Here is a 56,426-nt window from a genome sequence, read left to right as displayed (position 1 = left end):
AGCCAGCCAACGTCCCGGTTCGGAATCCCGATGGCCAGCAGTGCCTGCCGCAGCGCCTCATGCGCGTCAGCAGCGGCTTCTTGCTGCTCTTGTAGATCTCCATGGGGATCACTGCCCCGTCCCCTTCGGTGCGCAAGCCGTGTGCCAGTAGGCCACGATCGGAGACGAGTCCCGGCGGGACAGCATCCCCCGGCGGCAGCTCTCAAGACTCCTGATCGGCACACCGCATGCCGGGCACGTTTCACCGGCCGGGGCGTAGGTCGTGTACTCCCACTGACGCGCGTCGGCATCGATCGTGGTCATGCGCTCACGGACAGCTGTCTCTGCTGCTCTACCTTGGGTCGCCATGCATATGACGCTATGTAACGGCAGGAACACACCTCAATGGCACTTTGATGGGAGGCCAGCCTGAAGTGCCACACCGAGTCACACCGATACGCCGATCGCGTCAGCCAGGTCCCGCATCTCCTGCGTGAGGGTGCGCCGACGCGCGATCACTCGGCCGAAGATGTCCCGCGCGTAGCGTTGGTTAGGCAGCCACTGTGGAGCGTCCGCGCGGATGCCCTGCAAGACCTCAACCGTCTTCGCGTAGTCACGCGAGCGAGCATGCGCCTCCGCCACGTCCAGGAGGTGACGGTTGCGGTTGTTGGAGGTGGGCCGCATGCCGCTGGTCGGGATGCGCTTCGAGAGCTTGAGCACCAAGTCCGGCTTGTCGACGATCATGGCATTCTCGGCCCGCTTCAGAGCCACCGTGACCGGCCCGAATGCCTGCAAGAAGTCGTCGCGCGGAGCGAACTCCCGCCCCATAGCGACCGCCGCCGAGTTGGCGTAGCGCAACGCGTCTTCAGCCTCCCCGGACCGGTTGTCCCGGATCGCAGCAGCGGAGGCCCGCAGCAGCAGCCAGCCCCAGGCGCTCAGCTCCGCCGGGGTCGCCCGCGAAATGCGGGGCTCGACCTCATCCGCCCACCGCGTTGCCAGCTCCCGCGCCTCAGACAGCCGACCGCGCCTCAGCAGGAGCCAGCACTGTGTGCTCACTGTCGCCGCCGCTTGAAGCCGATCCGACGACTCCTCCAGCGACCGGGACAGAGCGATATCGGCCGCCTCGAACTGCCGAGTCTGTGTGAGCAGCCAGCCTGTGAGCTGTGAGAGCCGGACACGTACAGCCCGCCCCTCTGGGCCACTCTCGGCGATCAGATCGGCATCCCGCAGCAGGGGCGGAAGGATCACACTCAGCTCTGCGAAACGATCACCGGAGAAGAGCGGCAGGGCTGATTCCAGCGCGTCCCGGACACCGCCCACGGTCGGCTCTTCCGTCGCACCGTCCGCCCGTACTGGCGCCACGAGCGCACGCCGGACAGCCTCCCAACGATCATCAGCACCCGGCACCGTGTCCGGCTCGTCCTCATGTTCGGCCACGAGGTTCGTTGTCGGCACCCGTAGCGCCTGCGCCAGTTGGCGCGCAGTCTCCAACCGCGTGTCGGCCCGCTCTCCTTGCTCCAACTTCCGGATCAAGGACACAGACACACCGGACTCAGTCGCTAGCTGGCGCTGCGTCATCCCGCGCCGCTTGCGTACTTCCTGAAGCCGCTTACCAATGTCGGCACCCATGATTCGAGCGTACGGCTCCGGCAGCGCATCCACGCGGGGTTCACGGGCTCATCTCCCTCTGTGGAACGTAGCCTTCCGCTTCAACCTCAAGAAAAGCTCAGATCAATCACGCTGTTCCGGTGCCGGACAGAGGGTTACCCATCACGACCTCTTGTATTCTGGGTGAACTCGCCGCGCTCCTCGCGGCAGGCCTGCTGACGACAGTCAGCGGGACTGCTGGAGGAGCAAGGAGGAGAAGTGATTGATCAACGCGACACAAAGCCCCGCAGGCGACGGCGGACTGACACTGACAGGTGGCGGACTCACCTAGCGATTGCGAGGTTGATCGTGACGATCATCGCCACCGTGGGGCGGTTCATGCAGTAACGCCCCACAGACGAGACGGTCGCACCGGAGCTGCTCCGCAGCAAGCCCGGTCGAGTGCTAGGCGACCGGGCTCGTGAACTGCATTGGAGGGTCTGATTCGGGGTGCCACCCGAGTCAGGCCCTTCGGTGTCTTCGGGGGCTTGATGCTACCTAGCAGCCACCCCGTTCCGACAGGAACAACTTTACCGCATGTAGCTACACCCCGAGCTGAGGTCGCTTCCAGCAGCAGACAGCCGAAATAGGCCAGTGCCCACCGCAAACCACCTGGCCAGAGGAGGGCGCCCTGCTTGTCTGAGGAAGGAATTACAGCGCTCACCCATGCGCTCGGTAGGTACTCTCTGCACTGATCCACAGCGCCACTTCCAGACGCTTCCTCGGGCCCCCAGGTAGCCCCGGAGGTCGACACCAGGTCATCACCAGACCCCGTGCAGTCCGGTTTCACCCCGTATGAACAGGGATTGAGGGCAGACCGTGAATAACCGCCTGACCTGCAAAAACGCCGATCAGAGAGGTACGCCCCCTGACCCTACGGAAAACTTCCAGTTCACCGGGCAGCGCTTCTTCAGGATCGAGAACGGGCGGATCACCGGGCAGCTGCGGGACGTCGCCTACCAGGCGACCACCACCGACTTCTGGGGCTCCATGGCGGCCGTCGGCGGCCCGCAGACGTACGTCCTGGGCGGCGCCTTCAACTGCGGCAAGGCCCAGCCGGGACAGGTGGCCGCCGTGTCGCACGGCTGCCCCTCCGCCCTCTTCAAGGGCGTCAACATCCTCAACACCACGCAGGAGGCCGGTCGATGAGCGCGGGTACCAACAAGGCGCACAAGCCGCACGAGGTCGTCGAGCGCGCCCTCGAGCTGTCCCGGGCCGACGGCTGCGTCGTGATCGCCGACGAGCACTCGACGGCCAACCTGCGCTGGGCGGGCAACGCGCTGACCACCAACGGTGTCACCCGCGGCCGTACGCTCACGGTGATCGCGACCGTGGACGGCCAGGAGGGCACCGCCTCCGGTGTCGTGTCGCGGTCCGCGGTGACCGCCGAGGAGCTGGAGCCGCTGGTGCGGGCCGCCGAGGCCGCCGCGCGCGGCGCCGGGCCCGCCGAGGACGCGCAGCCGCTGGTCGCGGGCGTACCGGAGTCCGCGGACTTCACGGACGCGCCCGCCGAGACCACCTCCGCCGTGTTCGCGGACTTCGCCCCGGCACTCGGCGAGGCCTTCGCACGCGCGCGTGCGGGCGGCCGTGAGCTGTACGGCTTCGCCAACCACGAGCTGGTGTCCACGTACCTGGGGACGTCCACGGGCCTGCGCCTGAGGCACGACCAGCCCAACGGCACGCTGGAGGTCAACGCCAAGTCCCCGGACCGGACGCGCTCGGCGTGGGCGGGGCGCTCCACGCGGGACTTCAAGGATGTCGACCCGGGCGCGCTGGACGCCGAGCTGGCCGTACGCCTCGGCTGGGCGGAGCGGCGGATCGAGCTGCCCGCGGGCCGCTACGAGACGTTGCTGCCGCCGACCGCGGTGGCCGACCTGCTGATCTACCAGCTGTGGTCGGCGTCGGGCCGGGACGCGGCCGAGGGGCGGACGGTGTTCTCCAAGCCGGGCGGCGGCACCCGTGTCGGCGAGAAGCTGACCGAGCTGCCGCTGAGCCTGCGCAGCGACCCGAACGAGCCGGGCCTGGAGTGCCCCCCGTTCGTGATCGCGCACTCCTCCGGCGGCGACCAGTCGGTGTTCGACAACGGGCTTCCGGTCGGGGCGGTCGAGTGGATCGGCGACGGTCAGCTGAAGCACCTGACGACCACCCGGCACAGCGCGGGCCTGACCGGGCTGCCGGTGGCCCCGGCGATCGGCAACCTGATCCTCGACGGCGGCGAGGACCGCTCCTTGGCCGAGATGGTCGCCGCCACCGAGCGCGGTCTGCTGCTGACCTGCCTGTGGTACATCCGCGAGGTCGACCCGGCGACGCTGCTGCTGACCGGGCTGACCCGGGACGGCGTCTACCTCGTCGAGAACGGCGAGGTGACCGGCGAGGTGAACAACTTCCGGTTCAACGAGTCGCCGGTGGACCTGCTGGGGCGGGCCACCGAGGCCGGACGCACGGAAAAGACGCTGCCCAGGGAGTGGAGCGACTGGTTCACTAGGGCTGCGATGCCCGCGCTGCGGGTGCCCGACTTCAACATGAGTTCCGTCAGTCAGGGCGTATAACCTCGTAGCCGGTAGTCGCTCGGCTGCCCGAAGATCACCTAGGAGATACGAGAACCGTGACGGACATCGTCGACGAGCTGAAGTGGCGGGGGCTGTTCGCCCTGTCCACTGACGAGGACGCTTTGCGCAAGGCGCTCGCGGACGGTCCCGTCACGTTCTATTGCGGGTTCGACCCGACCGCGCCGTCGTTGCATGTGGGGCATCTGGTGCAGGTGCTCACCGTGCGCCGGCTCCAGCAGGCCGGTCACCGGCCGCTGGCGCTGGTCGGCGGCGCGACGGGCTTGATCGGCGACCCCCGGCCGACGGCGGAGCGCACGCTGAACGACCCGGAGACGGTTGCCGGCTGGGTGGGCAAGCTGCGCTCCCAGATCGAGCCGTTCCTGTCCTTCGAGGGTGAGAACGCGGCCGTCATGGTCAACAACCTCGACTGGACCGCGGGCCTGTCCGCGATCGAGTTCCTGAGGGACATCGGCAAGCACTTCCGCGTCAACAAGATGCTGACGAAGGACTCCGTGGCCCGGCGCCTGGAGTCCGACCAGGGCATCAGCTACACGGAGTTCAGCTACCAGATCCTGCAGGGCATGGACTTCCTGCAGCTGTACCGGCGGTACGGCTGCACGCTCCAGCAGGGCGGCAGCGACCAGTGGGGCAACCTCACGGCCGGACTGGACCTGATCCACAAGCTGGAGCCGCACGCCAACGTGCACGCGCTGGCGACGCCGCTGATGACGAAGGCGGACGGCACCAAGTTCGGCAAGACCGAGGGCGGCGCCGTCTGGCTCGACCCGGAGATGACGACGCCGTACGCGTTCTACCAGTTCTGGCTGAACGTGGACGACCGGGACATCTCGACGTACATGCGGATCCTGTCCTTCAAGTCCCGCGAGGAGCTTGAGGAGCTGGAGAAGCAGACCGAGGAGCGTCCGCAGGCGCGGGCCGCGCAGCGGGCGCTGGCCGAGGAGCTGACGACGCTGGTGCACGGCGCCGGCCAGACGGCCGCCGTGATCGCCGCGTCCAAGGCCCTCTTCGGCCAGGGGGAACTGGCGGCCCTGGACGGCAGGACGCTGGCCGCGGCCCTGTCCGAGGTACCGCACATCCAGGTCGCCGAGCTCGGCCCGGTGGTCGACCTGTTCGCCGAGGTCGGCCTGGTGCCCAGCAAGTCGGCCGCGCGGCGCACGGTCAAGGAGGGCGGTGCCTACGTGAACAACGTCAAGGTCACCGCGGAGGACTCCGTCCCGGCGAAGGAGGACCTGCTGCACGGCCGCTGGCTGGTGCTGCGCCGGGGCAAGAAGAATCTGGCGGCCGTCGAGGTCACGGGCGCCTGAGAGGCGCTGCAGGACGGCTCCCGCTTGCTGTGGGGGCCGTCCTTCGGCGTGCCCGGGTCAGGCCCGCTCTCTCCTCCGGTTGCCCCACAGCGCCATGTACGCCATGTCGCCGACGGCGACGATGATGATCGCGGCGATGAGCTGGAAGGCGTGCCGGCTCCAGTCGATGCCCTGGGTCGCCGCGACGCCCACCGCGCGGGCGATCGCGTTGCCCACGATGGCGCCGAGCATGCCGAAGATGGTGGTCAGCCAGAGCGGGCAGTGCTGCTTGCCCGGAATGATCGCCTTGGCGATCAGACCGAGCACGAATCCCACGATGATCGCCCACAACCAGCCCATGGCTGCCTCCTCGTACGGCTCGACGTGAGCATTACGCCCAGTCTCGGCGCGTCCGCCGTACGGCGCACGTCGGGTACGGCCGGGGGGCGTACGGGGCGCTACGTGGCACGGCGGAGTGTGTTCGCCCCGGCAGGGGGTGACCCGGGCTCGAACGCGGCCCAGCCGCGGCGTACCGTGGAAGCCGGGGAGAGGCCGACGCGGGCGGATGGTGGAATGTGATGCGGAAGCAGCATGGTGGCGGCGACGTCCAGGTGTTCCGGATCACCGGAGCGCGGACCGGCCTGGCGGAGGACGTGCGCGGCCGGCAGCGCCGGTACGTCATCTCCATGACGATCCGCACCATTGCGGTGATCCTCGCGGCCACGCTCTGGAACGTCGAACGGCACGTCGCGATCGTGGCGTTGGTACTCGGCGCGGCCCTGCCCTACATCGCCGTGGTGGTCGCCAACGCGGGCCGCGAGCGGGCGCCCGGGCTGCCGTCGACCTTCGTGACGGCGCCGACGCGGCTGGAGATCGCGCCGCCCCGGGCGGACGACACGCAGACGGAACCCGTGCCGGGGGACACGCCGGCGGGTCCCCCGGCCGGGGTGCCCGGTGAGCGGTCGGACCCCGTGTGACCATCACGGATGAGTGGCGGGTGGACGGGGACTCCGCACCAAGCTCAAGAAAAGCTCAGATCAATCATGCTGTTCCAGTGCCGGTCGGCGGGTTACCCGTGACATACTTCGTACGCGCTCCGCATCCCCCGTCGGAGCGACGGACCGACGCCGGGCAGCTCCCCCCGTGGCTGCTCGGCGTCGCCTTGTTTGCGGCCTTTTCCGCGCTGTTCCTGTTCGCCGTTGCCTGTGAGACGAACCCGTGAGTGACGAGACCCCCATCTGCTCCGCCAAGGGCTGCCGCACCGATGCCGTGTGGGTACTGGCGTGGAACAACCCGAAGATCCACACGCCGGAGCGGCGCAAGACGTGGCTGGCGTGCGAGGAGCACCGGGAGCACCTGTCGCAGTTCCTGGGTGTACGGGGGTTCCTGAAGGACGTCGTGAAGCTCCAGGACTGGGAAGCGCCCGAAGGCTCCTGAAACTGGGGCCGGTCCGGGGGACAGGCCCTAACCCCCGATCGCCGACATCGGCCGGTCCGGCTGGACGAACGACGGGTCGTCGAGGCCCGCGCCCGCCTTCTTGCCCCACATCGCCAGGCGCCAGATGCGGGCGATCTCCTCGTCGGGGGCGCCGGAGCGCAGGGCCGTGCGGAGGTCCGTCTCCTCGGTGGCGAAGAGGCAGGTGCGGATCTGGCCGTCGGCGGTGAGGCGGGTGCGGTCGCAGGCCGCGCAGAACGGGCGGGTGACGGAGGCGATGACGCCGACGCGGTGCGGGCCGCCGTCGACCAGCCAGCGTTCGGCCGGGGCCGAGCCGCGCTCCTGCTCGCCCTCGGGCGTGAGGTCGAAGCGGGTGCGCAGGGAGGCGAGGATGTCGCCGGCCGTCACCATGCCCTCGCGCTTCCAGCCGTGCTGGGCGTCCAGGGGCATCTGCTCGATGAAGCGGAGTTCGTAGTCGTGCTCGACCGCCCAGGCCAGGAGGTCGGGGGCCTCGTCGTCGTTCAGGCCCGGCATCAGGACCGAGTTGACCTTGACCGGGTTCAGGCCGGCCTCGCGGGCGGCCTGCAGGCCCTCGATGACGTCCTTGTGGCGGTCGCGGCGGGTGAGGGTCTTGAAGACGTCGGCGCGGAGGGTGTCGAGGGAGACGTTGACCCGGTCCAGGCCCGCCGCCTTCAGGGCGGTCGCGGTGCGCCTGAGGCCGATGCCGTTGGTCGTCAGGGACATCTGGGGGCGGGGCTCCAGGGCCGCGACACGCTCCACGATGCCGACCAGGCCGGGGCGCAGCAGGGGCTCGCCGCCGGTGAAGCGGACCTCGGTGATGCCGAGGGAGGTGACCGCGATGTCGATCAGGCGGACGATCTCGTCGTCCGTCAGCAGGTCGGGCTTGGCCAGCCACTGCAGGCCCTCCTCGGGCATGCAGTACGTGCAGCGCAGGTTGCACCGGTCGGTCAGCGAGACCCTCAGGTCGGTGGCCACCCGGCCGTAGGTGTCGATGAGCACGTGGGCCCCCTCCCTCGTCGTGGATCACTGCGATCACTCGTGTGCCGTCACTTGTGAGCCTACGCGACAGCACTGACAGCGACACAGGCCCGATCCCACGACGTAAGACACGGCCGCGTCGTAGGGAGCTACGATCCCCGCGACGCGGCCGCCCGCACGACGCTCCGCGAAGGTCTCAGTGCGCCCCGGTCCCGGTCAGGGACCGCACCTCCAGCTCCGCGTACTTGCCGGTGTCCGGCGCCTCCTTCGACAGGAGGGTGCCGACGAGCCCCAGCAGGAAGCCGACCGGGATCGAGATGATGCCGGGGTTCTCCAGCGGGAACCAGTGGAAGTCGGTGTCCGGGAACATCGACGTCTCCTTGCCGGAGACCACCGGTGAGAACAGCACCAGGCCGACCGCGGTGACCAGGCCGCCGTAGATCGACCACAGGGCGCCGGCGGTGGTGAACCGCTTCCAGAACAGGCTGTAGAGGATCGTCGGCAGGTTGGCGGAGGCGGCGACCGCGAAGGCCAGGGCGACCAGGCCGGCGACGTTCAGGTCACGGGCGAGGGCGCCCAGCAGGATCGAGACGGCGCCGATACCGACCGTGGCGTACCGGGCCGCCTTGATCTCCTGCTTCTCGGTGGCGGTGCCCTTCTTGATTACGTTGGCGTAGATGTCGTGGGCGAAGGACGAGGACGAGGCCAGGGTCAGGCCCGCGACGACCGCGAGGATGGTGGCGAAGGCGACCGCGGAGATGGTGGCGAGCAGGATCGCGCCCCAGTTGGAGTCCACGCCGCCGAGGTGGAGGGCGAGCAGTGGCGCGGCCGTGTTGCCCGCCTTGTTGGAGGCGACGATCTCGTCCGGTTTGATCAGTGCGGCGGCGCCGAAGCCGAGGGCGAGGGTCATCAGGTAGAAGGCGCCGATCAGGCCGATCGCCCAGATCACCGACTTGCGGGCGGCCTTGGCCGTGGGGACCGTGTAGAAGCGGATCAGGATGTGCGGCAGGCCCGCGGTGCCCAGGACCAGGGCGATGCCCAGGGAGATGAAGTCCAGCTTGGTGGTGCCCGTGGCGCCGTACTTCAGGCCGGGCTCCAGGAACGCGGAGCCCTTGCCGCTGTTGTCGGCGGCCTTGCCCAGCAGGTCGGAGATGTTGAAGTGGAACTTCAGCAGGACCAGGAAGGTCAGCAGCAGGGCGCCCGCGATCAGCAGTACGGCCTTGACCATCTGGACCCAGGTGGTGCCCTTCATGCCGCCGATGGTGACGTACACGATCATCAGGAGGCCGACCAGGGCGACGATGCCGATCTTGCCGCCGTCGCTGGTGATGCCCAGCAGCAGGGAGACCAGGACGCCCGCGCCGGCCATCTGCGCCAGCAGGTAGAAGATCGACACGACGATCGTGGACGTACCGGCCGCCGTACGGACCGGGCGCTGACGCATGCGGTACGCCAGCACGTCGCCCATGGTGTAGCGGCCGGAGTTGCGCAGCGGCTCGGCGACCAGGAGCAGGGCGACCAGCCAGGCGACGAGGAAGCCGATGGAGTACAGGAAGCCGTCGTAGCCGAAGAGGGCGATGGCGCCGGCGATGCCGAGGAAGGACGCGGCGGACATGTAGTCGCCGGAGACGGCGAGTCCGTTCTGGAAACCGGTGAACTGCCGTCCGCCGGCGTAGAAGTCGGCGGCGTCCTTGGTCTGGCGGCCCGCCCAGACGGTGATGACGAGGGTGGCGGCGACGAAGACCGCGAACAGGGTGATGATCAGCGGCCGGTGCTCGCTCGCCTCACCGGCGGCCAGCACGCTCTGCTGCGTGATGCTCATGCGCCGCCCTCCGTCCGGGACTTGATGGCCTCCGCCTTGGGGTCGAGGCGGGCGGCGGCCCGCCGCGCGTACCACCAGGCGATGAGGAACGTGGTGAGGAACTGGGCGAGGCCCAGCACGAGGGCGACGTTGACGTTGCCGGCCACCTTGGTGCCCATGAAGTCGCCCGCGTAGTTGGACAGCAGGACGTACAGCAGGTACCAGGCGATGAAGGCCGCGGTCAGCGGGAAGGCGAAGGAGCGGTAGGAGCGGCGCAGTTCACCGAACTCCGCGCTCTCCTGCACCGCGACGAACTCCTCGGTGGAGGGGAGTTGGGGGTGGGTTTTCGAGGGGGGCGGTGTCTCGGTAGCCACGGAGTCTCCTCGTGTTGCGGGCGGTTTGCGGCGGGGGCTCGATCCTGCTCGGGCTCCCCGTCGAAGGTCCACGGCGCCACGCGAGGTCCGGTTCAAGTCCTATGAGTTCTTTCGGAAGTCGTCTCTGGAAGTCATTGCTGGCCGGCGAGACGGGGAGATAGCTTCGCCCTGCACCACCAGTCATGTACCTGCCCGAGCACGACCTGTGTCTCGGGCCGGTCTCGTTTCGGATGACTCCGGATGATGTGGAGATCCCATGCCTCATCTGCGCTCCAGACGCCGGCTCGCCCTTGCCGTACCGGTCGCGCTGTCGCTCACCGCGTCGCTCGGCTTCCTCCCCTCGGCGGCGTCGGCGGCCCCGCTGACGGCGGAGGCGACGCACGCGGCCGACGGCCCGAACCTCGCGTACGTCGTGAACACCAGGGCCGACCACCACACCATCGCGTCGGTGCGGAAGGCGATCACCGCGGCGGGCGGCTCCATCGTGATGACGTACGACAGGATCGGCGTGATCGTCGTCCACTCGTCGAACCCCGGCTTCGCCACGGCCATCCGCAGGGTGCGCGGCGTCGACTCGGCCGGTGCCACGCGCACCGCGCCGCTGCCCGCCCAGTCGACCACCGACGTCGGCACGCCCGAGGTGCTGAGCGCCGAGCGGGTCGCGGACGCGCAGGCGGCCGACGGGCAGGACCCGTTGGAGCCGTTGCAGTGGGATCTGCCCGCCATCAAGGCGGACAAGGCGCACGAGAAGACGCTCGGCAGCCGGAACGTCACGGTCGCCGTCATCGACACCGGCGTCGACGACACCCACCCCGACATCGCGCCCAACTTCGACCGGCAGGCCTCCGCCAACTGCGTCTCGGGCAAGCCGGACACCACCGACGGCGCCTGGCGGCCCAGCGCGAGCGAGAGCCCGCACGGCACGCACGTGGCCGGTGAGATCGCCGGCGCGAAGAACGGCGTCGGCATCACGGGCGTGGCGCCGGGCGTGCAGGTCGCCGGCATCAAGGTGGCCAACCCGAACGGCTACTTCTACACCGAGGCCGTGGTCTGCGGCTTCGTGTGGGCGGCCGAGCACGGCGTCGACGTGACCAACAACAGCTATTACACCGACCCCTGGTACTTCAACTGCACCACCGACCCGGACCAGAAGGCCCTGGTGGACGCCATCACCCGGGCCTCCCGGTACGCGGAGCGCAAGGGCGCGGTCAACGTCGCGGCGGCGGGCAACGAGAGCTACGACCTGGCCTCCGACTCGATCACCGACCCGGTCTCCCCGAACGACTCCACGCCGTCGGACCGGGTGATCGACCCGCACGAGTGCTTCGACATCCCGACCCAGCTGCCGGGCGTCGTGACGGTCGCGGCGACCGGCGCGAAGGGCATCAAGTCGTCGTTCTCCAACTACGGCCTGGGCATGATCGACATAGCCGCGCCCGGCGGCGACTCGACGACGTACCAGAAGCCGGAGCCCCCGGCGACCAGCGGCCTCATCCTGGGCCCGCTGCCCGGTGGCACGTGGGGTTACATGGCGGGCACGTCGATGGCGACCCCGCACGTCGCGGGTGTCGCCGCATTGATCAAGTCAACCCATCCGCACGCCTCCGCGGCCCTGGTGAAGGCCCTGCTGTACGCGGAGGCCGACGCCACGCCGTGCACGGACCCGTACGACATCAACGGGGACGGCAAGGTCGACGCGGTGTGCGAGGGGCCGAAGAACCACAACGGCTTCTACGGTTTCGGCACGGCGGACGCACTGGCTGCCGTGACCAAGTAGGCCCAGTGCGGGGGAGATCCGGGCCGGACGGGGTGACCGTCCGGCCCGGCGTCTCGTGCGGCGGGATCTCCGTCATGTCCGAGTCGGCGGACGGTACGTGGCCGAGGTCGCTCAAGCCCAGGGCTGGGAGCTGCGTCCCACGGACGTGCGCAAGGAGGTGCGCCTGTGGTGGGCCGCCCCCTCCAAGGTTGATTGAATCAATAGTGCATAGTGCAGTCATGACTCCAATCAAGAGTGCATGGGACGCGGTGGGCGGCGATCCCGCTCTGCTCTCGCGTGTGTCCACCGTCGTACGCCGGGCAGCGCTCGGAGCCAAGCTGCCCGTGCGGGAACTGGCCCGCTCCTGCGTGGGCGCCTGCGCGCTGGCCGCCGCCGAACTGGGGGCGCGGCGGGCCGGACTCGCCGAGGTGCCGGAGGTGCGGGTGGACGACGGGGCGGTCGCGACCGCCTTCCGCAGCGAGCGGCAGCTGCTGGTCGACGGGCGGGCGCCGGTCGTGTTCGCGCCGCTGTCGCGGTTCTGGCGCACGGCCGACGGATGGGTGCGTACGCACGCCAACTACCCCCACCACCGGGCACGGTTGCTGACCGCGCTCGGGCTGCCGGAGGACGCCCCGGCCCCCGTGGAGGACGTCGCGGCCCGGCTCGCCGAGCGGTGCGCGCGCGAGGTCGAGGAAACGGTGTACGGCGCCGGGGGTCTCGCGGTCGCCCTCCGCACGCCCGCGGAGTGGGCCGCGCACGAGCAGGCCGCCGCGGTCGCCGGCCGGCCGCTGGTCGAGCGCGGACGGCTGGACTCGGCACCCACCCGCGTACTGCCGTCTGTGGAGAACGCCTCTCCCCTGCTGCCCGCCGCCGGGCTGCGCGTCCTGGACCTGACCCGGGTCCTCGCGGGCCCGGTCGCCACCCGCACGCTCGCCCTGCTGGGCGCGGACGTCCTGCGGGTGGACCCCCCGCACCTGCCCGAACTGCCCGACCAGCACGCCGACACGGGCTTCGGGAAGCGGTCGGCGGCCCTGGACCTCGCCACGGACCGGGGGGCCTTCGAGGAGCTGCTGGCCGCGGCGGACGTGGTGGTCACCGGGTACCGGCCGGGCGCCCTGGACCGGTTCGGCCTCTCCCCCGAGGCGCTGGCCGAGCGGCGGCCCGGGCTGGTCGTGGCGCAGGTGTCGGCGTGGGGCGCGTACGGGCCCTGGGGCGGGCGGCGCGGCTTCGACAGCCTGGTGCAGGTCGCCACCGGCATCGCGGCCGTCGAGGGGTCGGCCGACGGGCCCGGTGCGCTTCCCGCGCAGGCACTCGACCACGGCACCGGTTATCTGCTCGCGAGTGCCGTACTGCGGGCGCTGACCGAGCAGGCGTACGACGGCGGGAGCCGCTTCGTCCGGCTGGCGCTGGCCCGGACCGCGTACTGGCTGACGGACGGGCTGGAGCGGGGCGCGGACGGCCACCTCCCGTACGACGGGCCGGACGCCTGGCTCGCCGAGACGGACAGCGGGCTCGGGCGGCTGCGGTACGCACGGCCGGCCGTGTCCTTCGCGGGCGCCCCGGCCGACTGGGCGCGGTCTCCGGTGCCCTGGGGGACGGACGCGGCTCGCTGGGTCTGAGCGCGGGCCGGAATGGCGTGGCGGCCGTCCTCGGCGGCCGTCCTGCCGTCGGCACCGGGCACTTCCCGCCCGAACGCCTCACCCCCGGGATCCGACCGTCACACCCCCGCCGCCCCCAGCAGAGCCCCCACCGCGTACGTCACCCCCATGGCCAGCGCCCCGCCCCCCACGTTCCGCACCACCGCCCGGCCGGGCGCCGCCGCCCCCAGCCGCGCGCTGCTCCACCCGGTGAAGACCAACGCCATCAGCACGGACACCACCGTCACCGGCAACCGCCGGTCCGCAGGCGGCAGCACGATGGCCAGGAGGGGCAGCAGGGCCCCGGCCGTGAAGGCCAGGAAGCTCGCCCAGGCCGCGTGCCAGGGGTTGGTCAGCTCGTCCGGGTCGATGCCCAGCTCCACGCGCGCGTGGGCCCTGAGCGCGTCCCGCGCGGTGAGCTGCTCCGCGGCCTCCCGGGCGACCTGCCGGGACAGTCCGCGCTCCTCCAGCAGTTCGGTCAGCTCCTCCAGTTCGGCCTCGGGCTGCTCGCGCAGTTCCCGTTTCTCCACCGCCAGGGCGGCCTTCTCCGAGTCGCGCTGCGTGGAGACGGACACGTACTCGCCCGCCGCCATCGACATCGACCCGGCGAGCAGCCCGGCCAGGCCCGCCGTGAGCAGGGCGGCGCGGGAGTCCGTCGCGCCGGCCACGCCGACGACGAGGCCGGCGGTGGACACGATGCCGTCGTTCGCGCCGAGGACGGCCGCCCGCAGCCAGTTCAGACGCGAGCCCAACGCGCCGCTGTGCGCCTCGTCGTGGGTTGGTTCCGTCACAGCAGCGAGGATCTCACTGGCGGCCGTCACCAGACCCGTACCGACGCTCCCCGCGCGAACACCGGACTGGTCGCGTCGGCGGGCGGTTCGGGCAGGGGCTCGGCGATCTCCGCCGCCGTCGGGCCGGCCTGCGCCGCGATCGGGTCGAGGAGGTCCAGGTCGAAGCCGTACACGCGGGCGGCGTTGCCGCCGAGCATGGCCGTGAGTTCGTCCCGGGGCACGCCCGCGAACGTGAAGCGAAGGGCCTCCCGGGAGTACGGGTGGGTTCCCTCGTCGTGGGGGTAGTCGCTGCCCCACATGATCTTGTCGACGCCGATGCGGTCGCGCAGCGGCACCTCGTGGGGGCGCATGAAGCTGGCGCCGACGTGGCAGTTCTCGCGCCAGACCTCGGACGGCGCGCTGCCCGTGCCGGCCGCCAGGCCCGCGCCGAACCTGGACTCGGCCGTGGGCGCCTTCGTCGCGGCGGCGACCAGGCGGCCGTGGTAGTAGTCCAGCATGTCGAGGACCCCGGGGATCCAGCCCGAGCCCTGCTCGGTCAGGACCAGATGCAGGCCCGGGTGGCGGCGGAAGGCACCACCGAGGACGAGGTGCCACAACGCGCGGTGGGAGAACCAGGTCGTCTCGACCATGAAGACCGCGCGGGCGGCCGGCTCGTCGCCGAGCGGCGGGGCCGCCGAGCCCGCGTGGTGGTTGACGGGAACGCCGAGTTCCGCGCAGACGGCCCAGATCGGGTCGTACGCCGACGAGTACAGCTCGGGAAGGCCGGAGCCCGGCGGAGTACCCGGCAGCAGCACCCCCCCCTCGCAGGCCCGCCCCGACCGCCCGCCTGATCTCCCTCACCGCCTCCCCCACGTCGTTCAGGAGGATCTGGAAGACGCCCGCCCGGTGTCCCGGCGCGGCCGCGCAGAAGTCCGCCAGCCAGCGGTTGTGGGCGCGCAGGCCCGCCCAGCGGCGGTCGAAGTCCTGCGCCGTCGGCGCAGGTGCCATCAGGGATTTGGAGGGGAAGAACGGCGGGATGGTGTTCGGGAAGACCACCTCCGCGACGATCCCGTCCTCCTCCAGCTCGGCCAGCCGGCGCTCGGAGTCCCAGTTCCGGTCGGCGGAGTCGGCGAGCAGGTCCTCGTACGGGTTGACGTACGTGGCCGCCCAGGCGTCGAAGTCCTCATGGAACCGCCGCTCCAGGTACGGCTTGTAGTCGAGGAGGTCGGCTCCCGCGTGGCAGTCGGCGGAGATGACGGTGTAGCGGTCCTCGCCCGGAGAGCTCACGGGGTCACCCCCAGCACCGGAAAGTCGTGGCCGGTCAGCCAGTGCCGCCCCGCCTCGCGCGAGCGTGCCCAGGACGCCTCGACGGCCGCCTGGTCGTCCGGTTGGCCCAGGTCGGCGGGCGCAGGGCCGATACGGCGGGCCAGCGGGGTCAGTTGCGCCACGTCGAAGCCGAAGACCTCGGCCGCCGCCAGGCCCAGCATGCGGCGCGTCTCGGTCACCGGGATGTCGTGGAAGGTGCGCTTCAGCCACGCGCGTGTGTCGGGCCAGGTGCCCTCGGGATGCGGGAAGTCGCTGCCCCAGAGGATGTTGTCGACGCCGATCTCGTAGCGGTGGGCCAGCTCGCGGCGCTTGGTGTTGGTGGCGCAGACGAAGACCTGCCGGTCGAGGTACTCGTGCGGCGGGCGCGTGAGCTCCTGGAAGGGGGAGAGTTTCTTGCCGCCGTGCGCGCCGAGGTAGAGGCGGTCCATGAACCACAGCAGGTTCGGCAGCCACCAGCAGCCCGACTCGGCGACACCGAAACGCAGGTCGGGGTGGCGCTCGAAGACGCCGGACCAGAGCAGGAACCACAACGGGCGGGCGGGCCACCAGGTCACCTCGCTCACGAAGATCCCCAGGTGGTCGCCGTACTCCTGGCGGGGCGCGCTGCCGGAGTGGGTGAGGACCGGCATGCCGCACTCGGCGGCCGCCGCCCACACCGGGTCGTAACGGCGGTCGTGGTAGGGCTCCTTGCCGGCCCACATCGCGGGGATCATCAGGGCGCCGAGGCCGGACTCCCGGGAGCGGCGGATCTCCTCGACGACCTGCTCCGTGGGAGCCGTGACGGGCAACAGGGCGACTGCCGCAGTGCCGTTCGCGAAGGCCTCGACGCCGTGGAAGACGCCCCAGACGTTGACCGCGAAGGCCCACTGCCAGTCGTTCGGGTCGTGCTCCCACATGCGGCCCTCGGCGCCCGAGCCGACCCCGGCGTTGTTGCACAGGACGAGCACGGCGCCGTACGTCGCGTACGCCGACTCGGCGAGCCCCAGGACCTGTTCGCGGACACCGACGTCGACCACGCGCGCGTGTACGTCGGCACCCTCCGCGCGCAGGTCGTCGGCGGCCTTGTCCAGGGCGGCCGCCTCGACGTCGGCGAGGACCACCTTCAGCCCCTCGGCCGCGAACCGCCGGGCCATCGCGAGGCCGATACCGCTCGCGGCGCCGGTGACGACGGCGACCTGACCTTCCCGCAGCTCCATCAGAGGCTCTCCTCCGTGGTGCGTCCAGGACCTGGCGCGGATCGTCGTACCGCTGGTGCACGTACGGCAACAGCGCCTGCGCGTCGACCCGTTCGACGACCCGGCCGCGCTGGTCGCTGGTCTTCTCGCCGAGGGTGATCTCCAGCAGACGGTGGACGGGGAGGTCGGCGACGGGGTCGTACACGGACTCGCGCAGGACGACGTCCCCGGTGACCGCCTCCAGCCTGCGCACCGTCTCGTGGCGCACGCAGTGCACGAGTACCGGATCCGCGTCGAAGCCGGAACCGTCCACCGCGGGAAGGAACTTGAAGTAGAAGTCGGTCTTCCGTGACGGCTCGGGCAGCGGCACTTGCCGGCCGACGGCGCCGCGCATCTCGACGAAGGCGATGCCGTGCCGGGCCATCGACGCGCGGACGACGAGACCGTCCCGTTCCACCGTCACCTCGCCGAGCTTCTTGGGCTCCCCGAAGACCTCGCGGCCGCCGGTGAGGGCGCGTTCGTGGGTCATCGGCATGACGAGCGGGTACCAGCCCTCGGTCCCGTCGTGGTCGGCGGCGACCGCGAACGAGCCCGCCTCGAGCGGGTATCCGGGCAGGTCGACCCTGCTGACGGTGACCCGGACCAGAGGGCGTCCGGTCGGTTTCAGCGGGGGCGGGAGCACCGCCGCCACCGCGTCCGGATCGGTCTCCCACAGGGCCACCACGCCGGTGGACCAGATGCCGGGGAGCTTCGCGCTCGCGGTGCGCGCGGCCCTGACCTCCGCCTCGGTCCGCGCGCCGTACCGTACGCGTGCCATGCCGTACCGCCCTTCCCTGGGCCGTCAACCGCCGGGCGGCAGCACGGTCGCACCGGGCGGTGAAAACGTCCATAGCCGCGCACGTGGACATTTACGGCACCGGACCCGAACCTCCGGGAGGGGACTGTCAGTCGTGGCCCGTATCCTCAGTGACCATGCTCGAAGACCTCACGACGGCAGCGTCCTCCCCCACCCGGTGGCCGACCGCGTATCCCCAGGGATACGCGGTCGTTGACGTGGAGACCACGGGCCTGGCCCGGGACGACCGGATAATCTCCGCGGCCGTCTACCGGCTGGACGCGCGCGGTGAGGTCGAGGACCACTGGTACACGCTGGTCAATCCGGAGCGCGACCCGGGACCGGTGTGGATCCACGGTCTGACGAGTGAGGTCCTCGAGGGCGCACCGCTGTTCGCGGACATCGCCGAGGAGTTCGCCGCCCGGCTGGAAGGCCGGGTGCTGGTCGCGCACAATGCCGTCTTCGACTGGCAGATGATCGCGCGGGAGTACGCGCGTGCGGAGCGCGAGGCCCCGGTGCGGCAGCGGCTGTGCACGATCGCGCTCGCCAAGGAGCTGGGCCTGCCGCTGCCCAACCACAAGCTGGAGTCGCTGGCGGCGCACTTCGGGGTGGTGCAGCGGCGCGCGCACCACGCGCTGGACGACGCGCGCGTGCTGGCGGAGGCGTTCCGGCCCAGCCTGCGGGCCGCGGCCGAGGGCGGTGTACGGCTGCCGCTGCTGGAGTGCCGGCCGCTGACCGAGTGGCAGGACCGGCCCGCGCCCCGGATCGGCCGCCAGGCCGGCAGCGGCGGGGGCTACGGCGGCTACCGGCCGGGCGGTTGGCGCCCGGCCCGCAAGCGGCCCGCGTGCCCCTATCCCAACCCGGGACGGTACGAAGAGGGCAAACGCCTCAAACAGGGCATGCGGGTGGCGTTCTCCGGGGACACCTCGGTCGAGCGCGAGCTCCTGGAGGACCGGGCGACCGAGGCGGGGCTGCACGTCGCGACCAGCATCTCCCGGCTGACCAGTCTGCTGGTCACCAACGATCCCGACTCGGGCACGTCGAAGGCGGTCAAGGCGCGGCAGTACGGGACGCCGGTCGTCGACGAGGGCGCGTTCGGGCAGCTCCTCGTGGATGTGGAGCCGGCGTCGGAGGAGTGATCGTACGGATGGATGACCGTAGGGACGGGTGACCGTACGGATGGGTGATTACCGGGCGACTCGCCCGGCGCCCGCTCGCCCGGGCGACGGCGACGGCTCACTCTGTGGCGCATGGCGAGATGTGAAGTTTGCGGCAACGACTACGGCATGACCTTCGAGGTGCACGCCCAGGGCGCGGTGCACGTCTTCGACTGCTTCTCCTGCGCGATCCACCGTATGGCACCCATCTGCGAACACTGCCGGGTGCAGATCATCGGCCAGGGCGTCGAGGCAGAGGGCCGCTGGTACTGCGGCGCCCACTGCGCACGGTCCGACGGGAAGGTGGGCGTCGTCGACAAGGTGTGACCCGGTACCCGCCCGATTGCACCCCACGACCGAGTTGTACGGTCGTGGGGTGTACCGCTTCCTGTTGACCCGGCAGTGGGTGATCCTCACCCTGATCGCCCTGCTCCTGATCCCCGCGATGATCTGGCTGGGCTTCTGGCAGAAGCACCGGTACGAGATGCGCAGCGCCCGCAACCAGCTGGTCGCCGAGGCGCTGTCGGCCAAGCCGGTGCCGGTGGAGAAGCTGACCTCCCCGGGGCATGCCGTCACCCGTGCCGAGAAATACCGCACCGTCACCGCGACGGGCACCTTCGACACCGCACGGGAAGTGGTCGTCCGGCGCCGGGTCAACGCCGACGACGAGGTCGGCTTCCACGTCCTCACCCCGTTCGTCCTGACGGACGGCAAGATCCTTCTGGTCAACCGCGGCTGGATTCCCGCGAACGGGGCGCAGACCAGCTTCCCGAAGGTCCCCGCACCGCCCGGCGGCCGGATCACCGTCACCGGGCGTCTGATGGCCGACGAGACGACGGCGGCCAGCGGCATCAAGGAGATCAAGGGGCTGCCGGACCGGCAGATCATGCTGATCAACAGCGAGGAGCAGGGACGGCGCCTGGGCGCCCAGGTGCTGGGCGGCTACATCCAGCAGACCGCACCGGAGCCGAAGGGCGGCACTCCCGAGCAGATCTCGGACCCCGGCAAGGAAGACGCACCGCTGAATTACGCGTACATGGTCCAGTGGTGGCTGTTCGCCGCGGCCGTCCCCTACGGGTGGTTCGTCCTGGTACGCCGCGAGGCCCGGTCCCGGGCGGAGGCGGCCGGGCGGCCGAGCGAGGAGCCGGCGACCGCCGTGGTGTGAGCCCTCACGCGCCCAGCCGCTCGCACCAGTAGAGGAAGGTGCGCTCCGGCTCGGGCAGCAGGTCCCAGGGCCGAGGCGTCATGTGGCGGGCGATGCGGCGGAAGACGGGAGCGGCGTCGGCCGGGCGGTGGGTCCGGGTCAGGGCGAAGGCGAGGATGTTCAGGTCGGCGACGGCCTCGGCGTGCGACGCGGTGCCGGCTCGGAACCAGCGGGCCAGGGCCGCCTCCACCTCCTCGGCCGCCCGGGGCTCGTACCAGTGGCCGTCGGCCCCGAACGGCATCCGCCGCTGCCGGTGGGCGACGAGCTCCACCCGGGCCGCGACGGGGAGCAGGGCGAGCGGTGAGCCGTACGGCGCACGGGCCGCGCCCTGCCGCGCGAAGTCCAGCATGTCGGCCACCGTGCCGTGCCCGCGCGGTGACAGGTACCGCAGCATCCGGTGGTAGGCGGCCCGCTGCCAGGGGGCCCGCTGGACGGCCTCGGTCCACACGGGCACGGCATCCCGGACCGGGACGGCGAACGCATGCATCACCTCCAGCAGCGCCAGCCACGGAGCCGGGTCCTCGGGGCACACCCCGGCGGCGCCCAGACACGCCCGCTCGGCCTCCCGGGCGGCGCCCCACCCCTCGGCCCCGGCCCGCGCCGACAGCACGCAGGCGCGCAGCACCAGGGCGTCACCGTCGCCGGGCCGGTCGGCGGACCAGCGTTCGGACACCGCGGGCGGCAGGTGCCGCGCCAGTACGGACATCCGGTGCGTCCGCCGGTCCCAGTCGCGCCCTGTCTCGCACAGCAGCCGGGCGACCGGCTCCCAGAGGGGGCGGGTACGGCCGGCGCCGAGCCCGTGGAACGGCTGGGCGGTGCGCAGTTCGGCCAGCGTCGAGTGGAGCGCGCGGTCGTCGAGCTCGGGGCGGATCACCAGGGCGGAGCGGCGTCTGAGCATGTCGGTCCCGGTCGGACGGGGGGAAGGGGGAAAGGCGTGGGGCGGGTGCCTGTCGCCCGCCCCACAGTCTTGGTGTGCGTCTCAGCAGCAGCGGCCCTGCGGGTGCGTCTCCCGGTGCAGCGCGCGCAGCACCTGGTACTCCCGGCGGGTCGGTACCGGGGCACGCGGGTGCCGGTTCCGGTGGCGCTCGCAGTAGCGGTCGTACTCGGCCTCGCCGGTCAGCTCCCGCAGGTACCAGCGCACCGCCCGCACCCACCGCCGGGCGTTCACGAGCGGGCTCCCACCAGGGGTTCGCCGGTCTGCTCGGGCACGTCGATGCGGGACTCGGCGTACGGCGCCTCGGTGGTCGGCAGCGTCCCCGGCGAGCGGACCGCCCGCACGCACACCACCGCCGCGTTCGCGACGACGACCGCGACCAGCAGCAGGAACAGCGCGATCAGGACGCCGTCGACGGTGGAGTTGGTGACCACGGTGTGCATGTCGTCGAGGTTCTTGGCGGGCGGCAGGACCTGCCCGGTGTCGATGGCGTCCGCGTACCGCGCGCGCTGGGCGAAGAAGCCGACGCGGGGGTCGCCGGAGAAGATCTTCTGCCAGCCGGCGGTGAAGGTGACCGCGACCACCCAGGCCAGCGGGATGCCGGTGACCCAGGCCCAGCGCAGCCGCCCGGACTTGACGAGGACGGTCGTGCACACCGCGAGGGCGATGGCGGCGAGGAGCTGGTTGGCGATGCCGAAGAGCGGGAAGAGCTGGTTGATCCCGCCGAGCGGGTCGGTGGCGCCGGTGTACAGGAAGTAGCCCCAGGCGGCCACGACCAGGCCGCTGCACAGCCAGATACCCGGCTTCCAGTTGACCCGGCCGGCCGGCCGCCACACGTTGCCGAGCATGTCCTGGAGCATGAAGCGTCCGACCCGGGTACCCGCGTCGACGGTGGTCAGGATGAACAGCGCCTCGAACATGATCGCGAAGTGGTACCAGAAGGCCTTCATCGCGGTGCCGCCGAACACCCCGGAGAATATCTCCGACATGCCGACCGCGAGGGTGGGCGCACCGCCGGAGCGGGCGATCAGCGTCTGTTCCTCGACGGCCCTCGCCGCATGGGTCAACTGGTCGGGGGTGATGGTGAAGCCGAGGCCCGCCACGGCGTGCGACGCCGACTGGGCCGTCGTCCCGAGCAGCCCGGCGGGCGCGTTCATCGCGTAGTACAGGCCCGGCTCCAGGGTCGCGGCGGCGATCAGCGCCATGATCGCGACGAACGACTCCATCAGCATGGCGCCGTAGCCGATCATCCGGACCTGGGACTCCTTCTGGATGAGCTTCGGAGTCGTACCGGAGGCGACCAGGGCGTGGAAGCCGGACAGCGCGCCGCAGGCGATCGTGATGAAGAGGAACGGGAAGAGCGAGCCCGCGAAGACCGGGCCCGCCCCGGAGCCCGCGAACTTGCTGACCGCGTCCGCGTGGAGCACGGGCGCGGCGGCCACGACGCCGGCGGCGAGCAGCGCGATGGTGCCGATCTTCATGAAGGTGGAGAGGTAGTCGCGGGGCGCGAGCAGCATCCACACCGGCAGCACGGAGGCGACGAAGCCGTAGCCGATCAGGCAGAAGACCAGGGTCGTCGGGCTCAGCGTGAACGCGCCGGCCAGCGAGGAGTCCTGCACCCAGCTGCCGCCGGCGATGGCGAACAGCAGCAGCGCGACCCCGATGAAGCTGGCCTCGACGACCCGGCCGGGCCGGAAGCGGTGCAGCCAGAAGCCCATGAACAGGGCGATCGGGATGGTCATGGCCACGGAGAAGGTGCCCCACGGGGAGTGGGCCAGGGCGTTGACGACCACCAGGGCCAGCACACCGAGCAGGATGATCATGATGGCGAAGACCGCGACCAGCGCCGCGGCGCCGCCCGCCCGGCCGATCTCGTCGCGGGCCAGCTGCCCCAGCGACCTGCCGTCCCGCCGCATGGACAGGAACAGCACGACCATGTCCTGCACCGCCCCGGCGAAGATCACTCCGGCGACGATCCAGAGCGTGCCGGGCAGGTACCCCATCTGCGCCGCGAGCACCGGTCCCACCAGCGGGCCGGCGCCGGCGATGGCGGCGAAGTGGTGGCCGAGGAGCACCCGGCGGTCGGTGGGCTGGAAGTCGACGCCGTCCTCCAGGCGTTCGGCGGGAGTGGCACGCCGGTCGTCCGGCTGCAGCACACGGCGGGTGATGAAGCGGGAGTAGAAGCGGTAGGCGATGGCGTACGAGCCGAGCGCGGCCACCACGAGCCAGACCGCGGAGATCTTCTCGCCGCGGGCCAGCGCGAGGACACCCCAGGCGACGGCGCCGAGGAGCGAGACGACGGCCCACAGCAGGACCGAACGGAGGGGCATACGTGATCTGACGGACACCTCGGGACCGGATTCGGGCAGGGCTGACACAGGCATGGCGGCTCCTCACCTCAGCGGTGACGTGGGCACCTCGTGACACGAGGTGTGCGGCGATCAGCGACGACGGCTCTCCCGCTCGCCGTCGGTCTGTGCAAGAGTTGCCCACCCGCCGGAAGTGGTTGACAGCGAATTTCCAGGCGATTTCCCGCCGGTTTTCTGTCCTCCGATCCGGGCTCCGGCGCAACTCTTCCGCGAGGGCACAGGCACACCGAGGACGGTGATCCATGGCCGGGACAGCCATGACCGCGACGTTCCTCGCCGTGATCGGCGGGGCGTCGCTGCTCGCCGTCACCGCGCGCCGCCTGCGCCCGAACGACCGGCTGCCCTCCCTGGAGGGCTGGGCGCTGGCCGACCGGAGCCTCGGCCCCGGGTGGACCTGGTTCCTGCTGGGCGGCACGATCTTCACCGCCTACACCTTCACCGCCGTACCGGGACTCGCCTACGGCAACGGCGCGCCCGCCTTCTTCGCGGTGCCGTACACGGTGATCGTCTGCCCGCTGGCCTTCGTGCTGCTCAGCCGCCTGTGGACGGTGGCCCGCCGGCACGGCTACGTCACCGCCGCCGACTTCGTGCGCGGCCGGTACGGTTCGGCGCCGCTGGCGCTGGTGGTCGCGCTGACCGGGATCCTGGCGACGATGCCCTACCTCGCGCTGCAACTGCTCGGCATCCGCGCGGTGCTGACGGCCGGGGGCGTGTATCCGCGGGGCGCGGCCGGGGACCTGGCGATGGTGGCGTTGTTCGCGGGGCTCGCGGTGGCGACCTACCGGCACGGGCTGCGGGCGCCCACCGTCATCTCCGCCCTCAAGGCGGTCGCGGTGTTCGTCTCACTGACCGCGGTGACCTGGCTGGTCCTCGCCCGGCTCGGCGGCCCCGGCCCGGTCTTCGACGGCGCGGCCCGGCGGCTGGGCGGCCCCGACCCGGCGCACTCCCCCCTGCTCCTCTCCCCCGCCCAGCAGCCCGCCTACGCCACCCTCGCCCTGGGCTCCGCGCTGGCGCTGCTGATGTACCCGCACGTGCTCACCGCCGGTTTCGCCGCCGACGGCCCGCGCACCCTGCGCAAGGCGGCTGTGGCCCTGCCCGCCTGGACCGGGCTGCTCGCGCTGTTCGGCTTCCTCGGCGTCGCGGCGCTCGCGGCGGGGGTGCGGGCGCCGAAGGGCGGTGCGGAGGCCGCCGTACCGATGCTGGTCGACAGGCTGATGCCGGGGCCGCTGGCCGGGCTGGTGTTCGGCGCCATCGCGGTGGGGGCACTGGTGCCGGCCGCCGTCATGTCGATCGCCGCCGCCACGAGCTTCGTGCGGAACGTGTACGTCGAGTACGTCCACCCGACCGCCACGCCCAAGCGGCAGGTGCGCATCGCCAAGGCGGTGTCGCTCACCGCCAAGGTCGGCGCGGTGGCGTTCGTGTTCGGGCTGCGCGACCAGGACGCCGTCAACCTCCAGCTGCTCGGCGGGGTGTGGATCCTGCAGGTCTTCCCGGCGGTGGCCGTGGGGCTGTTCACCGGACGGCTGCATCCGCGGGCGCTGTTCGCCGGGTGGGGCGTGGGAATGGCGGCCGGAACCTTCCTGGTGGTGCGGGAGGGCTTCTCGTCGATCGTCACCCTCGGTTTCGGACCGCTGGAGGTCTACGCCGGGCTCGCGGCTCTGCTGCTCAACCTGACCGTCGCCGTGGCCGGAACCGCGGCCCTCGAACGCCTCGGCGTCCCGCGCGGCGCCGACCTGACCGACCTGCCGCCGCGCCTCACCGTCAGGCGCCGCCCCGAGACGGAAGCGAACAACCCGTGAGACGCAGACAGAACACGTCCGTCACACCGGCCCCCGTGCCCCGGCCCGCCGCCCCGGTCGAACCGCTCACCCCCGTGGCGAGCGACCCGGAGGATCTGGCACGCGAGGCCGGCGTGGCCCGGCTGTTCGAGCTGCACTACGCCTCGATGCTGCGCCTCGCCGTCCTGCTCGGCGCGGACGACCCGGAGAACGTGGTCGCCGAGGCCTACTACCAGATCTACCGGAAGTGGCGGCGGCTCAGGGACACCGAGGCGGCGGAGGCGTATCTGCGCTCCACCGTCTGCAACCTGACCCGGATGCGGATACGCCATCTCCAGGTGGCCCGCAGACACGAGGAGAGACCGGCGGACGAGCTGGTCGCCTCCGCGGAGAGCGCCGCGCTCCTCCAGGACGACCAGCGCGTCCTGATCGCCGCGCTCCAGCGGCTGCCGGCCCGGCAGCGCGAGGCGCTGGTGCTGCGGCACTGGCTCGGGCTGAAGGAGAGCGAGATAGCGGCGGCCATGGGGATCTCCTGCGGATCCGTGAAGACCCACACGGCGCGCGGCATCGCCGCCCTGACCCAGGCGATGGAGGCCCGGCGATGACGCATCGAGATGCGACTCCGTCGCATGGCACCAGTCCCGACCGGACCGAGCGGGAGCTGCAGGAGGCCCTCGCCGCGCTGGCGGGCGGAGTCCGGGCCGCCCCCGACGCCTATCGCACGGCACGCGGCGAGTGGCTGCGCCGGGAGCGCCGGCGCCGGCTCGTGCTCGCCGTGCTGATCGCGGCTGTCTTCGCCCTGGCCACGCTGATCGGCCTGTGGGTGCTGAACCAGGCTCCCTCGGACCCGGGCGTGATCTTCTCGGGCGTGGGCTCGGCGACAGGTCCTGCCGGTCACCTTCCTGGCCCAGCCGGCTGATTGCGGCACCTGCGCACCGGGAATCCGGAGATCCGTGCATCCGCGCATCGAGGACTACGCTCTCATCGGCGACGAGCAGACCGCGGCCCTGGTCGCCAGGGACGGCTCCATCGACTGGCTGTGTCTGCCCCGCTTCGACTCCGCCGCCTGCTTCGCCAGGCTCCTGGGCGACGAGGAGCACGGTCACTGGAGGATCGCCCCCGAGGGCGCCGGCGCCTGCACCCGCCGCGCCTACCGCCGCGACACCCTGGTGCTCGACACCGAGTGGGACACCCCCGAGGGCTCGGTGCGGGTCACCGACCTGATGCCGCAGCGCGACCAGGCCCCCGACGTCGTACGCATCGTCGAGGGCCTCTCCGGCCGGGTCGCCGTCCGCAGCACCCTCCGCCTGCGCTTCGACTACGGCTCGATCGTGCCGTGGATGCGCCGGTCCGGCGGTCACCGGGTCGCCGTCGCCGGCCCCGACGCGGTGTGGCTGCGCAGCGAACCGGCGGTGCACACCTGGGGCGAGGACTTCGGCACCCACTCGCAGTTCCACCTCACCGCGGGCGAGCGGGTCGCGTTCGTCCTCACCTGGCACCCCTCGCACCAGCCGCGCCCCCCGCTCGTCGACCCGTACGGCTCCCTGCGGACCAGCGTCACGGACTGGCGGCGCTGGGTGTCCCGCTGCCGCTACAAGGGGCCGTACCGGGACGCGGTCGTCCGTTCCCTCATCACCCTCAAGGCCCTCACCTACAAGCCGACCGGCGGCATCGTCGCCGCGGCCACCACCTCGCTCCCCGAGGAACTGGGCGGCGTGCGCAACTGGGACTACCGCTACTGCTGGCTGCGCGACTCCACTCTCACCCTCGGCGCCCTGCTGGCCGCGGGCTACCACAAGGAGGCGGAGGCCTGGCGCGACTGGCTGGTGCGCGCGGTCGCGGGCGACCCGGCGGACCTGCAGATCATGTACGGCGTGGCGGGCGAGCGCCGGCTGCCCGAGTTCGAGCTGCCCTGGCTGCCCGGCTTCGCGGGCTCGGCACCCGTACGGATCGGCAACGACGCGGTCAAGCAGCTGCAGCTGGACGTGTACGGCGAGGTCATGGACTCGCTGTCGCTGGCCCGGCAGGCGGGCATGACGCCCAAGCCGCACATGTGGTCGCTGCAGGGAGTGCTGCTGCAGTTCCTGCGCACGGCGTGGCGGCAGCCGGACGAGGGCCTGTGGGAGGTGCGCGGCGGGCGGCGGCAGTTCGTGCACTCCAAGGTGATGGTGTGGGTGGCCGCCGACCGTGCCGTGCGCACGCTGGAGGAGCACCCGGAGCTGCGCGGCGACCTGGAGGGCTGGCGCGCGCTGCGCGACGAGGTGCACCGGGAGGTGTGTGAGAAGGGCTACGACCCCGAGCGGAACACCTTCACGCAGTCCTACGGCTCGCGCGAACTCGACGCGGCCGTGCTGCTCATCCCGCGCGTCGGCTTCCTGCCGCCCGGCGATCCGCGGGTGGTCGGCACGGTCGACGCCGTCCGGGCCGAGTTGGGGCAGGGCGGCTTCGTGCGCCGCTACGACACCGATGACACGTCCGTCGACGGGATGCCCGGCGCCGAGGGCGTCTTCCTGGCGTGCTCCTTCTGGCTCGCGGACGCCCTGCACATGACGGGCCGGACGCAGGAGGCCCGGGAGCTGTTCGACCGGCTGGTGGGCCTCACCAACGACGTGGGGCTGCTGTCCGAGGAGTACGACCCGGCCGCCGGCTGCCAGCTGGGGAACTTCCCGCAGGCGTTCAGCCACATCGGCCTGGTGAACACCGCCCTCGCCCTGTTCGGTGCCGACGGGGCAGGATAGGGGCCATGGATCTTGGACTGAAGGACCGGGTGTACGTCGTCACCGGGGCCACGCGCGGTCTGGGCAACGCCGCCGCGCGCGAGCTCGTCGCCGACGGGGCGAAGGTGGTCATCACGGGGCGGGACGGGAAGCGGGTCGCCGACGCGGCGGCCGAGCTGGGCCGGAACGCTGCCGGGGTCGCCGTCGACAACGCCGACCCGGGGTGTGCCGAGCGGCTGATCGCGGCGGCCCGCGAGCACTTCGGCGGCTTCGACGGCGTCCTGATCAGCGTCGGCGGGCCGCCGCCGGGGTTCGTCGCCGACAACACGGACGAGCAGTGGCGGGACGCGTTCGAGTCGGTGTTCCTGGGTGCGGTACGGGTCGCTCGCGCGGCGGCCGCGGAGCTGGCGGCGGGCGGGGTCATCGGGTTCGTGCTGTCCGGGTCGGTGCACGAGCCGATTCCGGGGCTGACCGTCTCCAACGGGCTGCGGCCCGGGCTCGCCGGGTTCGCCAAGTCGATCGCGGACGAGCTGGGGCCGCGGGGGATCCGGGTGGTGGGGCTGCTTCCGTCGCGCATCGACACGGATCGCGTGCGTGAGCTGGACGCGTTGTCCGCGGATCCGGAGGCCACCCGGGCGGCCAACGAGTCGCGGATTCCGTTGCGGCGGTACGGGACGCCTGAGGAGTTCGGGCGGGTGGCGGCGTTCTTGCTGTCTCCGGCCGCGTCCTATCTGACGGGGATCATGGTGCCGGTCGACGGGGGGATGCGGCACGGGTTCTAGAGGGAGCACGTCTCAGTGACCCGCTGCTCTCGGGTCACCCTCTCCACCCTGCGCCGCGATCTTCGCGACGACCCCGTCGGCAATGGTGGTCCGTCCCCGGGTGGCGGGATCCCCGCCGCCGCGCAGCGTCGCCTGCGTCCTGCGGGTGGCCGTACGTCCCCTTCGGTCGTGCTCCTTCGACCACGGTGAGCGTGCTTGCGCCGCCGAGCGCCGTGGATGCGTCAGGCTGGAGCAATGACGGCGGAGCGATGGACGCGGGCAGTGCGGAAGCAGCCGGCCCTGGGCCGGCTGCTTCCGCTGGGCGGCGCGTGTGAGGGCGCGTGGATCGCGGAAGGGGCGGTGGGGGTGGTGCTGCGGCGCGCGGCACGAGGGGTGCCAGGGGTGCGCCTCGGTGCGCTGCGGCTCGCGCTCACCGATCCCGAGGACGCCGAGGAACCCGTCGTACCCCCGCCGCCGAGTGCCCTGTCGCCGGGGCCGCTGCGGCGGACCGCGGACGTCGCGGCAACGGCGGCCGTGCCCCTGCCGGACACGGCGTCCCGCCTGCGCCTGGTGCTGGCGACGGCCGCTGCGCGGGGTGTCGGCCTCACGGTCACGGAGGTGGACCTGAGGGTGACGGCCCTGATGGACGACGAGGTCCCGCCCGCTCCGGCCGCGGACGTGGCGCAGCCGGCGCCGGTCCGGCAGACCGCGGACCCCGACGAGGCGCGCGCGGCCGAGGCCGCCCTCTCCGTGCCCGGCGTGATCCGGCTGACCGGCGTGCTGGGCGGCCTGGGCAGGGCGGTGCACATCGAGGCGCGGCAGGACGAGACCGCCCTGCCGCGCCGCCACGTCCGGGTGGAAGTCGCCGTGGACGCCGGCCACCGGGCCCTGGACGTGGCCCGGCGGGTGCGCGCGGCCGTGCGGGACGCGCTACGGGATCACCCGACCGTGGCCGTCCTGGTGACGGCGGTCGGCTGACCCCGTACGGCTCACTCGCCCACGCCGGCCAGGTCCCGCAGTCGCCGTGCCTGGGCCAGGCGCTCGGCGGCGCGCTGCTCGTCGTAGGTACGGCCGGCCGCTCCGCGCAGCAGGGCCTTGGTCTCGACGACGGCGTCGCGCGGCGCCGCAAGCAGTGCCGATGTGAAGTCGCGGACCGTGGCGTCGAGTTCCTCGGCCGGCACCGCGATGTTGGCCAGCCCGGAGCTCACCGCCTCCCCGGCCTGCACGAACCGCCCGGTCACGCAGATTTCGAGCGCGCGGGCGTACCCGACCAGCTCGACCAGGGGGTGCGTGCCCGTCAGGTCGGGCACGATCCCGAGGGCGGTCTCGCGCATGGCGAACTGCACGTCGTGCGCGACGACGCGCAGGTCACAGGCGAGAGCCAGCTGGAACCCGGCCCCGATGGCGTGCCCTTGCACGGCGGCGACGGACACGATGTCGTTCCGGCGCCACCAGGTGAATGCCTCCTGGTAACCGGCGATGGTCGCGTCGAGCTCGGCGTCGTCACGGCGCGCGAGGTCGACGAAGGTCGGCTCGCCCTCGATCCCCTCGGGCGTGAACATCTGCCGGTCGAGCCCTGCGGAGAAGGACTTGCCCTCGCCGCGCAGCACGACCACCCGGACGGAGCCCGGCAGCAGCCGCCCGGCCTGAGCCAGCGCCCGCCACAGAGCCGGGCTCTGGACGTTGCGCTTGGCCGGGTTGGACAGCGTCACCGTGGCGAGCGCGTCGTCGACGGTGAGCCGTACCCCGTCCTGGTCGAGCAGGGGAACGAGGTCCTTCTCGGGCGTGGCCATGGGGCGCCTCCGATGCGTGCGGTCAGCCAAGTGACTGCACAGTAACCACCCGGCCGATCACCCGACCGACCGGGTGGCCACCATCGAAAGCCGATGGGCCGCCCGGATCAGGACGTTGCGGCCTTCTTGCCCCTGGTCGCTCCGCCACGCCCACGGAGCGTGACACCCGACTCACTGAGCATCCGGTGTACGAAGCCATACGAGCGGCCGGTCTCCTCGGCCAGCGCCCGGATGCTCGCACCGGAGTCGTACTTCTTTTTCAGGTCTGCCGCGAGCTTGTCGCGCGCGGCGCCGGTCACCCGGCTGCCCTTCTTCAGAGTCTCGGCCACCCGTGCCTCCTCATGGGAAGTGCGCTCTGGTCTCCTCATGATCACCCCTCCGGGGCCCGATGGCCACCCATTCGGCAAGGTCCGTGAGACACGGTTTTGACGACAGGAGCACATCCCCACAAGCGGAACCTGTGATTCCAGACACGCGCGCCCGTACGGCCGAACGGGTTCTTTCGCGAACTTCCAGGTCAGAGACGCGAAGCGGCCGATCCCTTGATGGCGAAGGGATCGGCCGCGAAATCGATGTAGGACACACTCCGGTACGAGGAGATCTCACACAGATGATGGATCACGGATCGGCCGAATGATCCATACGCAGTGGATCACCTATTCGATCAAGCCAGGGCGACGAGATCCGCGTAGTCCGAGCCCCACAGGTCCTCGACGCCGTCCGGCAGCAGGATGATCCGCTCCGGCTGGAGCGCCTCGACGGCGCCCTCGTCGTGGGTGACCAGGACCACGGCGCCCTTGTAGGTGCGCAGCGCGCCGAGGATCTCCTCGCGGCTGGCCGGGTCGAGGTTGTTGGTCGGCTCGTCCAGCAGCAGCACGTTCGCCGAGGACACCACCAGGGTCGCGAGGGCGAGGCGGGTCTTCTCGCCGCCGGAGAGGACGCCGGCCGGCTTGTCGACGTCGTCGCCGGAGAAGAGGAACGAGCCCAGCACCTTGCGGACCTCGACGAGGTCCAGGTCGGGGGCGGCCGAGCGCATGTTCTCCAGGACCGTGCGGTCGGCGTCCAGGGTCTCGTGCTCCTGGGCGTAGTAGCCGAGCTTGAGGCCGTGGCCGGGGACGACCGCGCCGGTGTCCGGCTGCTCGACGCCCGCGAGGAGCCGCAGCAGGGTGGTCTTGCCGGCGCCGTTGAGGCCGAGGATGACGACCCGGGAGCCCTTGTCGATGGCCAGGTCGACGTCGGTGAAGATCTCCAGTGAGCCGTACGACTTCGACAGGCCCTCGGCCATCAGCGGGGTCTTGCCGCAGGGCGCGGGCTCCGGGAAGCGGAGCTTGGCCACCTTGTCGGACTGCCGGACCGCCTCCAGGCCGGCCAGCAGCTTGTCCGCGCGGCGGGCCATGTTCTGCGCGGCGACCGTCTTGGTGGCCTTGGCGCGCATCTTGTCGGCCTGCGAATGCAGAGCGGCGGCCTTCTTCTCGGCGTTGGCGCGCTCCCGCTTGCGGCGCTTCTCGTCGGCCTCGCGCTGCTGCTGGTAGAGCTTCCAGCCCATGTTGTAGATGTCGATCTGGGAGCGGTTGGCGTCCAGGTAGAAGACCTTGTTGACGACCGTCTCGACCAGGTCGACGTCGTGGGAGATCACGACGAAGCCGCCGCGGTAGGTCTTGAGGTAGTCCCGCAGCCAGACGATCGAGTCGGCGTCGAGGTGGTTGGTCGGCTCGTCGAGCAGCAGGGTGTCCGCGTCGGAGAACAGGATCCGGGCCAGCTCGACACGGCGGCGCTGACCGCCGGAGAGCGTGTGCAGGGGCTGGCCGAGCACCCGGTCGGGCAGGTTCAGCGCGGCGGCGATGGTGGCGGCCTCGGCCTCGGCGGCGTACCCGCCCTTGGTGAGGAACTCCGTCTCCTGGCGCTCGTACTGCTTGAGGGCCTTCTCACGGGTGGCGCCCTGCCCATTGGCGATGCGCTGCTCGTTCTCGCGCATCTTGCGGATCAGTACGTCGAGCCCGCGCGCGGAGAGGATGCGGTCGCGGGCGAGCACGTCGAGGTCGCCGGTGCGGGGGTCCTGCGGGAGGTAGCCGACCTCACCGGAGCGGGCGATGGTGCCGGCGGCCGGGACGCCCTCGCCGGCGAGGCACTTGGTGAGGGTGGTCTTCCCGGCGCCGTTGCGGCCGACCAGGCCGATGCGGTCGCCCTTGGCGACACGGAAGTTGGCGTTCTCGAGGAGGATGCGGGCACCGGCGCGCAGCTCGATACCGGAGGCGGAAATCACGGACAGACTCCAGGGCGGAGGTAGGTGGCGGGTGGGCGGCTGAGGACGTTCCCGCCGTCTAATGCGCGAGGAGAATGGCCATGGGCCAAGTCTAACGGGGCCGGGCAAGCGCTTTTTCTGCGTGCGGGTGTTCGGGCCGCCGGCCGGGGACTTCGTTGCCGAGGGGCGTGCGGTGCGGGGCGATCCGGCCCAGGTCGTCCACGGCGACGACCTGCGACGTCCAGGCTCCGCGCGCGCAGGGCTGGGCGACGAGCAGCGTTCCGCCGTGACGTACGGCACGTTCGGGCCGGAAGGCGCATCCCGGGCGCGCGGGCAGCACCCAGCGCAGGTCGCCGTCGGCGGTGCGGTACCCGGCGATGCGGCGCGGGGTGACGACGGCGAGGATGCCCCGGGCGAGGGGACGCAGGACGCCGGTGCCGCCCTGGGCAGGGAGCCAGTCGGCGGCCGCCGGCAGGGCGCGGTGCCAGCGGACGGAGCGGCCGTCGGTGTCCGTGACGAGCCCGTCGTCCCACACCGCGAGCGCGTGCCCGCGCGCGGACAGCACGGCCACCGGGCGGCGCCCGTCGCGCGCGTAGCGCCAGCGGAACTCGCCCGTCACCGGATCGTGGGCCTCCACGACCGCGCCCCGCGCGCGTGCCGCCGCCTCCTGCCGCGGGTGCGGCCCCGGTGCGCTGCCGGTGAGGTGGTCGCCGTAGGGGGCGGGACGGATCTGGTGGGCCGTGGCGAGGAGGAGGGCCGCGAGGAGGACGGTGAGCGTCGCGGGGAGGAGGCGGTCGAGGGGCGGGCGCAGGCCACGCGCGGGTGATCTCGCCGGTGTCACCCCGTCCGGCAGAACGGCCACCCGGCCCCCTTCGGCACCCGCGTTCCATCGATCAGGCGCAGAGCGTAGCCGCGTGCGGCCCCGCGGCCGGGGAGCCCACGCGCCCGTGTCCTCCGCCTGCCGCCGGCCGCCGGGCGTTGTCGGAGGCGGGTGCCAGACTGAACGGGAGCCCCGACACGAGGGAGTGGTGGGCATGGCTGGCACGGGCGGCGCGCGGCCGAGCGTCTATCCGACGCTGCTGTACGCGGACGCGAAGGCGGCGATCAGACAGCTCACGGAGGCCTTCGGCTTCACCGAGCTGTCGGTCTACGAGGGCGAGGACGGCACGGTCCTGCACGCCGAGCTGGTCCAGGGCAACGGGGCGGTGATGGTCGGCTCCAAAGGCCGGGACGGCGTCTTCGCCGAGGCGATGGGTGACGCGGGCCGGACCGGGGTGTACGTCGTGGTGGACGACGTCGACGCACACCACCAGCGGGCCGTGGAGCACGGCGCGGAGATCCTGATGCCCCCGACGGACCAGGCCTACGGCTCTCGGGACTACATGGCCCGGGACACCGAGGGCAACATCTGGAGCTTCGGCACGTACGCCCCGGAGATCGGGGGCTGACGGTCCGCGGCGACAGGCCCTATCTCCCGGTGTGCACCTGGAAGGCGGCCCGGCGCACCGCCTTGGCCAGGGCCGGGTCGGGGTGCGCGGCGGCGAGGGCGACCAGGACCTGCACGGTGCGCGGGTGACCGACCGCGCGGACCTCGGCCAGCAGCTGGGGGACGGTGGGCTGCACGGCGGACTCCAGGTGCCGTACGAGCATCGGCGCCTCGCCGTGGTCGGCGACGGCGGCGGCGGTGTCCACCCACAGCCAGGTGGCCTCCTTGCGGGTGAGGACCTCGTGGGCGTCCTCCGGGTCCACGCCGTCGTGCTCGGCGAGCCACAGCAGGGCGTACGGCCTGAGCGTCGGCTCGTCGAGGACGGCGCGCACGTCGGGCTCGGCGGGGGCGCCGACCACGCGCAGCGCCTCGAAGGCGAGGCCGCGCAGCAGGGCGTCCTCGCCGCGGGCGGCGTCGATGAGCTCGGTGACGGCGCTGCCGACGGGGCGGGCGGCGAGCCAGGCGCGGTATTCGGCGCGGGCCGCGTTGGGGCGGAGCTGGGCGCAGCCGCGCAGCATGTCCTCGGCGCCCTGCTCGATGTTCCCGGCGGGGCTCTGCGCGGCCACGCAGATCTGCTCCAGCTTGACCCAGACCGCCCAACTGCCCAGCGGGGTGAGTGTGGCCTGGCCGTCGCCGTAGGTGAGGGCGCCGACGGAGGCGAGGGCGTGCAGCGCCCAGTCGAGCAGCGGGGCGAGGTCGGGCGCGCGTTCCGCGGGCGGCGTACGGGTGGCGGGCGCGGCGGTGGTGGGGGCCTCGGGGTCGGGCTCGTAGGAGACCTCGCAGCGCTCGGTGCGCAGTTCGGTGACCCGCTGCTGGAGCAGGTCGAGGAGCTGCTCGACCGGGACGGGGCCGGCGGACAGCTGGAGGAAGGAGAGCACCTGGGGCATGGCCGAGACGACCTCGGCGACGGCGGCGGGCTCGTGCTCCGCGGGCTCGGGGTGGGCGAGCGACCAGGCGTCGAAGAGGGCGACCCAGCCGCGCAGGACGGCGCTGTCGTCACGGTCCCAGGCGCGCAGGCGCCAGCCGGGGCGCGCGCTGTCCCCGTGCACCTCGATGAGCCCGGCGAGGCGGGCGGTGTCCCAGTCGCCGCGGACCTGAGCCACGGTCAGGCCGAGCTCGGCGGCGGCCCGTTCGGCGGTCGCCTCGGAGAGGGTGGCCTTGCCGTCGGCGGTCGCGGCGTCGCCGCCCGGGCCGAGGGCGGCGTCGGCCCAGTGGGCCACGCGGGCCGCGTCGGCCAGGCGGGATCGCGCCATTCCGGCCAGCTCGGCGGGTGCGGGCGTGCCCTCCGGCGGGCGGGGTGCGGGGCGGCGCGAGCGCCGCTGGTTCATCGCTCGGGGGGCGGCGGCCAGGGGTCGCGGTCGGACGAGTCGGAGCCTGGAGTCGCGCGGGATACGGGACGTCACGTGTGCAGTCTTGCGGTTGACGGTCCGAAAACCCAAACGGAATGCCACGGCGGGCGACGGGGGTGGCGGGCGGACGCGGTCCGCCGAGGGCCGAGGAGGGGGTTCAGGCCAGTGGTACGGCCTTGAACGGAACGGCTGTGGACCAGGGCAGCCGGCCCGCACGCCCGACCGCCCGGCGGTCACATCAGCGGCGTCAGGAAGCGGCGCAGCGCCTCCTCGTACCCGTGCGGATCGGCGTTCCACATCGCCCCGTGCGGGGCCCGCCGCACGGTGTGCAGAGCGACCCGGTCGGCGCGGTCCGCGGCGAGGCGGCGGGAGAACTCCCAGGGTGCCACCACGTCGTCCGGTCCGTGGATCAGCAGGGTGGGCACGCTGAGCCGCGCCGGGTCGGCGGTCCCGGTGACGCGGTCGGCGTGCAGGCCCGCGCGGCCCTGGGCGGCCCGCACCGCGAGCGGCAGCAGGAGGTCCGGCGTGCGCCGGGCCGCGGCGAGGGCGCGCAGGGTGGCCTCCCAGCTGAGCACCGGCGAGTCGAGGACCAGCCCGCAGACGCGGTCGCGCACGGCGGAGTGGGCGGCGGCGCGCAGGGCCATGGTGGCGCCGGTGGACCAGCCGTAGAGGACGACGCGTCGGGCGCCGTGGCGGACGGCGTAGTGGATCGCCGCGTCCACGTCGTGCCACTCGGTCTCGCCGAGGTGGTTCAGGCCGTCCGGCGGGCGCGGGGCGCCGAGGTCGCCGCGGTAGGCGAGGTCGAGCACGGGGAGGCGGCGGCGGTGCAGGAACCCCATGACGTTCATGGGGTGTTCCCGGGTGGCGCCCAGGCCGTGCACGGTGATGACCCAGGTGTCCCGCGCGCCGGCCACGAACCACGCGGGCAGGGAGCCGAGTTCGCCGGGCACGTCGACGTCGGCGTGGTCGAGGCCGAGGGCGGCGTTCGGGTGGCCGACGTACAGGTTCGGGGTGAGCCACACCCGGTCGCCGGGCTCGAGCGTGCCGTGGGTGACGCGTTCCAGGCGCCGTACGACGGTGTCGGGGGAGGGCGCGGGGGCCTCGAGGACGGTGCCGACGACGGCGTGCGCCCCGTCACCGGCCAGCCCGTAGGTGCCGGGGCGCAGCGAGGCCAGGTCGCGGGTGAGCGAGATGCGGCCCGCGGCCGTGGCGTGCACGGTGAGCCGGGGCTCGGTGGGCAGGGGCCTGCCGGGGACCGCCTTCAGCGCGGCGTCGCTGGCCATCCGGCCGACGGCCACGCCGGCCGCCAGGACGGCGGCGACGGCGGAGGCCGCCGCTGTGACGGTGCGCACGGGTCCAGTGTCCCGGCGGGCCGCCCTGCCGGCCAGCGGGAGGAAGGGTCGGGGTGACATGTCCTTGCGGGTTCCAGCCTGAGGCACTCTTCAATCCCCGGGCGGCCGGGCGGGGCGGGTACCCGCGGTGGTCACCCCCGCTGCCCGTACCCCCGCAGCTTCTCCCCCGCCTCCGCCAGCTGCTCGGAGGTCAGCAGGGAGGGCGTCAGCCCGGGTACCGAGGACGCCGTCAGCCACAGGCGGCACATCCATTCCAGCTGGGCGGTGCGGTCGTAGGCCTGGTCGAGGGTGGCGCCGCAGGTGATCGTGCCGTGGTTCTGCAGGAGGCAGCCGGAGCGGTCGGCGAGGGCGCGGAGCATGTTCCCGGCCAACTCCTCGGTGCCGTACGTCGCGTAGGGGGCGACTCGGACGGTGCCGCCGAGTGCGCAGGACATGTAGTGGACCGCCGGGAGTTCGGTCACGAGGGTCGAGACGGCCGTGGCGTGGACGGCGTGGGTGTGGACGACGGCGCGGGCGTCGGTGGTGCGGTACACGGCGAGGTGCATGGGCAGTTCGCTGGTCGGGACCAGCGTGCCGAGCACCTGCCGTCCGGCGAGGTCGACACCGGTCACGTCGTGCGGTGTCAGCCGGTCGTACGGGACGCCCGACGGTGTGACCAGCACGGTGTCCCCCACGCGCACCGACACGTTGCCGGACGTGCCGACGACGAGTCCGTCGGCCACCGTCCGCCGGGCCGTCGCCACCAGCGCCTCCCAGGCCCGCGACTCCGCCTCGCGCACGCCTCTGCTCTCTTCGCCCATGCCGTGATCCTGCCAGCAGGTCGTGGCAGCCCGCCGCGTGACCAGAATCTCTTCGACGGCTCCGCGACCCGGCCGACGTCCTCCACCCGGGACCGCCGGCCAAGGGGCGCCCGGGCCGTTTCGCGCCGCCGCGCCGGGGCGGAGCGGTCACTCCCCTGTAATGACACCGTGACGCCCGTCTCAGTTCACCTTCCGTTCACTCAGGTTGCCTACGGTCGTCCAGCCAATGACCTCGAACGATTGCCTGGGTAAATGGAAAGCTTCTCGCTGATCCTCGCGATTGTGGTGGTAACCGCACTCGCGTTCGATTTCACGAACGGTTTCCACGACACCGCCAACGCGATGGCCACCACCATCTCGACCGGTGCGCTCAAGCCCAAGGTCGCGGTGGCCATGTCCGCCGCCCTCAACCTTGTAGGCGCCTTCCTCTCCGTGGAGGTCGCCAACACGATCTCCAAGGGTCTCGTCGACGAGAACGGCATACGTCCCGAGGTCATATTCGCCGCCCTGGTGGGCGCGATCCTCTGGAACCTGCTGACCTGGCTGGTGGGACTGCCCTCCAGCTCCTCACACGCCCTCATGGGCGGCCTGATCGGCGCCACCGTCGCCTCCGCCGGCACGGGAGCCGTCCACGGTGACGTCCTCGTCACCAAGGTGCTGCTCCCGGCGGTCGCGGCCCCGGTGGTCGCGGGTGTGGCGGCGATGTTCGCCACCCGGTTCTCCTACGCGATCGGCAAGAACACCGACGGTGAGGCCGCCCGCAAGGGCTACCGCGCCGGGCAGATCGCCTCCGCCGGCCTGGTGTCCCTCGCGCACGGCACGAACGACGCGCAGAAGACCATGGGCATCATCACCCTCGCCCTGGTCGCCGGCGGCTCCATCGCCCCCGACTCCAACCCTCCCACCTGGGTGATCCTCTCCGCGGGCATGGCCATCGCGCTCGGCACCTACCTCGGCGGCTGGCGCATCATCCGCACCATGGGCAAGGGCCTGACCGAGCTCCAGCCGCAGCAGGGCTTCGCCGCCCAGACCAGCGCCGCGACGGTCATCCTCGCCTCCTCCCACCTGGGCTTCTCCCTCTCCACCACGCACTCCGTCTCCGGCTCCGTGATGGGCGCGGGCCTGGGCCGCAAGGGCGGTGTGGTCCGCTGGTCCACGGCCACCCGCATGGTCGTCGCCTGGGTGCTGACGCTCCCGGCCGCCGCCCTGGTCGGCGCGCTCGCCGAGACCGTGACGGACCTCGGTGACTGGGGCACCGCCCTGGTGGCGGTCTTCCTCGTGGCCTCCAGCGCCGCGATCTGGAAGGTCTCCCGCCGCGAGGTGGTCGACGCGAGGAACGTCAACGACACTGCGGAGCCGGCCGGCGTGGTGACCACGGCGATCGCCGCCGTGACCCCGCCCCCGGTGGGCACCGTGTCCGAGGACCTGACGGCCACGATCCCGTCCCCGGCGGCGCCCGTCGTCGCCCCCGCCGCCGACCCGGCGACCCCGCCGGCCGCCGCCGTCTGACCCCGGTCACCCCGGTCCACAAGAAAGCAGCACTGTTATGAAGATCGACTGGGCAGCCCTCGGCTCCGTCTTCGGCGTCAGCCTCACGGTCACCCTCGGCCTGGTGGCCCTCTTCACCCTCGGCGTCACCGGCCTGTCGCGCCGCGAGCGCGCCGCCGCGCAGGGGAACTCGGCGGCGCTCGCCGTCACCGGCGCGTACGTGTGCTTCGCGGGGTGCGCGGCCGCGGTGGCGTACGGCATCTACCTGATCATGGCGAAGGCCTGACCGAGGTCGAGAGGCTCCTCCCTGATGTCCTCGGGGGGAGCCTCTCGCATGCCGTCACACCGTTCCGAGCGGTGCCGATGTGGGCCTCAGCACACTCTCCCCGCGCAGGTCAACAGCAAGTTGACGGCCCTTCCGGGGGCATGGTGGACTGCCGGAGCCATGTACGGCGGCAAGAGAGGAAGCCGGTGCGAATCCGGCGCGGTCCCGCCACTGTCACCGGGGTAGGAAGCCCCGGGAGCCAGGAACTCTCACCGCCGGTCTCGTCGAACCAGGGCGCGGACACCCTGAGTGAGGACATATCGCCATGCTCGCCTGCCGTTTGAGGTACAGCACCAGGTCACTGCCCGACCCCTCGGCCGGCTGAGCCGATGCGTGCCGATCGCGTCTTCGCGTACGGCGCCGCCGCCGGCCTCCTCGGTGACCTGCTCCTCGGCGACCCGCGCCGCGGGCATCCGGTCGCCGCGTTCGGGCGGGCGGCGGGGGCCGTCGAGCGGGTGTTGTGGCGGGACCACCGGGGGTGGGGCGCGCTGCACACCGCGGTGTGCGTGGGCGGTGCCGTATCGCTGGGGGCGCTCGCCGCGTCCGCCGTACGTCCCTCCCGTACCGCCTCCGTCGCGCTGACCGCCGCCGCCACCTGGGCCGTCGTGGGCGGGGCGTCCCTGGCGCGCGAGGCCCGGGGCATCGGGCGGGCGCTGGAGGCCGGGGACGTCGAGGGCGCCCGGGCGCGGCTGCCGCACCTGTGCGGGCGGGATCCGCAGGCGCTCGACGCCGACGGGATCGCCCGGGCCGTCGTCGAGTCCGTCGCCGAGAACACATCCGACGCCGTGGTGGGGGCACTGGTGTGGGGCGCGGTGGGGGGTGTGCCGGGGCTGCTCGGGTTCCGGGCCGCCAACACCCTCGACGCCATGGTCGGGCACAAGTCGTCCAGGTACCGGCGGTTCGGGTGGGCCTCCGCCCGGCTCGACGACCTCGCGGGGTGGCCCGGAGCGCGGCTGACCGCCGTACTGGCCGCCGTGGCCGGGGGCGACCCCCGGGGTGCCGTACGGGCCTGGCGTGCCGACGCGGCCGGGCATCCCAGCCCCAACGCCGGGCCCGTGGAGGCGTCGTTCGCGGGGGCGCTCGGCGTGCGCCTGGGCGGGACCCTGTCGTACGGGGGGCGGGTCGAGCACCGGCCCGTGCTCAACGGGGCCACGGGGCGCGCCGTCGCCGGCCGTGACATCGAACGGGCCGTACGGCTCTCCCAGCGTGTCAGCCTGCTCGCGCTCGGCGTCTGTGCCGCCGCGCGCGTCATCGCGAAGGGGCGTACGTCATGAGTGGTGGTCTCCTCGTCGCCGGCACCACCTCCGACGCCGGCAAGAGCGTCGTCACGGCCGGGATCTGCCGGTGGCTGGTGCGGCAGGGGGTCAAGGTCGCGCCGTTCAAGGCGCAGAACATGTCCCTCAACTCCTTCGTGACCCGCGAGGGCGCCGAGATCGGCCGGGCGCAGGCCATGCAGGCGCAGGCGTGCCGCGTCGAGCCGACCGCGCTGATGAACCCCGTGCTGCTCAAGCCCGGCGGCGAGCAGAGCAGTCAGGTGGTGCTGCTCGGCAAGCCCGTGGGCGAGCTGAGCGCGCGCGGCTACCACGGCGGGCGGCAGCGGAAGCTTCTCGGGACCGTGCTCGACTGCCTCGCCGAGTTGCGGGGCACGTATGACGCGGTGATCTGTGAGGGGGCCGGTTCGCCCGCCGAGATCAATCTGCGGCGGACCGACATCGTGAACATGGGGATCGCGCGCAACGCGCGCCTGCCCGTGCTCGTCGTCGGCGACATCGACCGCGGGGGCGTCTTCGCCTCCTTCTTCGGGACCGTCGCGCTGCTGTCGCGGGAGGACCAGGAACTGGTCGCCGGGTTCCTCGTCAACAAGTTCCGCGGCGACGTCGGCCTGCTGGAACCCGGCCTCGACATGCTGCGCGGGCTCACCGGGCGGCGGACCTACGGAGTGCTGCCCTTTCGGCACGGGCTCGGCATCGACGAGGAGGACGGCCTTCGCGTGTCCCTGCGCGGGACGGTCCGCGAGTCGAACGTCGCCCCGCCCGTCGGCGAGGACGTGCTGCGCGTCGCCGTGTGCGCGATCCCGCTGATGTCCAACTTCACCGACGTGGACGCGCTGGCCGCCGAACCGGGCGTCGTCGTGCGGTTCGTGGACCGGCCCGAGGAACTGGCCGACGCCGACCTCGTCGTCGTCCCGGGCACGCGCGGGACCGTACGGGCGCTCGAGTGGCTGCGGGAGCGGGGTCTCGCCGAGGCGCTGGTCCGCAGGGCCTCCCAGCAAAGGCCCGTACTCGGCATCTGCGGCGGCTTCCAGATCCTCGGCGAGCACATCGAGGACGAGGTCGAGTCGCGCGCCGGCCGGGTCCAGGGGCTCGGACTCCTTCCCGTCCGCGTGCGGTTCGCCCGTGAGAAGACCCTCACCCGGCCGGTCGGCGAGGCCCTCGGCGAGCACGTCGAGGGGTACGAGATCCACCACGGAGTCGGTGACGTGACCGGCGGTGAGCCCTTCCTGGACGGCTGCCGGGCCGGCCAGACCTGGGGCACCCACTGGCACGGCTCGCTGGAGTCGGACGGCTTCCGGCGTGCTTTCCTGCGCGAGGTGGCCGCCGCCGCGGGCCGCCGCTTCGTGCCCGCCGCCGACACCTCGTTCGCCGCGCTGCGCGAGGAGCAGCTCGACCGGCTCGGCGACCTGATCGAACAGCACGCGGACACGGACGCGCTGTGGCGGCTCATCGAGTCGGGCGCGCCGCAAGGACTGCCCTTCATTCCACCGGGAGCGCCCGCATGAGCACAGTGTTGTTGTTGTCGACCGCCGACACCGATCTGCTGGCGGCGCGGGCCTCCGGCGCGTCCTACCGGATCGGCAACCCGACCCGGGTCGACGTCGCCGGGGAACTGCCGGAGCTGCTGCGGGGCGCCGACATCGCCGTCGTACGGCTGCTCGGCGGAAAGCGCGCCTGGGAGGACGGGCTCGCCGCCCTCAGGGCCTCGGGCGTGCCGACCGTGCTGCTCGGCGGGGAGGCCGTGCCCGACGCGGAGTTGATGGCCGAGTCGTCCGTGCCCGCGGGTGTCGTCGCCGAGGCCCTGAAGTACCTGGTCGAGGGCGGCCCCGCCAACCTCACCGAGCTCGCCCGGTTCCTGTCCGACACCGTGCTGCTGACCGGGGAGGGGTTCCTCGAGCCGCAGAAGATGCCGGAGTACGGCGTGCACGGCGAGCGTGCCTTCCTGGCGGGCCGCCCGACCGTCGGCGTGCTCTTCTACCGGGCCCACGAACTGAGCGGCAACACCGCCTTCGTGGACACGCTGTGCGACGCGATCGAGGCGCGGGGCGCGAACGCGCTGCCGGTGTACTGCGGTTCGCTGCGCGGGGCGGACGCCGGGCTGTACGAGATCCTGGGCAGGGCCGACGCCCTGGTGGCCACCGTCCTCGCCGCGGGCGGCACGCACGCCTCGCAGGCGTCGGCGGGCGGTGACGAGGAGGCCTGGGACATCGGGGCGCTCGCCGACCTGAACATCCCCGTGCTGCAGGGCCTCTGTCTCACCTCCTCGCATGCGGCCTGGGACGAGTCCGACGCCGCCCTCTCCCCCATGGACGCGGCGATGCAGGTCGCGATCCCGGAGTTCGACGGTCGCCTCATCACCGTGCCGTTCTCCTTCAAGGAGCAGGGCCCGGACGACGTCCCCGTGTACGCCGCCGACCCCGAGCGGGCCGCGCGGGTCGCCGGAATCGCCGTACGCCACGCGCAGTTGAAGCACAAGGCCAACGCCGACAAGAAGATCGCGCTGGTCTTCACCGCCTACCCGACCAAGCACTCCCGCGTCGGCAACGCGGTCGGCCTGGACACCCCCGCCTCGGCGGTACGGGTGCTGGACGCGCTGCGGGACGCCGGGTACGTGGTCAACAGCTACCCGGACAACGGCGACGAGCTGATCCACCGGCTCATCGAGGCCGGCGGCCACGACGTCGAGTGGCTCACCGAGGACCAGCTGGCCGCCGCGCCCGCGCGCGTGCCGCTCGCCGACTACCGGGCGTGGTTCGACAAGCTCGACCCCGAGCTGCGGGACGGCATGCTGGAGGCGTGGGGCGAGCCGCCGGGCAGCCTGTACGTCGACGGCGACGACATCGTGCTCGCCTCGCTCCGGTTCGGGAACGTCGTCGTGATGATCCAGCCGCCGCGCGGCTTCGGCGAGAACCCGATCGCGATCTACCACGACCCCGACATGCCGCCGTCCCACCACTACATGGCGGCCTACCGCTGGCTGGAGAGCAGCTTCGGCGCCGACGCGATCGTCCACATGGGCAAGCACGGCACGATGGAGTGGCTGCCGGGCAAGGGCCTCGGGCTGTCGGGCGGCTGCGCGCCGGACGCCGTCCTCGGCGACCTGCCCCTGATCTACCCCTTCATCGTCAACGACCCCGGCGAGGGCACCCAGGCCAAGCGGCGCGGACACGCCACCGTCGTCGACCACCTGGTGCCGCCGATGGCCCGCGCCGACACCTACGGCGACCTGGCCAAGCTGGAGCAGCTGCTCGACGAGTACGCGCTGGTCTCCGACCTGGACCCGACGAAGGCGCCGGCCGTGCGGGCGCAGATCTGGACCCTCGTCAAGGCCGCCGAGCTCCACCACGACCTGCACGTGGACGAGCAGCCGGACGACGACGAGTTCGACGAGTTCGTCATGCACATCGACGGCTATCTGTGCGAGATCAAGGACGTGCAGATCCGCGACGGCCTGCACATCCTGGGCGGCGGCCCGGTCGGCGAGCCGCGCGTCAATCTCGTCCTCGCCGTGCTGCGCGCCTCGCAGGTGTGGGGCGGGCAGGCCAACGCGCTGCCCGGGCTGAGGGCTTCGCTGGCGGCTCACTTCGGGCTGGTGGAGAAGGAACTGCTGGCCGAGCCGGGGACGCCGGTGAAGGTGCCGGTGGAGCTGACGGACCTGGTGGAGGGCCCGGCGCGGACGGCTGCCGACGCGGTCGACCTGCTGGAGCAGCTGTGCCGGCGGGTCGCGGAGGGCATGGAGTCCGTGGCGTGGAACGCCGCGGATGTTCCCGGTCTCGTCCGTGACGTCCTCGGCACCGACCTCCCCGAGGCCGTCGCCGTGCTGGAGTTCGCCTGCACCGAGGTCGTACCCCGGCTGGCGAAGACGACGGACGAGATCGGCCACATCCTCCGCGCGCTGGACGGCGGTTACGTCCCGGCTGGCCCGTCCGGATCGCCGACGCGCGGACTGGTCAACGTCCTGCCGACCGGCCGTAACTTCTACTCCGTCGACCCCAAGGCCATCCCGTCCAGGCTGAGTTGGGAGGTCGGGCAGTCGCTCGCGGACTCGCTGGTCGCGCGCTATCTGCAGGACACGGGCGAGTACCCGAAGTCCGTCGGCCTGACGGTCTGGGGCACATCGGCCATGCGCACCCAGGGCGACGACATCGCCGAGATCCTCGCCCTGCTGGGCTGCCGCCCGGTCTGGGACGACGCCTCGCGCCGGGTGACGGGCTTCGAGGTGGTCCCCCTGGCGGAACTGGGCCGGCCGCGCATCGACGTCACGGTCCGCATCTCCGGCTTCTTCCGGGACGCGTTCCCGCACGTCGTCGGGCTGATCGACGACGCGGTACGGGCGGTGGCCGAGCTGGAGGAGCCCGCCGAGTCCAATTTCGTACGCGCGCATGTCGAGCAGGACGCGGCCGGGCACGGCGACCGGCGACGGGCGACGGCCCGTATCTTCGGCTCCAAGCCGGGGGCGTACGGCGCGGGTCTGCTGCCGCTGATCGACGCGCGCAACTGGCGGTCGGACGCGGACCTCGCCGAGGTGTACGCGGTGTGGGGCGGTTACGCGTACGGGCGCGGGCTCGACGGGCGGGCCGCCCGGGGGGACATGGAGACGGCGTTCAAGCGCATCGCCGTGGCCGCCAAGAACGTCGACACCCGCGAGCACGACCTCGTCGACGCCGACGACTACTTCCAGTACCACGGCGGCATGGTCGCCATGGTGCGGCACCTGACGGGGGCCTCCCCCGAGGCGTACGTCGGCGACTCGGCCGTGCCGGACCAGGTGAAGACCCGCACGCTCGGCGAGGAGACCCACCGGGTCTTCCGCGCCCGCGTGGTCAACCCGCGCTGGATGGCGGCCATGCGGCGGCACGGCTACAAGGGCGCCTTCGAGATGGCGGCGACCGTCGACTACCTCTTCGGCTACGACGCCACCGCGGGCGTGGTCGACGACTGGATGTACGAGAAGCTCAGCGCGGAGTACGTCTTCGACGCCGAGAACCGGGACTTCATGAAGAAGTCCAACCCTTGGGCGCTGCGCGGCATCACGGAACGCCTCCTGGAGGCGGCCGACCGGGGGCTGTGGGCGGAGCCGGACCAGGAGACCTTGGACCGGCTCCGGGCGACCTACCTGGAGCTCGAGGGCGATCTGGAGGGAGACGGGTGATCTCCCCGGAAACCCCCGCAGTGGCGGGGAGCAACGTGCGCGGACGGCTGTCGGTTGGGCAGTGCCCGGAACACCCCCACGTCGGCGGGGATCCGCCTCACACGTCGGCAGCCGTGTGCTCGGCGCCCGGCCAACTCGGACACCAGCCACTCAAAGGAGTGATCCAGGCATGAGCACGCCCTTTCCCTTCACTGCCGTCGTCGGGCAGGACGATTTGCGATTGGCCCTGCTCCTCAACGCGGTGAGCCCTGCCGTGGGCGGCGTCTTGGTGCGGGGAGAAAAGGGGACGGCGAAGAGCACGGCGGTACGTGCCCTGTCGGCGCTCATGCCGCAGGTCGACGTCGTCTCCGGGTGCCGTTTCTCCTGCGACCCCGGGTCCCCCGACCCCGCCTGCCCGGACGGGCCGCACGAGCCCGGGGCGTTCGAGTCCCGGCCGGCCCGGATGGTCGAGCTGCCCGTCGGTGCCTCCGAGGACCGGCTGGTCGGCGCCCTCGACATCGAGCGGGCGCTGGCGGAGGGTGTGAAGGCCTTCGAGCCGGGGCTGCTCGCCGACGCGCACCGGGGGATCCTGTACGTCGACGAGGTCAATCTCCTGCACGATCACCTGGTCGACCTGTTGCTGGACGCCGCCGCGATGGGCGCCTCCTACGTCGAGCGCGAGGGCGTCTCCGTCCGGCACGCGGCGAAGTTCCTGCTCGTGGGCACCATGAACCCCGAAGAGGGCGAACTGCGCCCGCAGTTGCTGGACCGGTTCGGGCTGACCGTGGAGGTCGCCGCCTCGCGGGAACCGGACCAGCGGGTCGAGGTGGTGCGGCGGCGGCTGGCGTACGACGACGATCCCGCCGCCTTCGCCGCGCGGTGGGCGGAGGAGGAGGCCGCCGTACGGGCGCGGATCGTGGCGGCGCGGGAGCTGTTGCCGTCGGTGCGGCTGGGCGACGGGGCGCTGCGGCAGATCGCGGCGACCTGTGCCGCCTTCGAGGTGGACGGCATGCGGGCCGACATCGTGATGGCCCGTACCGCGACGGCGCTGGCCGCCTGGGCCGGGCGGACCGACGTGCTCGCCGAGGACGTGCGGCAGGCGGCGCTGCTCGCGCTGCCGCACCGCAGGCGGCGCAATCCCTTCGACGCGCCGGGCCTCGACGAGGACAAGCTCGACGAGACGCTGGAGCAGTTCGGCGACTCCTCCCACGACGAGGACCCCGACCCGGACCCCGACGGTCCCGGCGACGGGGGCGGGCAGCCTCCCCAGGGCGACGGCGGCCCGCAGGGCGGTGACACCGGCGCGCGTCCCGAGGCCGGTGAGGGCGGGGAACCGCAGGCTTCCGGCGCGGGGGCGGGTGAGCAGGCCCCGGCGCGGGCATCCGAGCCCTTCCGCGCCAAGACGCTCAGCGTTCCCGGCATCGGCGAGGGTGCCGCCGGGCGGCGTTCCCGGGCGCGGACCGAGCACGGGCGGACGACCGGGGCCCGGCGCCCGCGGGGCACGCTGACCAAGCTGCACCTGGCGGCGACCGTGCAGGCCGCCGCCCCGCACCAGCGGGCACGCGGCCGGTCCGGGCCGGGTCTTGTCGTGCGGCGGGACGATCTGCGGCAGGCGACCCGGGAGGGGCGCGAGGGGAACCTCGTGCTGTTCGTGGTGGACGCCTCCGGGTCGATGGCGGCGCGGCAGCGGATGAGTGCCGTGAAGGGCGCCGTGCTGTCGCTGCTCCTCGACGCCTACCAGCGCCGGGACAAGGTGGGGCTGGTGACCTTCCGGGGGAAGGACGCGCAGGTCGCCCTGCCGCCCACCTCCTCCGTGGACACGGCGGCGGCCCGGCTCGAGTCGCTGCCGACGGGCGGGCGGACACCGCTGGCCGCCGGGCTGCTCAAGGCGCACGAGGTGCTGCGGGTGGAGCGGCTGCGGGATCCGGTGCGGCGGGCGCTGGTCGTGGTGGTGACCGACGGGCGGGCCACCGGCGGTCCTGAGCCGGTGGCCCTCGCCGGGCGGGCGGCGCGGCTGTTCGCGGCCGGGCAGGTCGCCTCCGTGGTCGTCGACTGCGAGTCCGGGCCGGTGCGGCTGGGGCTCGCCGGGCAGCTCGCGGGTGAACTGGGGGGTACGGCGGTGACGCTCGACGAGTTGCGGGCGGACTCGATCGCCGGGCTGGTCAGGGATGTACAGGGGACGCAGGGGACTTCGAGGAGGGCCGCGTAATGCCGCAGGGACAGCCGAGTGTCGTACCGGACGACGGGCTCACGACCCGGCAGCGGCGGAACCGGCCGCTGGTCGTCGTGCACACCGGGATCGGCAAGGGCAAGTCGACCGCCGCGTTCGGGCTGGCGCTGCGCGCCTGGAACCAGGGGTGGCCGATCGGGGTGTTCCAGTTCGTCAAGTCGGCGAAGTGGAAGGTCGGCGAGGAGAACGCGCTGCGCGTCCTCGGTGCCTCCGGGGAGGGCGGGAGCGTCGACTGGCACAAGATGGGCGAGGGGTGGTCCTGGGTCCAGCGTGATGAGCAGCTGGACAACGAGGAGAAGGCCCGGGAGGGCTGGGAGCAGGTCAAGCGGGACCTGGCCGCCGAGACGTACAAGCTGTACGTGCTGGACGAGTTCGCCTACCCCATGCACTGGGGGTGGGTCGACACCGACGAGGTCGTGGACGTGCTGCGCCACCGGCCCGGGACCCAGCATGTCGTGATCACCGGGCGGAACGCGCCCGGGAAGCTCGTGGACTTCGCGGACCTCGTCACCGACATGTCCAAGGTCAAGCACCCCATGGACGTCGGGCAGAAGGGGCAGAGGGGCATCGAGTGGTGATGTCCTCGTCCGTGCCCCGGCTGGTCGTCGCCGCGCCGTCGTCCGGCAGCGGCAAGACCACCGTCGCCACGGGGCTGATGGCCGCGCTCACCGCGCGGGGGCTCGCCGTGTCCCCGCACAAGGTCGGGCCGGACTACATCGACCCCGGGTACCACGCGCTCGCCACCGGGCGGGCGGGGCGGAACCTCGACGCCTACCTGTGCGGGCCCGAGCTGATCGGGCCGCTGTTCCGGCACGGGGCGCGCGGGTGTGACCTCGCCGTCGTCGAGGGCGTGATGGGGCTGTACGACGGGGCCGCCGGGGAAGGCGAACTGGCGTCCACCGCGCAGGTGGCGAAGTTGCTCCGGGCGCCGGTGGTGCTGGTCGTGGACGCGTCGTCGCAGTCGCGGTCCGTGGCGGCGCTGGTGCACGGGTTCGCGTCCTGGGATCCGGAGGTGCGGGTCGGGGGCGTGATCCTGAACAAGGTGGCGTCCGATCGGCACGAGGCCCTTGTGCGGGAGGCGTTGGACTCGGCCGGGGTGCCGGTGCTCGGGGTGCTGCGGCGGGTGGCGCAGGTGGATACGCCGTCGCGGCATCTGGGACTGGTTCCGGTGGCCGAGCGGCAGGCCGCGGCGGTGGAGGCCGTGGCGGCGATGGCGGCGCAGGTCTCCGACGGGTGCGATCTGGAGGCGTTGATCGGGCTGGCGCGGAGTGCGGGTGCGTTGTCGTGTGCGGCTTGGGATGCGGCTGAGGTGCTAGGTGGGTCGCCCCCGCCGTCCCTGCCCTTCCCGTCCTCCAGGGGCTCCGTCCCTTCGGCCCCGCCAGGGGGCTCCGCCCCCTGGACCCCCGACCGGCCTGAAGGGCCTCGTCCGCAAACACCGGACGGGCTGGTGGTCGCCGTCGCCGGTGGTCCCGCCTTCACCTTCTCCTACACCGAGCACACCGAGCTCCTTACCGCCGCCGGTGCCGAAGTCGTTCCCTTCGATCCCCTGCGGGACGAGCACCTCCCGGACGGCACAAAGGGCTTGGTGATAGGTGGCGGCTTCCCCGAGGTCTACGCCGCCGAGCTGTCCGCCAACGAGCCCCTCCGCAAGGCCGTCGCCGAACTCGCCCTGAGCGGTGCGCCGGTGGCCGCCGAGTGCGCCGGGCTGCTGTACCTGTGCCGGGAGCTGGACGGGCAGCCCATGTGCGGGGTGCTGGACGCCGGCGCGCGTATGTCCGAGCGGCTCACCCTCGGCTACCGGGACGCCGTGGCCGTCAGCGACAGCGTGCTCGCCCCGGCCGGGACCCGGATGCGCGGGCACGAGTTCCACCGGACGGTCGTCGAGCCGGGGGCGGGGACGGCTCCCGCTTGGGGGGTGCGCGCCCCTCGCAGGGGCGTCGAAGGTTTTGTACAGCAGGGCGTGCACGCGAGTTATCTGCACACGCACTGGGCGTCCGTGCCCGGTGTGGCCCGTCGGTTCGTGGAGAGGTGCCGGACGTCATGAGCAGCAGGCTGGTCGGAGTCGGGGTGGGCCCCGGGGATCCGGAGCTGGTGACCGTCAAGGGGGTCAACGCCCTGCGCGCGGCCGACATCGTGGTCGTGCCTGTCATGGACACCGGTGAGCGCGGGCGGGCCGAGGCGACCGTGCTGCACTACGTGCCCGAGGAGAAGGTCGTCCGGGTGGTGTTCGCGCTGAACGAGCGGAGCGACCGGGCGCGCCGGGAGGCGGCCTGGGACGCGGCCGGGGAGCGGGTCGCCGAGTTGCTCAGGGAGCGCGGGTCGGTGGCCTTCGCGACCATCGGGGATCCGAACGTGTACTCCACCTTCACCTATCTCGCGCAGACGATCGCGGAGCTGGTGCCGGGGACGGTCGTCGAGACCGTGCCCGGGATCACCGCCATGCAGGATCTCGCCGCACGCTCGGGTGCCGTCCTCACCGAGGGCACCGAGCCGCTGACGCTCGTGCCGGTGACCGCCGGTTCGGCCGTCCTCAAGGAGGCGCTCGACGGTCCGGGGACGGTCGTGGCGTACAAGTTCGGGCGGCAGGCCGCGGAGGTCGCACAGGCGCTGCGGGAGACCGGGCGGCTCGGGGACGCGGTGTGGGGGTCGGCGCTGGGGCTGGCGGAGGAGTCCATCCGGCCGGCCGCCGAGCTCGACGGCGGGCCGCTGCCGTACCTGTCGACGCTCATCGCGCCCGCCCGGCGGGACGGCGGGCGGGGCGGCAAGCTGTGAGGCCCACGAGAGCGGGGTCAGCCGGAGACGCCGACCACGAGCCAGATGAACGCCACTCCGGCCACCGTGCACAGCAGGGTGGAGCGGGCGGGGTGCTCGTGGTGGGCCTCGGGGAGGATCTCGGCGGCGGCGAGGTAGAGCAGCGCGCCGCCGAAGAGGCCGAGATAGCCGCCGAGGAACCCCTCGGGGATGGTGAGGAACGCGGTCGATGCGGCGCCCAGCACGGGTGCGCAGGCGTCCGCGACGAGCATCGCGACGGCCTTGCGGCGGGCGTTGCCGTACAGGCTCGTGATGGTGAAGGTGTTGAAGCCGTCCGCGAAGTCGTGGGCGATGACGGCGAGCGCGACCGCCGCGCCCATGCCGCCGCCCACCTGGAAGGCCGCGCCGATCGCCACGCCGTCCATGGCGCTGTGACCGACCATCGCGGCCGCCGCGGTCAGGCCCACCTGGGGCGCGCGGTGGCCGTGTTCGGCGCCGCCGTGCGCGGCCTGCCGTGCGGCCAGCAGGCGTTCCACCAGGTGGGCCAGCAGGAAGCCGGCCACGAACAGCAGCAGGGCCGCCGGTACGCCGAACACCTCACGGCCGGCCGCCTGCAGCGCCTCCGGCAGCAGGTCGAGGCCGACCACGCCCAGCATCAGGCCGCCCGCCAGGCCCAGGACCAGGTGGCGGCGGTCGGTCACGCGCTGTGCCGTCCAGCCGCCTGCCAGCGTCATCAGGAACGCGCCCAGCGCGACGAAGACCGCCATGTGTTTCCGCTATCCGATCGACCCGCGTTCGCGCACACACGGCCGTAGCCGCCGTACTCACAGGACTTGCTCGTAGGACTTGTAGGAGAGGACAGATTCTCATGGCCGATGCCCCCACCGGCAAGGTGACCTTCGTCGGTGCCGGCCCCGGCGCCGCCGACCTGCTGACGTTCCGTGCCGCGCGCGCCATCGCCGAGGCCGACGTGGTGATCTGGGCGGCCAGCCTGGTCCAGGCGGAGGTCCTCGAGCACGCGCGGGAGGGCGCGGAGATCCTGGACTCGGCGACCATGTCGCTGGAGGACGTCGTCGCCGTGTACGAGCGGGCCCGCCGGGAGGGCCTGAAGGTGGCCCGGATCCACTCCGGCGATCCGGCGCTGTGGGGCGGTACGCAGGAACAGCTCGACCGGTGTGCCCGGATCGGCATCGCCACCGAGGTCGTGCCCGGCGTCTCCGCCTTCTCCGCCGTGGCCGCGCTGGCCCAGCGGGAGCTGACCGTCCCCGAGGTCGCCCAGTCCGTGGTGCTGACCCGGCTGGGCGGCGGCAAGACGCCGATGCCGCCCGGTGAGGAGGTCCGCGAGTTCGCGCGGCACGGCACCACCATGGCGATCTTCCTGTCCGCGGCCCGCAGCGGCCAGCTGGTGCGGGAGCTGCTGGAGGGCGGTTACCCGACGAGCACGCCGGTCGTCGTCGCGTACCAGGCGACCTGGCCGGAGGAGCTGCTCGTGAGGTGCACGATCGGCACGCTGGAGGAGACGGTCAAGGAGCACAGGCTCTGGAAGCACACCCTCTTCCTGGTCGGCCCGGCCCTCGACGCGCACGGCACCCGCTCGCACCTCTACCACCCCGGTCACTTCCATGGTTACCGCAAGGCCGACCCCCAGGCCCGCAAGGCGCTGCGCGAGCGGGGGGCGAGCACGTGATCACGGTCGTCGGTGCGGGCACCGGGGCGCCGGTGGCCGAGGACGTCCTCGCCGGGGCCGGGCTGGTCGTGGGCGGGCGGCGGCACCTGGACGCCGTGCGGCTGCCTCGGGCGGCGGAGCGGATCGTCCTCGGGCCGCTGGCGCCCGCGCTCGACGCCATCGAGGAGTACGTCGTCAAGGACCGGCCGGTCGTCGTGCTGGCCTCCGGGGACCCCGGGTTCTTCGGGATCGTGCGGGCGCTGGCCGAGCGGTTCGGGGCCGGGCGGCTGGACGTGCGGCCCGGGGTGTCGTCCGTGGCCACGGCGTTCGCGCGGCTCGGGCTGCCCTGGGACGACGCGGTCGTGGTCAGCGCGCACGGGCGTGACCTGCGGACGGCGGTCAACGTCTGCCGGGCGCGGCCCAAGGTCGCCGTGCTGACCGGGCCGGGCGCCGGGCCCGCCGAGCTGGGGGCGGCGCTCGCCGCGTACGACCGTGTCCTCGTCGTCGCCTGCGCGCTCGGCGATCCGGAACGCGAGCGCGTCGAGCGGGTCTCCCCCGCCGAGGCCGCGGCCCGGGACTGGGGCACGGCGGTGAGCGTGGTGCTGTGCCTGGACGAGGGGCGGATGCTCGGCGGCGTGCGGACGGTGGCGGGGGCGACCGGGCAGCCCGCTCGCTGGGCCCTGGACGAGGGCGCGTTCGCGCACCGCGACTCGATGATCACCAAGTTCGAGGTGCGGGCGCTGGCCCTGGCCCGGCTCGGGCCGCGCCTGGGCGACCTGGTCTGGGACGTCGGCGCGGGCTCCGGGTCGGTGGCCGTGGAGTGCGCGCGGCTCGGCGCGGCCGCCGTCGCGGTGGAGAAGACCGCGGACGGGGCCGAGCGGGTCCGCGCCAACGCCGTGGCGCACGGCGTGGACGTGCGCGTGGTGCGGGGGACCGCGCCGGACGCGCTGGCCGGGCTCGACGATCCCGACGCCGTGTTCGTCGGCGGCGGGGGCGGTGAGCTGCCCGCCATCGTGACCGCGTGCGCGCGGCGGGCCCGGCGGACGGTGGTGGTCGCCATGGCCGCCCTGGACCGCGTACCGGCCGCCCGCGAGGCGCTCGTCGCCGCCGGGTTCTCCTGCGACGGCGTGCTGCTGCAGTCGTCGCGGCTCGCACCGCTGCCGGGGGACGTGACCCGGCTGGCGGCGACCAATCCCGTTTTCCTGCTGTGGGGCGTGCGGCCTCAAGCGCCTATCGAAGGAGATGCTCAGTGATCGGCCTCATTTCCGCCACCGCGGCGGGGGCGGCGGCGCGGGACCGGCTGGCCGCGGCGTGGCCGGACCGCACGCGGGTGTACGAGGGTGCCGTCGGGGACGCCGTACGGCGGGCGTTCGCGGAGTGCGAGCAGCTGGTGTGCTTCCTGGCCACGGGGGCGGTGGTACGGCTGATCGCGCCGCTGCTCGGTGACAAGACGGCCGACCCGGGGGTGGTGTGCGTCGACGAGGGCGCCCGGTTCGCCGTGTCGCTGGTCGGCGGGCACGGCGGCGGCGCCAACGAACTCGCCCGTCAGGTCGGCGGGTTGCTGGGGGCGGAGCCGGTGGTGACGACCGCGACCGACGCCGTCGGGCTGCCGGGTCTCGACACCCTCGGCTTCCCGGTGGAGGGCTCCGTCGCGACGGTCTCGCGGGCCCTGCTGGACGGTGAACCGGTCGCGCTGGAGGCCGAGGTGGCGTGGCCGCTGCCTCCCCTGCCGACGGCACCGCGGGGGTCGTACACCATCCGGCTGACCGACCGGGCCGTCGAAGCGGGCGAGCGTGAGGTGCTGCTGCGTCCGCCGTCGCTGGTCGTCGGTGTCGGTGCCTCCAGGGGCGCTCCGGCCGACGAGGTGCTCGGACTGGTCGAGGGCGCCCTGCGGGACGCCGGGCTGTCCGCGCGGTCCGTCGCCGAACTCGCCACCGTCGACGCCAAGGCCGGGGAGCCGGGCATCGTGGAAGCCGCGCGGCGCCTCGGCGTACCTCTCGTGACCTACCGCGCCGAGGAGCTGGCGGAGGTCGAGGTGCCCAACCCCTCCGACGCCCCGCTCGCCGCCGTCGGCACGCCTTCCGTGGCCGAGGCCGCGGCTCTCGTACGCGGGGGTGAACTCCTCGTCCCCAAGCGCAAGTCGGCCGCCCAGCCGGCGATGGCGACCTGTGCCGTCGTACGGCGGCCGGGGCGCGGGCGGCTCGCGGTGGTCGGGCTCGGGCCCGGCGCGCGGGACCTGCTCACCCCGCGCGCCGAGGCGGAGTTGCGGCGGGCGTCCGTGCTCGTCGGGCTCGACCAGTACGTCGACCAGATCCGCGACCTGCTGCGGCCCGGCACCCGGATCCTGGAATCGGGGCTGGGCGCCGAGGAGGAGCGGGCGCACACGGCGGTCGCCGAGGCCCGCGCGGGGCACGCGGTCGCGCTGATCGGCAGCGGGGACGCGGGCGTGTACGCGATGGCGTCACCGGCGCTCGCCGAGGCGTCCGACGACATCGAGGTGGTCGGGGTGCCCGGGGTGACGGCGGCGCTCGCGGCCGGGGCGATCCTGGGCGCGCCGCTCGGCCACGACCACGTGTCGATCAGCCTGTCCGACCTGCACACGCCGTGGGAGGTCATCGAGCGGCGGGTACGGGCCGCGGCCGAGGCGGACCTCGTCGTGACCTTCTACAACCCCCGCTCCCGGGGCCGCGACTGGCAGCTGCCGAAGGCGCTCGCCATCCTCGCCGGACACCGGGAGCCTGCGACGCCCGTCGGTGTCGTACGCAACGCCTCGCGGCCGGACGAGTCCAGCCGGCTGACGACGCTGGCCGCGCTGGATCCGGCGACGGTCGACATGATGACGGTCGTGACCGTGGGCAACACGGCGACCCGGGAGATCGCGGGCCGCATGGTGACGCCGCGCGGCTACCGCTGGCAGGAATCGCAGGAGGGCGCCAAGTGAACCGTGTGGTTCATCCGATCGAGCAGGAGTCCTTCCGGCGGCTGCGCGCCCGCCTGGACACCTCGCACTTCCCGCCGCTGACCCGGGCGGTGGTGGAGCGGGTCATCCACTCCGCCGCCGACCTGGAGTACGCGACCGACCTCGTGACGGACGAGGGCGCGCTGGAGAAGGCGCACGCCGCGCTGCACGCCGGGGCGCCCGTGGTCGTGGACGTCGAGATGGTCGCGGCCGGGATCACCCGGCGGGAGACCGTCTGCCGGCTCAGGGACGCGGAGTCCGGGCCCGGGCTGACGCGTTCGGCCCATGCGGTGCGGCTGGCGTACGAGCAGGTCGGCCCGGGGGCCCTGTGGGTGATCGGCTGTGCGCCGACCGCCCTGGAGGAGCTGCTGACGCTGGACGCCGATCCGGCGCTCGTCATCGGTCTGCCCGTCGGTTTCGTCGGCGCGGCCGAGTCCAAGGCCGCGTTGCGCGAGAGCGGACTGCCCGCCGTGAGCAACGTGTCCGAGAAGGGCGGTTCGGCGGTCGCCGCCGCCGCGCTCAACGCCCTGCTGTACCACCCGATTTCCGCCGAGGAGAAACCGTGACCACCCCGCCGCCCGCCCTGCTCATCGCCGGCCACGGCACCCGGGACGACGCCGGAGCCGAGGCGTTCCGCGACTTCGTCCGTCAGCTGGGCCGCCGCCATCCCGAACTGCCCGTCGCGGGAGGCTTCATCGAGCTGTCCCCGCCGCCGCTGGGCGAGGCGGTGACCGAGCTGGTGGAACGCGGGGTACGCCGGTTCGCCGCCGTCCCGCTGATGCTGGTGGCCGCCGGGCACGCCAAGGGCGACATCCCGGCGGCGCTGGCCCGCGAGAAGGAACGGCACCCCGGGATCTCCTACACCTACGGCCGTCCGCTCGGCCCGCACCCGGCGCTGCTGTCCGTCCTGGAGCGGCGGCTGGACGAGGCGCTGGGGTCTTCCGCGCGCACGCCGGAGGACCGGGCCGACGTGACCGTGCTGCTCGTCGGGCGCGGCTCGACCGACCCGGACGCCAACGCCGAGGTGCACAAGGCGGCCCGGCTGTTGTGGGAGGGCCGCGGTTACGCGGGCGT

General features: G+C 72.7%; 47 protein-coding genes, 6 pseudogenes and 1 riboswitch (1 of these 54 cut by a window edge). Of the genes and pseudogenes, 31 read left to right on the top strand and 22 right to left on the bottom strand.

Annotated elements, in window-relative coordinates; genetic code table 11:
* Positions 1-426 precede the first annotated feature (426 nt).
* Entirely contained in the window at positions 427-1,608 is a 1,182-nt protein-coding gene (locus tag ACIBBH_RS03315; protein ID WP_399401386.1) for a helix-turn-helix domain-containing protein, read from the bottom strand.
* 900 nt (positions 1,609-2,508) lie between these two features.
* On the opposite strand from ACIBBH_RS03315, the pseudogene ACIBBH_RS03310 reads away from it, so the two are divergent.
* The 3 genes and pseudogenes from ACIBBH_RS03310 to tyrS all read left to right on the top strand — a co-directional run.
* A pseudogene (locus ACIBBH_RS03310) lies at positions 2,509-2,775 on the top strand (metallopeptidase TldD-related protein); the annotation flags it as partial.
* Positions 2,772-4,175: a metallopeptidase TldD-related protein gene (locus ACIBBH_RS03305; protein ID WP_399401384.1), complete on the top strand. Its 1,404-nt coding sequence runs from the start codon at positions 2,772-2,774 to the stop codon at positions 4,173-4,175. The pseudogene ACIBBH_RS03310 and the gene ACIBBH_RS03305, both read left to right, overlap by 4 nt.
* Before the next feature lie 56 nt (positions 4,176-4,231).
* Positions 4,232-5,500: a tyrosine--tRNA ligase gene (tyrS, locus tag ACIBBH_RS03300; protein ID WP_399401382.1), complete on the top strand. Its 1,269-nt coding sequence runs from the start codon at positions 4,232-4,234 to the stop codon at positions 5,498-5,500.
* A gap of 57 nt (positions 5,501-5,557) precedes the next feature.
* On the opposite strand, the gene ACIBBH_RS03295 is transcribed toward tyrS, so the two are convergent.
* A complete protein-coding gene (locus ACIBBH_RS03295) occupies positions 5,558-5,839 on the bottom strand; it encodes a GlsB/YeaQ/YmgE family stress response membrane protein (RefSeq protein WP_399401380.1) in 282 nt (93 codons plus the stop codon).
* 218 nt (positions 5,840-6,057) lie between these two features.
* On the opposite strand from ACIBBH_RS03295, the gene ACIBBH_RS03290 reads away from it, so the two are divergent.
* Positions 6,058-6,456 (top strand): DUF3099 domain-containing protein, encoded by a 399-nt coding sequence (locus ACIBBH_RS03290; RefSeq protein ID WP_399401378.1) that lies wholly within the window; start codon positions 6,058-6,060, stop codon positions 6,454-6,456.
* 241 nt (positions 6,457-6,697) lie between these two features.
* A complete protein-coding gene (locus tag ACIBBH_RS03285; RefSeq protein ID WP_399401376.1) occupies positions 6,698-6,916 on the top strand; it encodes a hypothetical protein in 219 nt (72 codons plus the stop codon).
* Between the two features lie 27 nt (positions 6,917-6,943).
* Here the strand turns inward: ACIBBH_RS03285 and moaA are convergent, their stop codons facing one another.
* From moaA to ACIBBH_RS03270, 3 genes are all read right to left on the bottom strand, one after another.
* Positions 6,944-7,933, bottom strand: a complete 990-nt coding sequence (gene moaA, locus ACIBBH_RS03280) for a GTP 3',8-cyclase MoaA (RefSeq protein ID WP_399401374.1) — start codon at positions 7,931-7,933, stop codon at positions 6,944-6,946.
* A gap of 175 nt (positions 7,934-8,108) precedes the next feature.
* Positions 8,109-9,734: a cation acetate symporter gene (locus tag ACIBBH_RS03275; RefSeq protein WP_399401372.1), complete on the bottom strand. Its 1,626-nt coding sequence runs from the start codon at positions 9,732-9,734 to the stop codon at positions 8,109-8,111.
* Complete coding sequence (locus ACIBBH_RS03270; RefSeq protein WP_399401370.1) at positions 9,731-10,087, bottom strand: DUF485 domain-containing protein; 357 nt, start codon at positions 10,085-10,087, stop codon at positions 9,731-9,733. Before ACIBBH_RS03270 ends, ACIBBH_RS03275 begins: the two co-directional genes overlap by 4 nt.
* Before the next feature lie 256 nt (positions 10,088-10,343).
* On the opposite strand from ACIBBH_RS03270, the gene ACIBBH_RS03265 reads away from it, so the two are divergent.
* On the top strand, positions 10,344-11,864 hold the full coding sequence (locus ACIBBH_RS03265; RefSeq protein ID WP_399401368.1) for a S8 family peptidase: 1,521 nt from the start codon (positions 10,344-10,346) through the stop codon (positions 11,862-11,864).
* 218 nt (positions 11,865-12,082) lie between these two features.
* A complete protein-coding gene (locus ACIBBH_RS03260) occupies positions 12,083-13,462 on the top strand; it encodes a CoA transferase (protein ID WP_399401366.1) in 1,380 nt (459 codons plus the stop codon).
* Positions 13,463-13,560: 98 nt separating this feature from the next.
* On the opposite strand, the gene ACIBBH_RS03255 is transcribed toward ACIBBH_RS03260, so the two are convergent.
* From ACIBBH_RS03255 to ACIBBH_RS03235, 5 genes and pseudogenes are all read right to left on the bottom strand, one after another.
* Positions 13,561-14,271 carry a VIT family protein gene (locus tag ACIBBH_RS03255; RefSeq protein WP_399401364.1) on the bottom strand — a complete coding sequence of 237 codons (711 nt, stop codon included), beginning with the start codon at positions 14,269-14,271 and terminating at the stop codon, positions 13,561-13,563.
* Between the two features lie 26 nt (positions 14,272-14,297).
* A pseudogene (locus ACIBBH_RS03250) lies at positions 14,298-15,537 on the bottom strand (amidohydrolase family protein).
* Positions 15,534-16,389, bottom strand: a pseudogene (locus ACIBBH_RS03245) (amidohydrolase family protein); the annotation flags it as partial. The pseudogenes ACIBBH_RS03245 and ACIBBH_RS03250, both read right to left, overlap by 4 nt.
* 2 nt (positions 16,390-16,391) lie before the next feature.
* A pseudogene (locus ACIBBH_RS03240) lies at positions 16,392-16,772 on the bottom strand (SDR family NAD(P)-dependent oxidoreductase); the annotation flags it as partial.
* A gap of 16 nt (positions 16,773-16,788) precedes the next feature.
* Positions 16,789-17,568 (bottom strand): annotated as a pseudogene (locus tag ACIBBH_RS03235) (acetoacetate decarboxylase family protein); the annotation flags it as partial.
* 155 nt (positions 17,569-17,723) lie between these two features.
* Between ACIBBH_RS03235 and ACIBBH_RS03230 the strand changes: the two are divergent.
* The 3 genes from ACIBBH_RS03230 to ACIBBH_RS03220 all read left to right on the top strand — a co-directional run bounded on the left by ACIBBH_RS03230 (position 17,724) and on the right by ACIBBH_RS03220 (position 19,908).
* Positions 17,724-18,725 carry a DEDDh family exonuclease gene (locus ACIBBH_RS03230; RefSeq protein WP_399401362.1) on the top strand — a complete coding sequence of 334 codons (1,002 nt, stop codon included), beginning with the start codon at positions 17,724-17,726 and terminating at the stop codon, positions 18,723-18,725.
* Positions 18,726-18,836: 111 nt separating this feature from the next.
* Positions 18,837-19,070 carry a hypothetical protein gene (locus ACIBBH_RS03225; RefSeq protein WP_399401360.1) on the top strand — a complete coding sequence of 78 codons (234 nt, stop codon included), beginning with the start codon at positions 18,837-18,839 and terminating at the stop codon, positions 19,068-19,070.
* Positions 19,071-19,119: 49 nt separating this feature from the next.
* Positions 19,120-19,908, top strand: coding sequence for an SURF1 family protein (locus tag ACIBBH_RS03220; protein ID WP_399401358.1), 789 nt, complete (start codon positions 19,120-19,122; stop codon positions 19,906-19,908).
* A 4-nt stretch (positions 19,909-19,912) separates the two neighbouring features.
* Here ACIBBH_RS03220 and ACIBBH_RS03215 read toward each other — a convergent pair whose 3' ends face one another.
* From ACIBBH_RS03215 to ACIBBH_RS03205, 3 genes are all read right to left on the bottom strand, one after another.
* Positions 19,913-20,845: a hypothetical protein gene (locus ACIBBH_RS03215; protein ID WP_399401356.1), complete on the bottom strand. Its 933-nt coding sequence runs from the start codon at positions 20,843-20,845 to the stop codon at positions 19,913-19,915.
* A gap of 81 nt (positions 20,846-20,926) precedes the next feature.
* Complete coding sequence (locus tag ACIBBH_RS03210) at positions 20,927-21,115, bottom strand: YbdD/YjiX family protein (RefSeq protein ID WP_399401354.1); 189 nt, start codon at positions 21,113-21,115, stop codon at positions 20,927-20,929.
* Positions 21,112-23,265 (bottom strand): carbon starvation CstA family protein, encoded by a 2,154-nt coding sequence (locus tag ACIBBH_RS03205; RefSeq protein WP_399401352.1) that lies wholly within the window; start codon positions 23,263-23,265, stop codon positions 21,112-21,114. Before ACIBBH_RS03205 ends, ACIBBH_RS03210 begins: the two co-directional genes overlap by 4 nt.
* Before the next feature lie 227 nt (positions 23,266-23,492).
* Between ACIBBH_RS03205 and ACIBBH_RS03200 the strand changes: the two genes are divergently transcribed.
* Genes ACIBBH_RS03200 through ACIBBH_RS03180 form a run of 5 tightly spaced genes read left to right on the top strand, consistent with a single transcriptional unit; the run spans position 23,493 to position 28,527 of the window.
* Entirely contained in the window at positions 23,493-25,049 is a 1,557-nt protein-coding gene (locus tag ACIBBH_RS03200) for a sodium:solute symporter (RefSeq protein ID WP_399401351.1), read from the top strand.
* Positions 25,046-25,633 carry a sigma-70 family RNA polymerase sigma factor gene (locus tag ACIBBH_RS03195; RefSeq protein WP_399401349.1) on the top strand — a complete coding sequence of 196 codons (588 nt, stop codon included), beginning with the start codon at positions 25,046-25,048 and terminating at the stop codon, positions 25,631-25,633. Before ACIBBH_RS03200 ends, ACIBBH_RS03195 begins: the two co-directional genes overlap by 4 nt.
* Positions 25,630-25,947 (top strand): hypothetical protein, encoded by a 318-nt coding sequence (locus ACIBBH_RS03190; protein WP_399401347.1) that lies wholly within the window; start codon positions 25,630-25,632, stop codon positions 25,945-25,947. Before ACIBBH_RS03195 ends, ACIBBH_RS03190 begins: the two co-directional genes overlap by 4 nt.
* Positions 25,948-25,981: 34 nt before the next feature.
* Positions 25,982-27,766, top strand: a complete 1,785-nt coding sequence (locus ACIBBH_RS03185) for a glycoside hydrolase family 15 protein (RefSeq protein WP_399401345.1) — start codon at positions 25,982-25,984, stop codon at positions 27,764-27,766.
* Between the two features lie 5 nt (positions 27,767-27,771).
* On the top strand, positions 27,772-28,527 hold the full coding sequence (locus tag ACIBBH_RS03180; protein ID WP_399401343.1) for an SDR family oxidoreductase: 756 nt from the start codon (positions 27,772-27,774) through the stop codon (positions 28,525-28,527).
* Between the two features lie 54 nt (positions 28,528-28,581).
* On the opposite strand, the pseudogene ACIBBH_RS03175 reads toward ACIBBH_RS03180, so the two are convergent.
* Positions 28,582-28,752: pseudogene (locus ACIBBH_RS03175) on the bottom strand (Asp23/Gls24 family envelope stress response protein); the annotation flags it as partial.
* 9 nt (positions 28,753-28,761) lie between these two features.
* Between ACIBBH_RS03175 and ACIBBH_RS03170 the strand changes: the two are divergent.
* The gene (locus ACIBBH_RS03170; RefSeq protein ID WP_399401341.1) at positions 28,762-29,484 is read left to right on the top strand and encodes a nucleopolyhedrovirus P10 family protein; all 723 of its coding nucleotides are present in this window, start codon (positions 28,762-28,764) and stop codon (positions 29,482-29,484) included.
* 11 nt (positions 29,485-29,495) lie between these two features.
* Here the strand turns inward: ACIBBH_RS03170 and ACIBBH_RS03165 are convergent, their stop codons facing one another.
* The 4 genes from ACIBBH_RS03165 to ACIBBH_RS03150 all read right to left on the bottom strand — a co-directional run bounded on the left by ACIBBH_RS03165 (position 29,496) and on the right by ACIBBH_RS03150 (position 33,403).
* Positions 29,496-30,299: an enoyl-CoA hydratase/isomerase family protein gene (locus tag ACIBBH_RS03165; protein ID WP_399401340.1), complete on the bottom strand. Its 804-nt coding sequence runs from the start codon at positions 30,297-30,299 to the stop codon at positions 29,496-29,498.
* Positions 30,300-30,406: 107 nt separating this feature from the next.
* Positions 30,407-30,628 (bottom strand): helix-turn-helix domain-containing protein, encoded by a 222-nt coding sequence (locus ACIBBH_RS03160; RefSeq protein ID WP_010355597.1) that lies wholly within the window; start codon positions 30,626-30,628, stop codon positions 30,407-30,409.
* A gap of 335 nt (positions 30,629-30,963) precedes the next feature.
* Positions 30,964-32,562, bottom strand: coding sequence for a ribosomal protection-like ABC-F family protein (gene abc-f / locus ACIBBH_RS03155; protein ID WP_399401338.1), 1,599 nt, complete (start codon positions 32,560-32,562; stop codon positions 30,964-30,966).
* 91 nt (positions 32,563-32,653) lie between these two features.
* Positions 32,654-33,403, bottom strand: a complete 750-nt coding sequence (locus ACIBBH_RS03150) for a hypothetical protein (RefSeq protein WP_399401336.1) — start codon at positions 33,401-33,403, stop codon at positions 32,654-32,656.
* A 172-nt stretch (positions 33,404-33,575) separates the two neighbouring features.
* Between ACIBBH_RS03150 and ACIBBH_RS03145 the strand changes: the two genes are divergently transcribed.
* Entirely contained in the window at positions 33,576-33,989 is a 414-nt protein-coding gene (locus ACIBBH_RS03145; protein ID WP_399401334.1) for a VOC family protein, read from the top strand.
* A 19-nt stretch (positions 33,990-34,008) separates the two neighbouring features.
* Here ACIBBH_RS03145 and ACIBBH_RS03140 read toward each other — a convergent pair whose 3' ends face one another.
* The 3 genes from ACIBBH_RS03140 to ACIBBH_RS03130 form a co-directional block, all read right to left on the bottom strand.
* Complete coding sequence (locus ACIBBH_RS03140) at positions 34,009-35,355, bottom strand: hypothetical protein (RefSeq protein ID WP_399401332.1); 1,347 nt, start codon at positions 35,353-35,355, stop codon at positions 34,009-34,011.
* 254 nt (positions 35,356-35,609) lie between these two features.
* Positions 35,610-36,728, bottom strand: a complete 1,119-nt coding sequence (locus ACIBBH_RS03135) for an alpha/beta hydrolase family protein (RefSeq protein ID WP_399401330.1) — start codon at positions 36,726-36,728, stop codon at positions 35,610-35,612.
* A gap of 131 nt (positions 36,729-36,859) precedes the next feature.
* Positions 36,860-37,528, bottom strand: a complete 669-nt coding sequence (locus ACIBBH_RS03130) for a class II aldolase/adducin family protein (protein ID WP_399401328.1) — start codon at positions 37,526-37,528, stop codon at positions 36,860-36,862.
* A gap of 252 nt (positions 37,529-37,780) precedes the next feature.
* On the opposite strand from ACIBBH_RS03130, the gene ACIBBH_RS03125 reads away from it, so the two are divergent.
* The 9 genes from ACIBBH_RS03125 (at position 37,781) to cobI (ending at position 50,748) form a co-directional block, all read left to right on the top strand.
* The gene (locus tag ACIBBH_RS03125; RefSeq protein WP_399401326.1) at positions 37,781-39,037 is read left to right on the top strand and encodes an anion permease; all 1,257 of its coding nucleotides are present in this window, start codon (positions 37,781-37,783) and stop codon (positions 39,035-39,037) included.
* Positions 39,038-39,074: 37 nt separating this feature from the next.
* Positions 39,075-39,302, top strand: a complete 228-nt coding sequence (locus ACIBBH_RS03120; protein WP_399401324.1) for a hypothetical protein — start codon at positions 39,075-39,077, stop codon at positions 39,300-39,302.
* Between the two features lie 126 nt (positions 39,303-39,428).
* Positions 39,429-39,571, top strand: a riboswitch (cobalamin riboswitch).
* 99 nt (positions 39,572-39,670) lie between these two features.
* Positions 39,671-40,615: a cobalamin biosynthesis protein gene (locus ACIBBH_RS03115; protein WP_399401322.1), complete on the top strand. Its 945-nt coding sequence runs from the start codon at positions 39,671-39,673 to the stop codon at positions 40,613-40,615.
* Entirely contained in the window at positions 40,612-42,120 is a 1,509-nt protein-coding gene (locus ACIBBH_RS03110; protein ID WP_399401320.1) for a cobyric acid synthase, read from the top strand. The genes ACIBBH_RS03115 and ACIBBH_RS03110 overlap by 4 nt, the downstream gene beginning before the upstream one ends.
* Complete coding sequence (gene cobN, locus ACIBBH_RS03105) at positions 42,117-45,767, top strand: cobaltochelatase subunit CobN (protein WP_399401318.1); 3,651 nt, start codon at positions 42,117-42,119, stop codon at positions 45,765-45,767. Before ACIBBH_RS03110 ends, cobN begins: the two co-directional genes overlap by 4 nt.
* 169 nt (positions 45,768-45,936) lie before the next feature.
* Positions 45,937-47,955, top strand: coding sequence for a putative cobaltochelatase (locus ACIBBH_RS03100; protein WP_399401316.1), 2,019 nt, complete (start codon positions 45,937-45,939; stop codon positions 47,953-47,955).
* Positions 47,955-48,554 (top strand): cob(I)yrinic acid a,c-diamide adenosyltransferase, encoded by a 600-nt coding sequence (cobO, locus tag ACIBBH_RS03095; protein WP_399401314.1) that lies wholly within the window; start codon positions 47,955-47,957, stop codon positions 48,552-48,554. The genes ACIBBH_RS03100 and cobO overlap by 1 nt, the downstream gene beginning before the upstream one ends.
* Positions 48,554-50,020 carry a cobyrinate a,c-diamide synthase gene (locus tag ACIBBH_RS03090; protein WP_399401312.1) on the top strand — a complete coding sequence of 489 codons (1,467 nt, stop codon included), beginning with the start codon at positions 48,554-48,556 and terminating at the stop codon, positions 50,018-50,020. The genes cobO and ACIBBH_RS03090 overlap by 1 nt, the downstream gene beginning before the upstream one ends.
* Complete coding sequence (gene cobI / locus ACIBBH_RS03085) at positions 50,017-50,748, top strand: precorrin-2 C(20)-methyltransferase (protein ID WP_399401310.1); 732 nt, start codon at positions 50,017-50,019, stop codon at positions 50,746-50,748. Before ACIBBH_RS03090 ends, cobI begins: the two co-directional genes overlap by 4 nt.
* 17 nt (positions 50,749-50,765) lie before the next feature.
* Here the strand turns inward: cobI and ACIBBH_RS03080 are convergent, their stop codons facing one another.
* Positions 50,766-51,494, bottom strand: coding sequence for a ZIP family metal transporter (locus ACIBBH_RS03080; RefSeq protein ID WP_399401308.1), 729 nt, complete (start codon positions 51,492-51,494; stop codon positions 50,766-50,768).
* 101 nt (positions 51,495-51,595) lie between these two features.
* Here ACIBBH_RS03080 and cobM point away from each other — a divergent pair, with 101 nt between their 5' ends.
* The 5 genes in view from cobM to ACIBBH_RS03055 are tightly spaced (each overlapping or abutting the next) and all read left to right on the top strand, a layout consistent with a single transcriptional unit that may run on beyond the window.
* Complete coding sequence (gene cobM / locus ACIBBH_RS03075) at positions 51,596-52,414, top strand: precorrin-4 C(11)-methyltransferase (protein WP_399401306.1); 819 nt, start codon at positions 51,596-51,598, stop codon at positions 52,412-52,414.
* Entirely contained in the window at positions 52,411-53,646 is a 1,236-nt protein-coding gene (cbiE, locus tag ACIBBH_RS03070) for a precorrin-6y C5,15-methyltransferase (decarboxylating) subunit CbiE (RefSeq protein WP_399401304.1), read from the top strand. The genes cobM and cbiE overlap by 4 nt, the downstream gene beginning before the upstream one ends.
* Positions 53,643-55,334 (top strand): precorrin-3B C(17)-methyltransferase, encoded by a 1,692-nt coding sequence (gene cobJ / locus ACIBBH_RS03065; RefSeq protein ID WP_399401302.1) that lies wholly within the window; start codon positions 53,643-53,645, stop codon positions 55,332-55,334. Before cbiE ends, cobJ begins: the two co-directional genes overlap by 4 nt.
* Positions 55,331-55,918, top strand: coding sequence for a precorrin-8X methylmutase (locus ACIBBH_RS03060; protein ID WP_399401300.1), 588 nt, complete (start codon positions 55,331-55,333; stop codon positions 55,916-55,918). Before cobJ ends, ACIBBH_RS03060 begins: the two co-directional genes overlap by 4 nt.
* Positions 55,915-56,426, top strand: the 5' portion of a protein-coding gene (locus ACIBBH_RS03055) for a sirohydrochlorin chelatase (RefSeq protein ID WP_399401298.1). Its footprint extends 412 nt past the window's final position; the window shows 512 of its 924 coding nt (coding positions 1-512); it begins with the start codon at positions 55,915-55,917; its stop codon lies beyond the right edge, outside the window. The genes ACIBBH_RS03060 and ACIBBH_RS03055 overlap by 4 nt, the downstream gene beginning before the upstream one ends.

The sequence above is a fragment of the Streptomyces sp. NPDC051636 genome, assembly GCF_044453765.1.
In the GTDB taxonomy this organism is placed as follows: domain Bacteria; phylum Actinomycetota; class Actinomycetes; order Streptomycetales; family Streptomycetaceae; genus Streptomyces.
This window is presented reverse-complemented; position numbering and strand designations above follow the sequence as displayed.

Excerpts from the sequence above, each read along its gene's own strand:
- ACIBBH_RS03315 (WP_399401386.1), bottom strand. The coding sequence starts at position 1,608 with ATGGGTGCCGACATTGGTAAGCGGCTTCAGGAAGTACGCAAGCGGCGC.
- ACIBBH_RS03305 (WP_399401384.1), top strand. The coding sequence starts at position 2,772 with ATGAGCGCGGGTACCAACAAGGCGCACAAGCCGCACGAGGTCGTCGAG.
- ACIBBH_RS03295 (WP_399401380.1), bottom strand. The coding sequence starts at position 5,839 with ATGGGCTGGTTGTGGGCGATCATCGTGGGATTCGTGCTCGGTCTGATC.
- ACIBBH_RS03290 (WP_399401378.1), top strand. The coding sequence starts at position 6,058 with ATGCGGAAGCAGCATGGTGGCGGCGACGTCCAGGTGTTCCGGATCACC.
- ACIBBH_RS03275 (WP_399401372.1), bottom strand. The coding sequence starts at position 9,734 with ATGAGCATCACGCAGCAGAGCGTGCTGGCCGCCGGTGAGGCGAGCGAG.
- ACIBBH_RS03265 (WP_399401368.1), top strand. The coding sequence starts at position 10,344 with ATGCCTCATCTGCGCTCCAGACGCCGGCTCGCCCTTGCCGTACCGGTC.
- ACIBBH_RS03260 (WP_399401366.1), top strand. The coding sequence starts at position 12,083 with ATGACTCCAATCAAGAGTGCATGGGACGCGGTGGGCGGCGATCCCGCT.
- ACIBBH_RS03230 (WP_399401362.1), top strand. The coding sequence starts at position 17,724 with ATGCTCGAAGACCTCACGACGGCAGCGTCCTCCCCCACCCGGTGGCCG.
- ACIBBH_RS03225 (WP_399401360.1), top strand. The coding sequence starts at position 18,837 with ATGGCGAGATGTGAAGTTTGCGGCAACGACTACGGCATGACCTTCGAG.
- ACIBBH_RS03215 (WP_399401356.1), bottom strand. The coding sequence starts at position 20,845 with ATGCTCAGACGCCGCTCCGCCCTGGTGATCCGCCCCGAGCTCGACGAC.
- ACIBBH_RS03205 (WP_399401352.1), bottom strand. The coding sequence starts at position 23,265 with ATGCCTGTGTCAGCCCTGCCCGAATCCGGTCCCGAGGTGTCCGTCAGA.
- ACIBBH_RS03200 (WP_399401351.1), top strand. The coding sequence starts at position 23,493 with ATGGCCGGGACAGCCATGACCGCGACGTTCCTCGCCGTGATCGGCGGG.
- ACIBBH_RS03190 (WP_399401347.1), top strand. The coding sequence starts at position 25,630 with ATGACGCATCGAGATGCGACTCCGTCGCATGGCACCAGTCCCGACCGG.
- ACIBBH_RS03180 (WP_399401343.1), top strand. The coding sequence starts at position 27,772 with ATGGATCTTGGACTGAAGGACCGGGTGTACGTCGTCACCGGGGCCACG.
- ACIBBH_RS03170 (WP_399401341.1), top strand. The coding sequence starts at position 28,762 with ATGACGGCGGAGCGATGGACGCGGGCAGTGCGGAAGCAGCCGGCCCTG.
- ACIBBH_RS03165 (WP_399401340.1), bottom strand. The coding sequence starts at position 30,299 with ATGGCCACGCCCGAGAAGGACCTCGTTCCCCTGCTCGACCAGGACGGG.
- ACIBBH_RS03145 (WP_399401334.1), top strand. The coding sequence starts at position 33,576 with ATGGCTGGCACGGGCGGCGCGCGGCCGAGCGTCTATCCGACGCTGCTG.
- ACIBBH_RS03140 (WP_399401332.1), bottom strand. The coding sequence starts at position 35,355 with ATGAACCAGCGGCGCTCGCGCCGCCCCGCACCCCGCCCGCCGGAGGGC.
- ACIBBH_RS03130 (WP_399401328.1), bottom strand. The coding sequence starts at position 37,528 with ATGGGCGAAGAGAGCAGAGGCGTGCGCGAGGCGGAGTCGCGGGCCTGG.
- ACIBBH_RS03125 (WP_399401326.1), top strand. The coding sequence starts at position 37,781 with ATGGAAAGCTTCTCGCTGATCCTCGCGATTGTGGTGGTAACCGCACTC.
- ACIBBH_RS03120 (WP_399401324.1), top strand. The coding sequence starts at position 39,075 with ATGAAGATCGACTGGGCAGCCCTCGGCTCCGTCTTCGGCGTCAGCCTC.
- ACIBBH_RS03115 (WP_399401322.1), top strand. The coding sequence starts at position 39,671 with ATGCGTGCCGATCGCGTCTTCGCGTACGGCGCCGCCGCCGGCCTCCTC.
- ACIBBH_RS03110 (WP_399401320.1), top strand. The coding sequence starts at position 40,612 with ATGAGTGGTGGTCTCCTCGTCGCCGGCACCACCTCCGACGCCGGCAAG.
- cobN (WP_399401318.1), top strand. The coding sequence starts at position 42,117 with ATGAGCACAGTGTTGTTGTTGTCGACCGCCGACACCGATCTGCTGGCG.
- ACIBBH_RS03100 (WP_399401316.1), top strand. The coding sequence starts at position 45,937 with ATGAGCACGCCCTTTCCCTTCACTGCCGTCGTCGGGCAGGACGATTTG.
- cobO (WP_399401314.1), top strand. The coding sequence starts at position 47,955 with ATGCCGCAGGGACAGCCGAGTGTCGTACCGGACGACGGGCTCACGACC.
- ACIBBH_RS03090 (WP_399401312.1), top strand. The coding sequence starts at position 48,554 with ATGTCCTCGTCCGTGCCCCGGCTGGTCGTCGCCGCGCCGTCGTCCGGC.
- cobI (WP_399401310.1), top strand. The coding sequence starts at position 50,017 with ATGAGCAGCAGGCTGGTCGGAGTCGGGGTGGGCCCCGGGGATCCGGAG.
- ACIBBH_RS03080 (WP_399401308.1), bottom strand. The coding sequence starts at position 51,494 with ATGGCGGTCTTCGTCGCGCTGGGCGCGTTCCTGATGACGCTGGCAGGC.
- cobM (WP_399401306.1), top strand. The coding sequence starts at position 51,596 with ATGGCCGATGCCCCCACCGGCAAGGTGACCTTCGTCGGTGCCGGCCCC.